The sequence below is a fragment of the Arthrobacter sp. SD1074B genome (genome assembly GCF_056780195.1).
Genome location: NZ_JBRAZT010000003.1, coordinates 1 through 55815, shown reverse-complemented (window position 1 = coordinate 55815; position 55815 = coordinate 1). Strand labels below are relative to the sequence as shown.

General features: G+C 63.4%; 55 protein-coding genes and 2 pseudogenes (1 of these 57 only partly in view). 23 read left to right on the top strand and 34 right to left on the bottom strand.

Annotation, left to right across the window (positions count from 1 at the left end; translation table 11 throughout):
- The 9 genes from ACUYM2_RS18645 to ACUYM2_RS18605 all read left to right on the top strand — a co-directional run.
- Positions 1-590 carry the 3' portion of a LysR substrate-binding domain-containing protein gene (locus ACUYM2_RS18645; RefSeq protein ID WP_275216456.1) on the top strand. The gene continues 322 nt to the left of window position 1, outside the view, so 590 of the gene's 912 nt are visible here — the last part of the coding sequence; its start codon lies beyond the left edge, outside the window; its stop codon occupies positions 588-590.
- Positions 587-1687 carry a mandelate racemase/muconate lactonizing enzyme family protein gene (locus tag ACUYM2_RS18640; RefSeq protein WP_275216458.1) on the top strand — a complete coding sequence of 367 codons (1101 nt, stop codon included), beginning with the start codon at positions 587-589 and terminating at the stop codon, positions 1685-1687. Before ACUYM2_RS18645 ends, ACUYM2_RS18640 begins: the two co-directional genes overlap by 4 nt.
- A 43-nt stretch (positions 1688-1730) precedes the next feature.
- Positions 1731-2009, top strand: a complete 279-nt coding sequence (gene catC, locus ACUYM2_RS18635) for a muconolactone Delta-isomerase (protein ID WP_275216460.1) — start codon at positions 1731-1733, stop codon at positions 2007-2009.
- 181 nt (positions 2010-2190) lie between these two features.
- On the top strand, positions 2191-3039 hold the full coding sequence (gene catA / locus ACUYM2_RS18630) for a catechol 1,2-dioxygenase (RefSeq protein ID WP_275216462.1): 849 nt from the start codon (positions 2191-2193) through the stop codon (positions 3037-3039).
- A 162-nt stretch (positions 3040-3201) separates the two neighbouring features.
- Positions 3202-3780, top strand: coding sequence for a flavin reductase family protein (locus ACUYM2_RS18625; protein ID WP_275216464.1), 579 nt, complete (start codon positions 3202-3204; stop codon positions 3778-3780).
- 50 nt (positions 3781-3830) lie between these two features.
- Positions 3831-5441 carry a 4-hydroxyphenylacetate 3-hydroxylase family protein gene (locus ACUYM2_RS18620; protein ID WP_481601556.1) on the top strand — a complete coding sequence of 537 codons (1611 nt, stop codon included), beginning with the start codon at positions 3831-3833 and terminating at the stop codon, positions 5439-5441.
- A 393-nt stretch (positions 5442-5834) separates the two neighbouring features.
- Positions 5835-5984 (top strand): hypothetical protein, encoded by a 150-nt coding sequence (locus ACUYM2_RS18615; protein WP_350005786.1) that lies wholly within the window; start codon positions 5835-5837, stop codon positions 5982-5984.
- 26 nt (positions 5985-6010) lie between these two features.
- Entirely contained in the window at positions 6011-6268 is a 258-nt protein-coding gene (locus tag ACUYM2_RS18610) for an aromatic-ring hydroxylase C-terminal domain-containing protein (RefSeq protein WP_476975998.1), read from the top strand.
- A 655-nt stretch (positions 6269-6923) separates the two neighbouring features.
- A complete protein-coding gene (locus tag ACUYM2_RS18605; RefSeq protein ID WP_481601555.1) occupies positions 6924-7328 on the top strand; it encodes a class I SAM-dependent methyltransferase in 405 nt (134 codons plus the stop codon).
- A gap of 354 nt (positions 7329-7682) precedes the next feature.
- Here ACUYM2_RS18605 and ACUYM2_RS18600 read toward each other — a convergent pair.
- A pseudogene (locus tag ACUYM2_RS18600) lies at positions 7683-7892 on the bottom strand (hypothetical protein); the annotation flags it as partial.
- Here ACUYM2_RS18600 and ACUYM2_RS18595 point away from each other — a divergent pair.
- Positions 7800-8345, top strand: coding sequence for a hypothetical protein (locus ACUYM2_RS18595; RefSeq protein WP_350005780.1), 546 nt, complete (start codon positions 7800-7802; stop codon positions 8343-8345). The pseudogene ACUYM2_RS18600 and the gene ACUYM2_RS18595 sit on opposite strands and share 93 nt — an antisense overlap.
- Entirely contained in the window at positions 8302-8415 is a 114-nt protein-coding gene (locus ACUYM2_RS18590) for a hypothetical protein (protein WP_350005778.1), read from the top strand. Before ACUYM2_RS18595 ends, ACUYM2_RS18590 begins: the two co-directional genes overlap by 44 nt.
- Before the next feature lie 6 nt (positions 8416-8421).
- Here ACUYM2_RS18590 and ACUYM2_RS18585 read toward each other — a convergent pair whose 3' ends face one another.
- A complete protein-coding gene (locus ACUYM2_RS18585) occupies positions 8422-8994 on the bottom strand; it encodes a TetR/AcrR family transcriptional regulator (RefSeq protein ID WP_350005776.1) in 573 nt (190 codons plus the stop codon).
- A 230-nt stretch (positions 8995-9224) separates the two neighbouring features.
- Between ACUYM2_RS18585 and ACUYM2_RS18580 the strand changes: the two genes are divergently transcribed.
- Positions 9225-11597, top strand: coding sequence for a transketolase-like TK C-terminal-containing protein (locus ACUYM2_RS18580; RefSeq protein ID WP_476975947.1), 2373 nt, complete (start codon positions 9225-9227; stop codon positions 11595-11597).
- A 47-nt stretch (positions 11598-11644) separates the two neighbouring features.
- Here ACUYM2_RS18580 and ACUYM2_RS18575 read toward each other — a convergent pair whose 3' ends face one another.
- The 3 genes and pseudogenes from ACUYM2_RS18575 to ACUYM2_RS18565 all read right to left on the bottom strand — a co-directional run bounded on the left by ACUYM2_RS18575 (position 11645) and on the right by ACUYM2_RS18565 (position 12550).
- Complete coding sequence (locus tag ACUYM2_RS18575; RefSeq protein ID WP_169998703.1) at positions 11645-11779, bottom strand: zinc-binding dehydrogenase; 135 nt, start codon at positions 11777-11779, stop codon at positions 11645-11647.
- Positions 11780-11792: 13 nt separating this feature from the next.
- Positions 11793-12050, bottom strand: a pseudogene (locus ACUYM2_RS18570) (zinc-binding dehydrogenase); the annotation flags it as partial.
- A 98-nt stretch (positions 12051-12148) separates the two neighbouring features.
- A complete protein-coding gene (locus tag ACUYM2_RS18565) occupies positions 12149-12550 on the bottom strand; it encodes a helix-turn-helix domain-containing protein (RefSeq protein WP_476975948.1) in 402 nt (133 codons plus the stop codon).
- Between the two features lie 122 nt (positions 12551-12672).
- Between ACUYM2_RS18565 and ACUYM2_RS18560 the strand changes: the two genes are divergently transcribed.
- A complete protein-coding gene (locus tag ACUYM2_RS18560) occupies positions 12673-13761 on the top strand; it encodes an Abi family protein (RefSeq protein ID WP_481601554.1) in 1089 nt (362 codons plus the stop codon).
- Between the two features lie 72 nt (positions 13762-13833).
- On the opposite strand, the gene istB is transcribed toward ACUYM2_RS18560, so the two are convergent.
- Entirely contained in the window at positions 13834-14613 is a 780-nt protein-coding gene (gene istB / locus ACUYM2_RS18555; protein ID WP_476975977.1) for an IS21-like element helper ATPase IstB, read from the bottom strand.
- The gene (gene istA, locus ACUYM2_RS18550; protein ID WP_476975978.1) at positions 14610-16151 is read right to left on the bottom strand and encodes an IS21 family transposase; all 1542 of its coding nucleotides are present in this window, start codon (positions 16149-16151) and stop codon (positions 14610-14612) included. Before istA ends, istB begins: the two co-directional genes overlap by 4 nt.
- A 1318-nt stretch (positions 16152-17469) precedes the next feature.
- Between istA and ACUYM2_RS18545 the strand changes: the two genes are divergently transcribed.
- Positions 17470-17730, top strand: coding sequence for a hypothetical protein (locus ACUYM2_RS18545; protein ID WP_476975950.1), 261 nt, complete (start codon positions 17470-17472; stop codon positions 17728-17730).
- Positions 17731-17966: 236 nt separating this feature from the next.
- Here ACUYM2_RS18545 and ACUYM2_RS18540 read toward each other — a convergent pair whose 3' ends face one another.
- The 7 genes from ACUYM2_RS18540 to ACUYM2_RS18510 form a co-directional block, all read right to left on the bottom strand.
- Positions 17967-18872: a hypothetical protein gene (locus ACUYM2_RS18540; RefSeq protein WP_481599823.1), complete on the bottom strand. Its 906-nt coding sequence runs from the start codon at positions 18870-18872 to the stop codon at positions 17967-17969.
- Entirely contained in the window at positions 18869-19897 is a 1029-nt protein-coding gene (locus ACUYM2_RS18535) for an AAA family ATPase (RefSeq protein WP_476975952.1), read from the bottom strand. The genes ACUYM2_RS18540 and ACUYM2_RS18535 overlap by 4 nt, the downstream gene beginning before the upstream one ends.
- A complete protein-coding gene (locus ACUYM2_RS18530; RefSeq protein WP_476975953.1) occupies positions 19888-21984 on the bottom strand; it encodes a transposase in 2097 nt (698 codons plus the stop codon). Before ACUYM2_RS18530 ends, ACUYM2_RS18535 begins: the two co-directional genes overlap by 10 nt.
- The gene (locus ACUYM2_RS18525) at positions 21981-22751 is read right to left on the bottom strand and encodes a TnsA-like heteromeric transposase endonuclease subunit (RefSeq protein ID WP_476975954.1); all 771 of its coding nucleotides are present in this window, start codon (positions 22749-22751) and stop codon (positions 21981-21983) included. Before ACUYM2_RS18525 ends, ACUYM2_RS18530 begins: the two co-directional genes overlap by 4 nt.
- A gap of 976 nt (positions 22752-23727) precedes the next feature.
- The gene (locus ACUYM2_RS18520) at positions 23728-24798 is read right to left on the bottom strand and encodes a tyrosine-type recombinase/integrase (RefSeq protein WP_476975973.1); all 1071 of its coding nucleotides are present in this window, start codon (positions 24796-24798) and stop codon (positions 23728-23730) included.
- A 379-nt stretch (positions 24799-25177) separates the two neighbouring features.
- Positions 25178-25531, bottom strand: coding sequence for a helix-turn-helix domain-containing protein (locus tag ACUYM2_RS18515; RefSeq protein WP_201433288.1), 354 nt, complete (start codon positions 25529-25531; stop codon positions 25178-25180).
- On the bottom strand, positions 25524-26654 hold the full coding sequence (locus ACUYM2_RS18510; RefSeq protein WP_476975974.1) for a tyrosine-type recombinase/integrase: 1131 nt from the start codon (positions 26652-26654) through the stop codon (positions 25524-25526). The genes ACUYM2_RS18515 and ACUYM2_RS18510 overlap by 8 nt, the downstream gene beginning before the upstream one ends.
- 476 nt (positions 26655-27130) lie before the next feature.
- Here ACUYM2_RS18510 and ACUYM2_RS18505 point away from each other — a divergent pair, with 476 nt between their 5' ends.
- The 3 genes from ACUYM2_RS18505 to ACUYM2_RS18495 all read left to right on the top strand — a co-directional run bounded on the left by ACUYM2_RS18505 (position 27131) and on the right by ACUYM2_RS18495 (position 30058).
- Positions 27131-28228: a tyrosine-type recombinase/integrase gene (locus ACUYM2_RS18505; protein ID WP_481599819.1), complete on the top strand. Its 1098-nt coding sequence runs from the start codon at positions 27131-27133 to the stop codon at positions 28226-28228.
- Between the two features lie 5 nt (positions 28229-28233).
- Positions 28234-28566, top strand: coding sequence for a helix-turn-helix domain-containing protein (locus ACUYM2_RS18500; RefSeq protein WP_481599820.1), 333 nt, complete (start codon positions 28234-28236; stop codon positions 28564-28566).
- 181 nt (positions 28567-28747) lie between these two features.
- The gene (locus ACUYM2_RS18495; RefSeq protein ID WP_481599821.1) at positions 28748-30058 is read left to right on the top strand and encodes a hypothetical protein; all 1311 of its coding nucleotides are present in this window, start codon (positions 28748-28750) and stop codon (positions 30056-30058) included.
- On the opposite strand, the gene ACUYM2_RS18490 is transcribed toward ACUYM2_RS18495, so the two are convergent.
- The 5 genes from ACUYM2_RS18490 to ACUYM2_RS18470 all read right to left on the bottom strand — a co-directional run bounded on the left by ACUYM2_RS18490 (position 30055) and on the right by ACUYM2_RS18470 (position 35044).
- The gene (locus ACUYM2_RS18490) at positions 30055-30549 is read right to left on the bottom strand and encodes a tetratricopeptide repeat protein (protein WP_481599822.1); all 495 of its coding nucleotides are present in this window, start codon (positions 30547-30549) and stop codon (positions 30055-30057) included. The genes ACUYM2_RS18495 and ACUYM2_RS18490 overlap by 4 nt on opposite strands.
- Positions 30550-30742: 193 nt before the next feature.
- The gene (locus ACUYM2_RS18485) at positions 30743-31567 is read right to left on the bottom strand and encodes a hypothetical protein (RefSeq protein WP_481601553.1); all 825 of its coding nucleotides are present in this window, start codon (positions 31565-31567) and stop codon (positions 30743-30745) included.
- A 163-nt stretch (positions 31568-31730) separates the two neighbouring features.
- The gene (locus tag ACUYM2_RS18480; RefSeq protein WP_481601552.1) at positions 31731-32780 is read right to left on the bottom strand and encodes a PDDEXK nuclease domain-containing protein; all 1050 of its coding nucleotides are present in this window, start codon (positions 32778-32780) and stop codon (positions 31731-31733) included.
- Between the two features lie 57 nt (positions 32781-32837).
- Positions 32838-33278 carry a DUF4913 domain-containing protein gene (locus ACUYM2_RS18475; protein WP_481601551.1) on the bottom strand — a complete coding sequence of 147 codons (441 nt, stop codon included), beginning with the start codon at positions 33276-33278 and terminating at the stop codon, positions 32838-32840.
- The gene (locus ACUYM2_RS18470; RefSeq protein ID WP_481601550.1) at positions 33275-35044 is read right to left on the bottom strand and encodes a type IV secretory system conjugative DNA transfer family protein; all 1770 of its coding nucleotides are present in this window, start codon (positions 35042-35044) and stop codon (positions 33275-33277) included. Before ACUYM2_RS18470 ends, ACUYM2_RS18475 begins: the two co-directional genes overlap by 4 nt.
- Positions 35045-35265: 221 nt before the next feature.
- Here ACUYM2_RS18470 and ACUYM2_RS18465 point away from each other — a divergent pair, with 221 nt between their 5' ends.
- From ACUYM2_RS18465 to ACUYM2_RS18455, 3 genes are all read left to right on the top strand, one after another.
- Positions 35266-36357 (top strand): tyrosine-type recombinase/integrase, encoded by a 1092-nt coding sequence (locus ACUYM2_RS18465; RefSeq protein WP_481601549.1) that lies wholly within the window; start codon positions 35266-35268, stop codon positions 36355-36357.
- Between the two features lie 4 nt (positions 36358-36361).
- Positions 36362-36712 (top strand): helix-turn-helix domain-containing protein, encoded by a 351-nt coding sequence (locus ACUYM2_RS18460; RefSeq protein ID WP_481601548.1) that lies wholly within the window; start codon positions 36362-36364, stop codon positions 36710-36712.
- Positions 36713-37119: 407 nt separating this feature from the next.
- Positions 37120-38490 carry a hypothetical protein gene (locus ACUYM2_RS18455; RefSeq protein WP_481601547.1) on the top strand — a complete coding sequence of 457 codons (1371 nt, stop codon included), beginning with the start codon at positions 37120-37122 and terminating at the stop codon, positions 38488-38490.
- A gap of 59 nt (positions 38491-38549) precedes the next feature.
- Here ACUYM2_RS18455 and ACUYM2_RS18450 read toward each other — a convergent pair whose 3' ends face one another.
- The 9 genes from ACUYM2_RS18450 to ACUYM2_RS18410 are packed head-to-tail and all read right to left on the bottom strand — an operon-like array spanning position 38550 to position 47607.
- The gene (locus tag ACUYM2_RS18450) at positions 38550-40103 is read right to left on the bottom strand and encodes a helicase HerA domain-containing protein (RefSeq protein WP_481601546.1); all 1554 of its coding nucleotides are present in this window, start codon (positions 40101-40103) and stop codon (positions 38550-38552) included.
- The gene (locus ACUYM2_RS18445; RefSeq protein WP_481601545.1) at positions 40103-41611 is read right to left on the bottom strand and encodes an SCO6880 family protein; all 1509 of its coding nucleotides are present in this window, start codon (positions 41609-41611) and stop codon (positions 40103-40105) included. The genes ACUYM2_RS18450 and ACUYM2_RS18445 overlap by 1 nt, the downstream gene beginning before the upstream one ends.
- Complete coding sequence (locus ACUYM2_RS18440) at positions 41598-42881, bottom strand: TrbL/VirB6 family protein (RefSeq protein ID WP_481601620.1); 1284 nt, start codon at positions 42879-42881, stop codon at positions 41598-41600. Before ACUYM2_RS18440 ends, ACUYM2_RS18445 begins: the two co-directional genes overlap by 14 nt.
- A gap of 1 nt (position 42882) precedes the next feature.
- Positions 42883-43638, bottom strand: coding sequence for a DUF8175 domain-containg protein (locus tag ACUYM2_RS18435; RefSeq protein ID WP_481601544.1), 756 nt, complete (start codon positions 43636-43638; stop codon positions 42883-42885).
- Positions 43639-43663: 25 nt separating this feature from the next.
- The gene (locus ACUYM2_RS18430; protein ID WP_481601543.1) at positions 43664-43933 is read right to left on the bottom strand and encodes a hypothetical protein; all 270 of its coding nucleotides are present in this window, start codon (positions 43931-43933) and stop codon (positions 43664-43666) included.
- Positions 43934-43944: 11 nt separating this feature from the next.
- Complete coding sequence (locus ACUYM2_RS18425) at positions 43945-44547, bottom strand: DUF6668 family protein (protein WP_481601542.1); 603 nt, start codon at positions 44545-44547, stop codon at positions 43945-43947.
- 34 nt (positions 44548-44581) lie between these two features.
- A complete protein-coding gene (locus ACUYM2_RS18420) occupies positions 44582-46045 on the bottom strand; it encodes a MinD/ParA family ATP-binding protein (protein ID WP_481601541.1) in 1464 nt (487 codons plus the stop codon).
- A 42-nt stretch (positions 46046-46087) separates the two neighbouring features.
- A complete protein-coding gene (locus ACUYM2_RS18415; RefSeq protein ID WP_481601540.1) occupies positions 46088-46606 on the bottom strand; it encodes a hypothetical protein in 519 nt (172 codons plus the stop codon).
- Positions 46603-47607, bottom strand: a complete 1005-nt coding sequence (locus tag ACUYM2_RS18410) for a CHAP domain-containing protein (RefSeq protein WP_481601619.1) — start codon at positions 47605-47607, stop codon at positions 46603-46605. Before ACUYM2_RS18410 ends, ACUYM2_RS18415 begins: the two co-directional genes overlap by 4 nt.
- 155 nt (positions 47608-47762) lie before the next feature.
- Between ACUYM2_RS18410 and ACUYM2_RS18405 the strand changes: the two genes are divergently transcribed.
- Complete coding sequence (locus ACUYM2_RS18405; protein WP_481601539.1) at positions 47763-48077, top strand: ArsR/SmtB family transcription factor; 315 nt, start codon at positions 47763-47765, stop codon at positions 48075-48077.
- Between the two features lie 121 nt (positions 48078-48198).
- Here ACUYM2_RS18405 and ACUYM2_RS18400 read toward each other — a convergent pair whose 3' ends face one another.
- From ACUYM2_RS18400 to ACUYM2_RS18385, 4 genes are all read right to left on the bottom strand, one after another.
- On the bottom strand, positions 48199-48660 hold the full coding sequence (locus ACUYM2_RS18400) for a hypothetical protein (protein WP_400160543.1): 462 nt from the start codon (positions 48658-48660) through the stop codon (positions 48199-48201).
- A 6-nt stretch (positions 48661-48666) separates the two neighbouring features.
- The gene (locus ACUYM2_RS18395) at positions 48667-49419 is read right to left on the bottom strand and encodes an alpha/beta hydrolase family protein (protein ID WP_481601538.1); all 753 of its coding nucleotides are present in this window, start codon (positions 49417-49419) and stop codon (positions 48667-48669) included.
- Between the two features lie 401 nt (positions 49420-49820).
- Positions 49821-50807 carry a hypothetical protein gene (locus tag ACUYM2_RS18390; protein WP_481601537.1) on the bottom strand — a complete coding sequence of 329 codons (987 nt, stop codon included), beginning with the start codon at positions 50805-50807 and terminating at the stop codon, positions 49821-49823.
- Positions 50807-51283, bottom strand: coding sequence for a hypothetical protein (locus tag ACUYM2_RS18385; protein WP_476982590.1), 477 nt, complete (start codon positions 51281-51283; stop codon positions 50807-50809). Before ACUYM2_RS18385 ends, ACUYM2_RS18390 begins: the two co-directional genes overlap by 1 nt.
- A gap of 449 nt (positions 51284-51732) precedes the next feature.
- Between ACUYM2_RS18385 and ACUYM2_RS18380 the strand changes: the two genes are divergently transcribed.
- Both ACUYM2_RS18380 and ACUYM2_RS18375 read left to right on the top strand, forming a co-directional pair.
- Complete coding sequence (locus tag ACUYM2_RS18380) at positions 51733-51966, top strand: hypothetical protein (RefSeq protein ID WP_011689691.1); 234 nt, start codon at positions 51733-51735, stop codon at positions 51964-51966.
- A 219-nt stretch (positions 51967-52185) separates the two neighbouring features.
- Positions 52186-54009: a MarR family transcriptional regulator gene (locus ACUYM2_RS18375; RefSeq protein ID WP_481601536.1), complete on the top strand. Its 1824-nt coding sequence runs from the start codon at positions 52186-52188 to the stop codon at positions 54007-54009.
- A 124-nt stretch (positions 54010-54133) separates the two neighbouring features.
- On the opposite strand, the gene ACUYM2_RS18370 is transcribed toward ACUYM2_RS18375, so the two are convergent.
- Positions 54134-54517, bottom strand: a complete 384-nt coding sequence (locus ACUYM2_RS18370; protein WP_481601535.1) for a hypothetical protein — start codon at positions 54515-54517, stop codon at positions 54134-54136.
- Between the two features lie 356 nt (positions 54518-54873).
- Positions 54874-55815 (bottom strand): ParA family protein, encoded by a 942-nt coding sequence (locus tag ACUYM2_RS18365; protein ID WP_400160549.1) that lies wholly within the window; start codon positions 55813-55815, stop codon positions 54874-54876.

The following is a 55815-nucleotide window of genomic DNA, read 5'->3' as shown; positions in this document are numbered from 1 at the left end:
TCATCGTCCAGGCCGCGCGACGCAGCATGCCCGGACTCCGCATTACGGTTCAGGGCGAGATGCTGACGCCGCAGATGGAAGCTGCGCTTGAGGAGGGCAGGCTCGATGCGGCCGTTCTCCGCCCGCCCGTCCACTCGGGAGGCCTCGCCCTGAAGCTTTTGGAGCAGGACCAGCTGGTTGCAGCATTGCCGGCGGACTCCCCGTTTGCCGAGAAGGGGACCCTGGAGTTGGCTGCACTCTCGGAGGAAGGCTTCATCAGTTATCCCGGTTATTCTGCGGTCAACAGCATCTTTGTTGACGCCTGTCGGGGTGCCGGATTCCAGCCCAAGCTGGTCCAGGAGGCCAAGGAGACTTCCACCCTGCTCTCCCTTGTTGCCGCAGGCATGGGGATCGCGCTGGTTCCCATGACGTCGCGGATGTTCTCCTTTCAAGGTGTCGTTTTCCGTCCGTTGCGTAATCCGCCGCCGGTGGACCTGGCCGTGGCCTGGAGCAGGGGCAGCGAGACTCCACTTCTGGAAAGTTTTCTGGCACTTTTTGATTCCCTCCCCGGTTCCCACACCGCTTCAGAAGCCCAAGGACTGACTCCATGAAAATCGAACTCATCGAAGCGATCCCGTATGCCATCCCGTATGCGCGGCCGCTGAAGTTCGCCAGCGGCGAGGTGACCACCGCCGATCACGTCCTGATCCGGATCCACACTGACAACGGCATCATGGGCGTCGCGGACACTCCTCCCAGGCCCTACACCTACGGCGAGACCCAGGACTCGATCGTCTCGGTAGTCACCAAGATCTTCGCGCCGCAGCTGATCGGCCTGGACCCCTTGGACAGGTCCAAGGTCCAGCAGATCCTGCGCCGGACGGTTCATAACCCCACGGCCAAAGGCGCCCTTGACATCGCGCTGTGGGACATCATCGGTATCTCGCTCGGCACGCCCGTACATAAGCTTTTGGGCGGCTTCACGGACCGTATGCGGGTCTGCCACATGCTGGGATTCAAGCCTGCTGCGGAACTTCTCGAAGAGGCACTGCGCTTCCGGGAGACCTATGGCATCAACACGTTCAAGCTGAAGACAGGGCGCCGGCCGCTTTCCCTCGACGTCGAAGCGAGCCAGGTCCTGCGGGACGGCTTGGGCGCGGACACGGAAATCTACCTTGACGCAAACCGTGGCTGGACAGCCAACGAAGCCATGGAGGTCCTGCGCCGCACGGAAGGCCTGGGTCTTTCCATGCTGGAGGAGCCATGCGATGCCGGCGAAGCCATGGGTCGGCGCCGCCTGGTCCAGCACTCCACCATCCCGATTGTCGGGGACGAAAGCGTGCCAACCCTCGGCGACGTATCCCGGGAGTTGTTATCCGGCGGGAGCAACGCCATCTGCATCAAAACTGCACGCAGTGGCTTTACCGAAGCCCAGCAGATCCTTGGCCTCTGCGAGGGGATGGGCGTGGACGTAACCATGGGCAATCAGATCGACACCCAGGTGGGCAGCCTCGCCACAGTGACATTCGGCGCGGCGTTCGAGGCCAGCTCACGACGGGCGGGGGAGCTCTCCAATTTCCTGGACATGACGGACGATCTCCTGGCCGAGCCTTTGGAGATCACCGGGGGCACCATCCGGGTCCGTGAGGTGCCCGGCGTCGGCGCTGTAGTCGATGCTGAAAAATTGACAAAGTACCGGCAGGACTGACCGGACACAACCGGCTTCCTGCCCTGACAGCTTGGAGAAACCGATGCTTTATCTGGTTCGAATGGACGTCAACCTTCCGTTGGACATGTCTCAGGAGAGGGCCGACGCCGTCAAGTCGCAGGAGCGGAAGTACTCCCAGCAGCTGCAGCGTGACGGCCGTTGGGTGCATCTGTGGCGTGTTGTGGGAGAGTACTCCAACTACTCGGTGTTTGACGTGTCGGATAACGACGAACTGCATGAACTGCTGTCCGGCCTCCCGCTTTTTCCATACATGGATATGAAGGTCACTCCGCTGGCCAAGCACCCCTCCGCCGTTGATTAACCCGGGCCTGGATCCGCCACATTCATATCCAGAAGCTTTCAATGAGCCCGAAATAAGTATTTCCTCTCACCCATTTACAGCCCTACGGTTAAACCATTACCCCATGTGACGCGGGACACCGCGACAGTACAGAGATACCAAGTCCGGAAACGCACACAGATGTATCGACAAAGGAGTCAGCATGACCACCGAAACAGAGGCCACCGCCGCCGCTTCAGGCGCAGGCGCAACCGCCCGCTTCCGCGAGAACAAGCAGTTCGCAGCTAACACCAGCCAGGAGCGAGTGAGCACTCTGGCCAACCGTGTGATCAAGGCGATCAACGACACCGTCTTGGACGAAAAGGTCACGTACGACGAGTACAATGCGTTCAAGGCGTGGCTCATCAGGGTCGGCGAGGACGGCGAATGGCCGCTGTTCCTGGACGTCTGGGTGGAGCACTCGATTGTAGAGGTTGCCGAGGCCAACCGGCATGGCTCCAAGGGAGCCATCGAGGGTCCCTACTACATTCCTAACGCCCCTGTCCTGAACAATCCGGCCACGCTGCCCATGCGCGAAGACGAGCCCGGTACTCCGCTGCTCTTCCAGGGCCAGGTGCGCAACGTCGCCGGCGAGCCTCTCGCTGGCGCACTGATCGAGCTGTGGCACGCTGATGACGCGGGCTTCTACTCCCAGTTCGCACCAGGGCTGCCGGAATGGAACCTCCGCGGCTCGATCATTGCCGATGAACAGGGTAACTTCCAGATCAACACCATGCAGCCGGCCCCGTATCAGATCCCCACTGACGGCGCTTGCGGCGCCCTCATCGCGGCAGCGGGATGGCATGCCTGGCGTCCGGCCCACCTGCACTTCAAGGTCTCCGCCGCGGAACACCAGCTGATCACCACCCAGCTGTACTTCGAGGGCGGCGAGCACGTTTCCGACGACATCGCCTCGGCCGTCAAGCCCGAACTCGTCCTCGCCCCCACGGAGCGTGCGGACAGACAGGGCCGCGAAGTCACGTACGATTTCATCCTTGACCCGCAGGACTAACCTCCAAAACTAATATAGGACTGACCACTAGAACAGTGTTCGGGCGCCCAGCAGCGGCGCACGCCAAGCCGGCCGGGGCGGAGTATCCGCCACCTGCCTTCCCCTTAACGGCCCGCCCTGATGCCGCATTGCCAAAATCAGTCCCGAACGAAGGAGGCGTCGATGACTCAGAAAACAGTCACGGCCCCGATCGACACCCGCGAACTCCGCCACGCATTCGGAACATTCGCCACCGGAGTCACCGTCGTAACCTGCCGATCCGAGGACGGCGTGCCGCACGGCGCTACGGTGAATGCCTTCACCGCGGTGTCTCTTGATCCGCCGCTCGCCCAGGTGACGCTGACCCGCACCTCGCGTGCCGCCCGGTACTTGGAGGGTGCACCGTTTGCCATCAACATCCTCTCCCTGGAGCAGATGGATGTGGCCCTGCATTTCGCAGGGAAAGTCATGGACGAGGAGCCGGAATGGACCCTGGACGGAGACGTTCCGGTGCTGACGAGGAACGCGGCCACGCTGGAATGCCGGCCGTGGAACATCTACGACGGCGGCGACCACATCATCGTGGTCGGAGAGGTTATCGCCATGGAAATTACGAAGCGCGACCCGCTGCTGTTCTTCGGTGGTAAGTTCCGCCACGTCGGATCGTTAGTTGAGGGTGCGCCGTGGGACCACTCCGGAGACGCTCCCGAGTCCGGCTGGTTCGCCGGCGCCAAATCCTTCAAACCCCTCAACGCTTTCTAAACGATCTTGAGGCCCATAGCTCGCACCTATTTTCCCTGAAAGGGACGATCATGACTGAAATTATTGACCAACCGGGCACCGGACCGTCGGATTCCCCGACGCCATCGATGGGTGAGCGGACTACGCCGGCGAACCCGAAGATGCCGATGACGGGGGACGAGTACATCAACTCGCTCAAAGACGACCGTGAGGTCTGGATCTACGGGGAACGGGTCAAGGACGTCACCACCCACCCCGCCTTTCGGAACTCGATCCGTATGGCGGCCCGGTTGTACGACGCGATGCACAAGCCCGAGCTGCAGGACAAGCTCATGGTCCCTACCGACACCGGGTCCGGCGGCAAGACCATGTCCTTCTTCCGCACACCGCACAGCGTCGAGGACCTTAAGAAGGACCGCGTCGCGATCGAGACCTGGGCGCGGATGAGCTACGGCTGGCTGGGCCGCTCGCCCGACTATAAGGCGGCGTTTCTGGGCACCCTCGGCGGCATGCCGGACTTCTACGAGCCCTTCCAGGAGAACGCCAAGCGCTGGTACAAGGAGTCACAGGAAAAGGTCCTGTACTGGAACCACGCGATCATCAACCCGCCGGTGGACCGCCACCTCCCGCCGGACCAGGTCGGCGATGTCTTCATGAAGGTCGAGAAAGAAACCGACTCAGGGCTGATCGTCTCCGGCGCCAAGGTCGTCGCGACCGGATCGGCGATCACCAATTACAACTTCATCGCCCACTACGGACTGCCGATCAAGCGCAAGGAATTCGCGCTGATCTGCACGGTCCCCATGGATGCCCCCGGCGTGAAGCTCATCAGCCGTGCCTCGTACAGCCACCAGGCTGCCGTGATGGGTACCCCGTTCGATTACCCGCTCTCGAGCCGGATGGACGAGAACGACTCCGTCTTTGTTTTCGACAAAGTCCTGATCCCGTGGGAGAACGTCTTCGCCTACGGCGACGTGGAGAAGATCAATAACTTCTTCCCGCAGACCGGCTTCATCAACCGTTTCACCTTCCAGGGCGTGATCCGCCTCGCCACCAAGCTGGACTTCATCGCCGGACTACTGATGAAGGCCCTGGAAGTCGCCGGCACGCAGGACTTCCGCGGCGTCCAGACACGCGTCGGCGAGGTGCTGGGCTGGCGCAACATGTTCTACGCCCTGATCGACGGCATGACACTGAACCCGGACCAGGGCCCGAACGGCACCGTGCTGCCCAAGCTGGACTACGGCCTGTCCTACCGGATGTTCATGTCCATCGGCTACCCGCGGATCAAGGAAATCATCGAACAGGACGTCGCGTCCGGCCTGATCTACCTGAACTCCTCCGCGCTGGACTTCAAAACCCCCGAGATCCGCCCGTACCTCGACAAGTACGTCCGCGGCTCCGACGGCGTCGAGGCCGTGGACCGGGTCAAGCTCATGAAACTCCTCTGGGACTCCATCGGCACCGAATTCGGCGGCCGCCACGAACTCTACGAACGGAACTACTCCGGCAACCACGAGAACGTGAAAGCCGAGATCCTCTTCGCAGCCCAGGCCCAGGGGACCACGGACTACATGAAGGGCTTCGCGGACCAGTGCCTGGCCGAGTACGACCTCGACGGCTGGACCGTGCCGGACCTCATCAGCAACGACGACGTCAGCCTGTTCTTGAAACGACACTAGCCGACGGGAAAAGGTTGCAGGTACGGCACGGCATTCCGTGCCGTACCTGCAACCGGCTCGTCAGTAGCGCGATCCGCCCACACCGACCTCCTGGTCGCTGTGGGCGGGGGTTCCGCCGTCGCCCTGGCAAAAAGCGATCGCCGGGACCACCGGACTTCCCATCGTCGCGGTACCCACCGGTTACGCCGGTTCAGAAACCACCAACGTCTGGGGAATCACGGAGGAGTCCTCGGGTAAGACGCAGAAAAACACCGGCCGGCCTCGGATTCCGCGAAGAGCAAATACCCGAAGCCGTGTATCTCATAACGCCCCACGTGCCGCCGTCGAATCCCGCAGCACCGTCGCTGCGGACCTGGAACCGCTGCTGAAATCCGCTTGGAAGGGAAAGACCCCATGATTTTTCTGGCGCATCACCTGGGACTGCTGTTCCACGTCACCCGCAGGCAGGACCTGGCACTGTGGGAGGCCGAGCTGGCGGCCCCCACCGTCACATTGACCTCGTCCGCCTGGGTGGGCTGGCACGAAGTGGACCCCGTGGACTGACCGGGCAGAATTCATCGGCGCAGCCCGTGGCTGATGGGTTTCCGGATTGGTCAGCCGCCGCGCAGAAAGTCAGCGACCGGCTCGGCGTCACCCTCGGCTCCGTCATCGGCCCGGGCCAGGACGTCACGGACCTATACTGCGACTGGGCGAAACTGCGCGGCGTGGCCGAAAACGGCCCCGTACTGGTCCGCCCTGACAAACACGTCGGCTGGCCCACGGACCGCTTGCCGGGTGATCCTGAAGGCGCCCTTTACAGGAGAATTGACCATGAACCTGTCTTTTGAGCCTTGGACGGCGTGCTGGAACAGGAATGCCAGGACAGTTGCTGGGAGCAGCAGCCATTTCCGGTTGGTTGTCGCTCCCAGTACCGTGCCGATGAAGGCCAGGGACGAGGCATTGAGTCGAGGAGCCGTTCGACGTCCCATTCGTGGTCGAGTTCCTCGATGCGTTTAGTGATGTCGGCTTTTGACCGGTCGGCGTAAGTGTCGATGTGGCGTTCGATTTCGCGGTCGAGTCCGGCCTGGACGTGCTAGGAGTGCTGGAACGCACGCGGTCCGGAATGTCCTGTTGGTGAAGGTTCTCGTTATCCATAACGTCCTCCGTGGGTTTGGGATGACCCTACGATACCTTTCCGGGCTGAGGCTGTCTGCGGTGCATGGCTAGTAGGGCCGGGCCGGTCTTGACGGCTGGTGCTGCCTTCGTCAGGGAGGGGAGTGTGGCCGGTGGTTGGTCCTGCAGCGGGGGGACTGGAGTCCAAGGGTGTGGCGATGGCAGGGCCGTCAGGATGCTTTTTCAGAAGGATGTCGGGCGGGGTTTCGCAGCCCTGGGCAGCTACCATGCGGGCGGTGCCCTCGACCACCCGGGCCCACCGGCTCCTGCTGGGCCGGCGGGCTGCAGCATCCCCGCTTTGCCCGCGCCTATGCCCGGGCGGTTGAAGGCATGAACCGAGGGGGCGTTACTGAGCACCGCCGGGATCTGCTGAGTAGTTTGTATGGCCGGGTCGTCGAGATAGGGGCCGGGGCCGGGTCCGCGTTCGCGCTTTACCCCGCCACGGTCACGGAGGTTCTGGCGGTGGAGCCTGATGATTACCTGCGCGCTTTGGCCGCAAACAGGGCAGTGTCTGCTCCGGTTCCGGTCATCGTCGTTGCCGGGGCCGCGGAGGCTGTCCCTGCTGCCGATGCCAGTGCTGACGCGGTGGTCACCAGTCTTGTTTTGTGCAGCGTCGTTGAGCAGTCCGCGGCCCTGGCTGAGGCGCGCAGGGTCCTGCGGCCGGGTGGGGTGCTGGCCTTCTATGAGCATGTCCGCTCCGACATGGGGTCTTTGCCGTGGCGGAGGACTTCCTGACCCCGTTCTGGAAGCAAGTATCCGGCGGCTGCCACCCGAACAGGGAAACGCTTAAGGCGATCACCGATGCAGGGTTTACGGTCAGCGACAACCGGAGATTCGGGTTTTCCGTCCATCCGCTCGCGCCGCCGGTCGCGCACATCCTTGGCCATGCCACAGCCTGGGCGAAGGTGGGCGTCCAAGCGGTGCACTCGGGTTGCTCCAGGCCGATGGACGGAGTGGTGATGGGCTGGTGCGCCCGGTGCAAGGGTGACTCCCGAAGGCGTTCCGATCAGGATCGACTGGCCACCGGAATACATGCCGAAGGACCACGGTTCGAGGGCGCGGGCCACGAACGGGTCGTAGATGGTGGCGATTGAGGGCGTGCAGAACGGGGGAAGCGTGCGGCTTGACGGACACACGGTCCGCCTCAGTCAGCTCGGAGAACCAGAGCGAGGTCATGATCTCCACCATGGAGGCGCTGGAGGCCTGGTGTCCGCCGACTTTGACTCCACTGGCGTTGGGGCGCCCCCGGTTGGCGGCATCCACGATGGCGACGGCCGTCCACCGGACCCGCCGGGCGATGTTCTCCAGAACGGCTGTCCGGGAATCTGCTTCCTCCGGGGCTGCGGCGCCCCAGGCGTTGCCGGAGCCCATCAGCTGCAAAGCAATGAAAAGAAGACCAGCCGCGCAGGACCCTTTGCGCCGAGTACGGCCCCAAGGTGCGGGCTCACCGGGCTGGTCACACTGGAGTCGGTCGCCACCGCTGCCCTCAAGCCGGGGCTGATGGGCTACGCACCCGTTCTTGCCCTGAAGAAACTGTTCGAACAGACCGGCACAACACCGGCGGGCATCGACACGATCGAACTCAACGAGGCCTTTGCCTCCCAGGCCGTTGCCGTCATCCGCGATGCCAAACTCGACCCAGAAAAGACAAAACCCCTACGGTGGAGCCATCGCACTTGGTCACCCCGTCGGCGCAACGGGCGCGATTTTGAGCCTGCGGGTCGCAAAAGATCTGGCCCGCCGGGACCTTGAGCTCGGCATCGTCACGATATGCATCGGTGGAGGCCAAGCTCTCGCAGCCCTGTTCCGTCGCGTCTCCTAACGGTGGCTAGGCAAGGTAATGGTCGCCCTGCTTCAGGACAGCCAACAGTGACGTGCCGAGGCGGTGGCTGATTTCGTAGGACTCCATCCCCTTGGCTGTATGCAGATCGACGAAGACCCGCTCATCGAAGATCGTCAGCCAGAGCAGGGCGGCGTAATCGGTGTCCTGCGCAGGGATCACGCCTGCCGCGATGAGCTGATCGAGCACTCCGGTTACCAGCCGGTGATACGAGGAGCTCAGGCGCTCACCGCGCTGGACCCGCTCCAGAATGCCTTCGGCACTGCGGATATACGTAGCCGCGCGGGACCAAGGAAGCTCCAGCTCCACCCAGGTCTGGCAGACCCGATGGAAGAGATCCAATCCGGTGTACCTCTCGGTCAGCTCCTCAATCGCCCTAATGACCCGATCGAATATTCGGTTGTAGAACTCCGCCCGCACTTCTTCGACGTCATCGAAATGCCGGTAAGCGGTAGCGCTTGAGACCCCGGCCTCCCGCGCCAGTTCCGGCAGCGTGACATCCAGGCCCTGGTGTTCGAGAAGACGCCCCAGAGCATCCAGGAGCTTCTGCCTGGAATTCACCGCATCGGCTCGAGGAGATCTAGCAGGCTTGTGCACGCCTCCAAGATACCCCAGAATCTACTGCGAAGCTCTTCTCAGTTCGATTGCCCTCGGCTAGCATTTGAGAAGTTATTCTTAGTTAATTCCGTGATGTAACTTCATCCGGGACATCCCGAGCAAGGGGCAATCGACCTTGTTCACCGCCGTGAGGAGCATTAAGCGCCGAACGCTTACTTGTACAGGAGACCGTCATGAAGGTGGAAGACGCTCAGGTGACATCCCGGCCCTGGGGCGCCGCAGCCCCGGAGGAAGCAGATTCCCGGACAGCCGTTCTGGAGAACATCGCCCGGCGGGTCCGGTGGACGGCCGTCGCCATCGTGGATGCCGCCAACCGGGGGCGCCCCAACGCCAGTGGAATCAAAGTCGGCGGACACCAGGCCTCCAGCGCCTCCATGGTGGAGATCATGACCTCGCTCTGGTTCTCCGAGCTGACTGAGGCGGACCGTGTGTCCGTCAAGCCGCACGCTTCCCCCGTTCTGCACGCCCTCAATTACCTTCTGGACGACCTGGACGAAGAGAAACTCGGAACGCTTCGGCAGAAGGGCGGCCTCCAGAGCTACCCCAGCCGGTCAAAGGACCCTGACACGGTGGATTTCTCCACCGGCAGCGTGGGCATCGGGGCAACGGCCACCATCTGGGCCGCCATGTCACACCGCTTCGTCCGCGACAGGTACGCCGATTCGCGGAAATCCGGCCGCTTTATCGGGCTCCTGGGCGACGCCGAACTGGACGAAGGCGCCATCTGGGAAGCCGTCGCCGACCCAACCGTGGTGAAACTCGGCGAACTGCTCTGGATCGTTGACCTGAACCGACAGTCCCTGGACCGGGTGGTCCCCGACTCCCAGATTCTGCGCCTGCAGGGCATGTTCGAAGCCGCCGGCTGGCAGGTCCTGACCCGCAAGTGGGGGACCCGCGTACAGGAACTCTTCACCCGTCCAGGCGGTGTGGATCTGCAGCGCCGCCTGGAGGCCATGCCGAACGGGGAATACCAGCGGATGCTCCGGTCCCCCCACTCGGAGATCTTCGACCGCCTCTGCGCCAGCGGCTGCACCCCGGCCATGGAAACCCTGCTGCGCTCACTCAACGCTGCGCAGCAGGCCGCGGCGGTCCGCGACCTCGGCGGACATGACATCGGACTGCTGCTGGACACCTACAAGCAGGTCGACCGCAGCAGGCCCTCCGTCATCTTCGCTTACACCATCAAGGGCCGCGGCCTTGCCACCGAAGGCCACCCGAACAACCACTCAGCACTCCTGACCAAGGATCAGATGGAAACCTTGGCGGAGACCTCCGGGATGGATCTATCGGACCCCTGGCGCAAGTTCCAGCCCGGCACCGTCGAGGACCGGGTATGCGCCGAGGCAGCCGGCCGGCTCAGTCGCCCGCAACTCGCCCCGGCCCCGTCAGTCCCGGTCCCGGTGTCCCTTCCATGGGGCTACGGCGACAAAATTTCCACCCAAGCCGCATTGGGACGGTTCCTCTCTGACCTGAAACGGGCCGCGCCGGAGGTGGCCCACCGTGTGGTCACCTGCAGCCCCGATGTTGCCTCCTCCACTAACCTCGGCGGCTGGATCAACAAGACCGGAGTGTGGTCCGTCGGTGAACGCCGGGACTGGTTCACCGACGACCCCGAACGAGTCCTCCGCTGGGTTGAAAACTCCCGCGGCCAGCACATCGAACTCGGCATCGCCGAAACCAATCTCGTGGGTCTGGCCTCAGAACTCGGAACGACCTGGAGCCGCTGGGGCCAGCCGCTCATCCCCATCGCCACCATCTACGACCCGTTCGTGGCCCGCGCCCTCGAACCGTGGTCCTTCGGCATGTATGCCGGTGGCCAGTCGATCCTGATCGGAACGCCTTCGGGAGTCACCCTTGCACCGGAGGGCGGGGCGCACCAGTCCATCACCACTCCGTCCATCGGCCTGGAGCAACCCGAGTGCACCGCTTGGGAGCCCGCCTTCGCCCAGGATCTCGAGTGGTGCATGCTCGAAGCCATGAGCCGGATCGGTGTTCCCGGCGGACGCTCGGCCTACTTCCGACTGACTACGCGTCCGCTGGACCAGTCCCTGTCTGCCATGCCGGCGGACGATGTGCTGCTCGAGCGGCGCCGTCGGCACGCAGTAGCCGGCGGATACCGGCTGACCGACCACAACCCGGCCGAGGACAGCGTCACGCTTGTCGGCGTCGGGGCAATGATGCCGGAAGTCATCGCCTCAGCCGAGCGGCTGAAGGTGCTCGGAATCACCGCCGGCGTCGTCTGCCTAACCAGCCCCGACCTGGTTTTCGAATCCCTCCAGCGCCGCAACTCACTCAACCAAGGAACCACCGGGAGCGGATTCGACATCATTGACGCCCTCTTTCCCCGGCACGCCCCCACGCCCCTCGTCACCGTCCAGGACGGACACCCCCACACCTTGTCCTTCCTGGCCGGAGCCCGCGGCGACCGAACCATCTCCCTGGGAGTGAAGGACTTCGGCCAGTCCTCTGATCTGCAGGACGCCTACCGGATCCACGGCATCGACGAAGAATCCATCGTCAATGTTGCACTAAACCTCGTCCGCTAAGGTTCTAGGAAAACGCCGGCCTCGCGGTCGTCACAGCGCGAACATCTTTAGCCAAGGCTTAGGACGAGCTTCCCAAGATGTTTTCTGGATTCGAGATGGTGGTGCGCCTCGGCGACCTCCGACAGCGGGTAGACGGAGTCGATAAGCGGGCGGATCTGGTGCTTGTCGACCAGATCGAGCATCTGCGCAAAATCATCAGGGCTTCCAAGGTTCGCCCGAGAATCGATATTGCCCGAAATAGAGGTCCGGGACTTCGGTCCTGACCGTGCTCCCGGCAGTTGAGCCCACTACGACGATCCAGCCTCCTGGTTTCAGACATCCCATGGCTTCCGCCAGGTTGGCACCGGCACCGTTGATGATGACGTCCACACCGCCTCCGGTAGCTTCGAGCACCTGCTGGACCCATTCAAGATCTGTGTAGAGAAATCCCTCGTCGACGCTGATGGCACGGGCGGCGGTGAGCTTTCAGCACTCGAAGACGTCGCCGCACACGGGCTCCTGCCGCGGCAGCGAACATAATGGCGAAAGTGGAGACCCCGGCTTTTCGGGGCCTAGGCATCCTCGTCCGGTGGCAGCACGCGGATCCGGCGGGCGCTCGGTGCGCCGGGTGCGATTCCCAGGTCTTCCGGCCTTTTTGGGGCATTGGCGGTCTTGGCGGCACGCATCTGCACGAAGGGTTCGAACAGGTCGTTGGGCGTGCATTCCAGGATGTCGCAGAGGGCCGCGAAAGTCTGGGCAGGGATGCGTTCGGGTGTTCCGGTGACGAGCCGGTGGACCTGGGCGTTGGAGAGGTTGATGCCCCGCGCTTTGAGGAGGGGGAGGAACTCGGTGGTTTTCCAGAGGTTACGTTGGGCCATCAGTTGCCGAAAGTTCCAGCGGTAACCGACGTTGCGACCGCTTGAAGCGTCACCCGACCGACCTCGCCCCGGACGCCCTTCACCTTGACGTGGCAACCCTAAACGAGGGCGTTTACCCGCTACCCGGGTAAATGTGTTACATTTTTGCCATCAGACATTGCCCCCCTCTGAGCTCCGGCTCAAGGGGGCAATTTTCATTAAGCGACATACGGTGATGCGTGGAGTATACGAAGGAATTTAAAGAGCGCGACGAGCTACTGGGACAACTCGAAGCCCGTGGCCTCGCCATTCCTGACCCCACCGCAGCGCTTAACTTCCTCACCCGTGTTGGTTACTTCCGCTCTGGCGCGTACCGGTACGTTTTCCGGCGGCTGCTTCCACCTGAAAAGATCGATGCGCGTCTGCACCAATACCGTTCCGATGACTACATAGCCGGGGCGAGCATTGAGCACGTCCTGAAGCTGGAAGCTTTCGACTTCAAGCTGGCCCGGGTCTGCCAGGAAGGCCTGCTGGACTTCGAAGTTCGCTTGAGGGCAGCCATGGCCCACACGCTCGCGGCGAAGAACGTTGCAGCCCACGCGGACAAGCAATTCCTCGAGGCGCGCAGTTGCGACCAGCTCAGCGGAGATCAATCCCTTGGCAAACGTACAAAGTTCGATGCGTGGACCACGACCTGGCGGGACGCGGTTAAGTCCGGCGCCGAAGACGAAGACTTCCTTAAGCACCACCTACTGAAGTATCCCCACCAGGACGTGCCTATCTGGGCCGTAACCGAGGTCCTCAGCTTCGGAAACCTGCCCTATCTCTTTGAGCTCATGCAGACCCCGGACGCCCGCGAGGTAGCGCGCATGTTCGGGTTCGCCCACCCCAGCCGGTTTGGGGCGATGCTGCGCATGATGGTCGACTTCCGCAATGCGTGCGCGCACGGGTCCCGCCTTTTCAACCGCGCCTTCAAACGACCGATCGCGTTCGGGCAACACGACACCCACGGCGACCTTCTGACTCACCTGGTCGGCTCCGACTTCACGAACACACCCAAACCACGACAAAGGCTCTACATCTACGCCGCCGTCCTGGCGTTCATGCTCAGGTCGCACAGCAGTGGCTCCAACTGGCATCTGACCTTCAAGACGCAGATCAAAAAGCTCGACATCGAACTTCCAGCCCCGGACGGGACCGAGCTCCTATCTCCCAACGTCAGCATGGGCTTCCCGGCTGACTGGTTGGACCTGGACTTGTGGAAGCTGTCAATGGCCAATAGTTTGTGCCCACGGGCGGCCAGCAAAAATGCCCGCTGGTGGCCATGAAAACTGCCCACTCATGGCCACGAGATCTGCCCACCGGGTGTTCGGTGGCGTTGGCCATGTTGGGGTGTGGGTTTAGTTCATTGGGGTGACTCCTTTTCCGGCCAGTGCCTGGCTGAGGCGGATCGATTCTCCTGAGGTCTGGCAGACATGCGCGTGGTGCAGCAGCCGGTCCACGGTGGCGGTGGCGAGGGTTTTGGGCATGAGCTCGTCAAAGCCGGCCGGATGCAGGTTTGAGGAAACCGCGATGGAGCGTTTCTCGTAGGCGGCGTCGACGAGGCGGTAGAGGCCCTCGGCCGCGTCCGTGCCCACCGGCAACAGGCCGATGTCATCGACCACCACCAAATCTGCGCGCAGGATCCGGGCGACGACTCTGGTGACGCTGTCATCGGAGCGGTGGGCGCGCATCAGAGCGCCGAGGTCCTCGAGCCGGAACCACGCGACCCGCAGGCCGGCCTCGACGGCTTGCTGGCCGAGGGCTTCAAGGAAGAACGTCTTGCCCGTGCCGGAGGGGCCGCAGATCACGACGTTTTCCTTCCGCCCGATCCATTCCAGCGTCCGCAGCGCCTGCTGCGTCGGTGCCGGGATCGAGGAGGCGTCAGGGTCCCAGGTGTCGAAAGTCTTCCCGGTCGGGAAGCCCGCGGCCTTGCGCCTGGTGGCGAGCATGGACCGGGACCGGCCGGCGACTTCCTCGACAAAGAGTGCCTTGATGACCTCGGCCGGTTCCCAGCGCTGGGCGCGGGCGGTCGCGATCAGTTCCGGCGCCAGCGCCCGCGCATGGGGCATCTTCAACTGCCGCATCAACGCCTCCAGCTCCGGCGCCAGTACGGGCGCGGTGACCGGGACCGGGCTCACGCGCTTTCCTCCAGGGCGCCGTCAACACGGGCGGCAACGGGTGGTCGGCCAATCGCCGCCCACCCGGCGGTGCCCTGGGTCAAGGACCGGGTCTCCCCGGCAGCATGGGTGGTCGTTCGCGTGCTCGCGGCGTTCAGGATCGAGGCCAGGTCCTTGTTCGCGAAGCGGCCATGGATGGCCGCAGTCCCGAGGGCCTGATCGACCTCGGACTGCCCGGCGATCTTCGCCAGGGCGACCGCTTCGGCCATCTTCACGTTCATCCGGGCCGTGCCCGCCGCTGCGGCCTCGAGCAGCCAGGTCCGGGCGCCGTCGCCGATGCTAAGGAACTCCGTCTCCGCGGCCGTCCTGGCTTTCACCGTGTACTCACCCGGGATTTTCGGCCGGTGGTCAGGGAAGTGGGCGTCGTTGATCGCCGGGCTGCCGGGCCGGGCGCGCCGGTGCCGGGCGACTTCCACCGGCCCCTGGCCGCCGAGGTGGACGATGATGACCTGCTCGTCGGCTCCGGCGCCGTGGGCGCGGACGAACACCCGCGCGCCGAGCAGATACGCCGGGACGGAGTACTGCCCGTTCTCGAAGGTGACCATCGGCGTGTTCTCCGGGACACTGCGGGAGAGCCCGAACGCGACGGTGTGCGCGGTGTCCGGGATCCGGTGCAACCGCGGCGCTTCCTCGGCCAGCATCGTCACGGGTTTGCGGCGGGTGGCCCGGTGCTCACGGTGGTTGACCTCGTCCATAAACGCCTGGCAGGCCGCCTCGATCTCGGCGAAGGAAGCGTAGTCGGCACGCAGGTTGGTGTCCTTGGGCACGATGTCGGCCTTGGCGACCTTCACCGAGGCCTCCACGCCGCCCTTGGACGCCGGGTCAGCCGGCTGGCAGGTCAACACCGTCACCCCGTAGTGGCGGGCGAACTCGACCGTCTGCTGGTTGCGCACCGGGACCCCGGCAACATGGGAAACCGTTACGGTCTTCTCGTTATCGGTCAGGACGTAGGTCGGGGCGCCGCCGATGACACGGAAGCTGCGGTCCAGCGCCGCGAACACGCTCGGCGCCGTCCGGTCCCGCAGCGCGATGACAATCCTGAAGCGGGACCATGCCAGCCAGGCCACGAACAAAACGGTCTTCTTCCCCTCGATCACGGGGCCGTCGCCGAAATCGTACTGAAGCCACATGCCCGGTTCCGTGATCCAGGGCCGGTGCACCCGGACATGGCCGAGCCGCCAGGCAGCGCGGACCTGGGCGACGGCCCGGCGGGTCGAGCGCTCCGAACCCTCGTAGCCGAGGTCTCGGAGTTTCGCGTGGGCTTTGTCGGCACGGATCTTGCCCTTGGACGCTTCTATCCATTCCTCGATCTTGGGCAGGTACGCATCGGTGACCCGGCCCCGGTAGACCGGTTCGGCGATCGGCTGGCCGGCGTCGCGGGCAGCGACGTGCCTGGCGACCGTGTGGTGCGAGCAGCCGGTGAGTTCCGCGGCGGCGCGCAACGATCCGGTCAGATCATACGCAGCGAGTATTTCCATGATTTCTCCGTCAAACTTCATTAGGGCCTCTTCCCGGGCGACTTTGGTGCGACTAGACACCGTCATCAAACCCCGGGGAGAGGCTCCCGCCGCTTAAGCGGCAGGGTTCAGTAAGGAAGTGGGCAGATCTCATGGCCACCAACGGGCAGTTTTCATGGCCGTCAGTGGGCAGTTCCGTGGCCGCCTACGGGCAGTTTTTCATGGCCGCTAACAGGAAGCCAAGCGCCTGTGTCCTGTCTCATCTAACTTGAACCATCAGGGCCTGAATTTAGGCGGTTGGGTCAACTGTAGTGAGACAAAATGAGTGCCCTTGTCTCACTACAGTTGACCCAAATCGCAGAAACCTGCGTTGGTTACGCTCCAAGCCTCAGCTGGCGACCTCAACATTGGGTGTGCCCGCGTGCCGGTCCCCGGATGATGTCCCGTAAGGGGAACCCTTTACGGGAGGATGGCGGGTCGATGCTTCAGCTAAAGGCCACCTGCACGGGCTTGAACCTGAAAGGCCCGCCGCATCCAGGTCCGAAGGGGTGCTCCCCGGTTGATTCCGTTTCTATGGGCAAATCAAGGGCTATGCGGCCACCAGAAGTGGCCACGGCTTCCACAAAAATCGAAGTGACACTAACAGGCGGATTCGGGTATGGCGGGGACTGCGGCACCAGCCATTTTCCCTCAGGGTTTCTCGCCACCGGCTCAGGAGTGCATACCTCCCCAAAACAAGCCGCTACTGACACCGGCGGGGTGGAAAAGGCCAGCTCCACATCACCCACGTAGGCGTAACCGACTGCTGGACATGCCCGGCTTACCCAGGGCAGGCGGCCGAGCAGGACAGCAAATGCCAACACGGTCACAACAACGCCTGCCCCAAGCAGAAGAACGCCCCGAAGCTTCATAGCGTGAGCCTAACCCGTCATCTATCGGGAGTCTCGCCATAAAGGACTCCTTACTCAGTGGTTCACCGACCCGTTACGGGGCGCTGCTGGTGCAGTGACTATTCCGTGGTTTAGAACAACGAGTTACATCAAGCGTCTGACCGTCCTCTTAGCGGAGTATGCAGTCACTTGACTAACGAACCGAGGTGGCGAGTATCCGGGGTCTACTTCCAGCCCTTCTTGTTTCGCTTGCGCTAACAACCCGTGATTCCCCTTACCGGCTGGGCGGCCACAAGTTGAGAGTAACACCGGGGTTCATGTGCCAGATCTAAGGCAGCACCGGGGCGAATGGGACCCCTCCGCGGCCACTTCCGAGTCTGTCTGGTAGCAGAATGGACCGGGCCGGCGGTCGATCCACGGGTTCTCCCATATCCTGTGCTTGTTCAGACCGACCAAAATTGGGGAAGACAGTGAACGCAGACTGGAGTTTCAACGTAGATGACGAGAATGTGCGCTTGAATTTGCCGCCCGTTGAAATGAGGCTTCCGGTGCAGGAAGCTGCGCACAGACTGCGCGAGGCAATGGACGCTTGCAGGCGAGCTGCACTCGATCTCGGTGTCGCCGTCCGCGCCTCAGGCGAAGCTGGCTATGGCACGAACTGGATTGTGGACGCGGCAGGTCTCAGCCGCGCAGATTTGGAAAGAGTCCTTCGCGGTGAAGGGCTCTTCTGACCGTTCACGAACATTGGCAAGGACGAGTAGGAAGCCCTGCTCTAGGCGGACGGTTCGGAAGATGCCGGACCCGCAGGTCGTCCCGTTAGCCGGTCGTTCAGCGGCGCAAGCGCCACCCAAAGTTTCCGGATCGCGGTCGCCGCGTTTCCGCGGCCTTCCGATTCCCGTAGGACCGGCCCGAGATAATGCCCGGTGAGCGGGCCTTATATGGGACAGAATTTGGGGCCGGTTCAGGCTCATTTCGTTATGGGCGTCAATCGTTGGGGTTTGGGCGGGAGAATCGTGTCGGATCCGCGGAATCCTGGGAGCCAGTCTTCGGTCATCCACTGGCGGAGCGGGTCGAAGGATCCCTTAGGGACCCAGCCTTCGGTGACTTCTTCGCTGACTCTGTCCAGGAAGGCGTCAGGCCTTCTTGAATGTGCGATCTGGGCCCAGTGGGGCGATCCCATGGCCGCGGTGAGGTTGACGATGGAGGGGTAGAGCGAGGCCGCCACGATGCCATGGCTGGTGGCTTGCGGTGGCTGGTCGGCTGCTAATTGGTCGTAGGTGTCCGTGGCGGCGGTGAAGTGTTGGAACTGGTCGTACCAGCGCCAGTTGATGATGCTGGCGATGTGGAAGGCCTTGCGCACGCCGGGGCGGCCGTGCCGGGTGATGAGGTTCCTGTGGTGGTGCCAGGCCGCGGTGATCTCAGGGCTGGCGTGGATGGAGAACTGGTCGGTGACGCCGGTGACACCGTCTCCAATCCAGAGGCCATGGTGCAAACAGATGGTCTTTTCGTGGGTGCTATAGATCTCCACGTATCGTCCTGCGTCGCGGGCGAGGGTGCAGCGGTGGCAGGCGATGGTGTGGGTTGTGCGGGTGGGGCGTCCGGCCAGCTTCCGCCGCAGGGTTGGATCCGGAACGTGTATGCCGAGTTGGGGCATGGCCAACACGATCACGGCCGGGTCGCAGCCCGTCCAAACCGCCAGGCTGTCGATCCATGGCCGGCGGCTGCGTTTCAGGAGCGTTCTGAGCTGGCCACGCCGAAGTTTGTTGGCGGTTTCGAGCCTCCGGATGAAGGAGGGAGTGGTCTCGTCCATGAACGGGCGGATAGGGCGGGGCAGCGGCCTGGCGGGGCTCTTGAAGGCAGTCGCGGTTGTCATCGTGGGGATGCGGTGGCGGCGGGTGGGCGTGGTGCGAGGGATTCCGCGGCGTGGTCGATGCTGGTCTCATTGAGCAGTTCGCGGTCGATTTTCTCGGTGCCGGTGAGGATTGCCATGATGGCGGCCTGGCGTATCAGGTGGGAGAGGCTGCTGATGCTACCGCCGGTGCGGTAGTGCAGATGCTGGGCCTGGTCCGTGAGGGTGCCGCGTTCGTGGTGGTGCAGGCGCAGGCCGTTTTCGAGGGTGGCCACGAGGGCGTCCCATTCCTCGGTGGGCGGGAACGGGCCGGTGGTTTTCAGTACGGAGCGGGCGGAGATCTGCCGGCCTCTGAGCCCGGTGAACAGGCCGGAGTTTTCGACGTTGATGCCGGCATAGACGAAGGTGGCGGGCATGTGTTCGGTGAAGTATTTGAGGTGGTCGGACATGTCTTCGCCGGCGCTGGTGGCCAGGTTGAGGTTGTGGATCTCGTCGACGATCACGAGGTCTGTTTTGGCGTTGCTGAGGACCTGGCATACGGCGTCGGCGATGTCGGTGACGTTCTGGCGCGGGCGTTGGGGAAGGCCGAGGAAGTTCGCGAATTCGCTGGCCAGTTTCCGGGGGGAGCCTTTCGGCGGGGTGGTGATGTAGACGACGGGAATACGGTCTTGGTTGGGGTACTTGCGCCGGATGAGGAGTTCGTGGGTTTTGCCGAGGAGTTTGATGGCGGTGGTTTTGCCGGAGGCCCAGGGGCCGGAGATTACGAGTCCGCGGCGGGCGCTGATTTCGCGTTGGTTGAGCATCATCAACAGCCGTCCCTGGTTGGTGATGGAACGGACGGTTGAGGTTTCGACGATCACGAGTTCGGAGTGGTAGCTGATGCGCTGCTCGTCGTAGCGTTCCCGCTCCGTGGCGTTCATCGACACCAACGCCACCGGATCGGGCAGGGCGATCGTTGGTGCGACGGAAGTGACAAAGCTCCGCCAACCCTGCAGGGTGGTGGTCGGCGCGCGGCTGGTGCTGGGGAGCTCTGCTGCTTCTACCACCATTCGTCGGCCTTCTTCTGTGGGTCATAGATCTTCAGCGGGATGATCTTCGCCAGCTTCGGGGCTTCAGCGACTTGTGCCGCCGATGATCCGGCAGCTGTTTCGGGCTGCGGGGCCGGTTTCAGTGGTGGTTGATCGGTGCGCGGGCGTTGGGCAGTCGCTGCGGCGGTGTTGCGGGCGGCTGCTCGTTGGTCCTTCCGTGTTCTCTTCCGTTGCGGCGCTGGCGGCGAGGCTTTGTCGAGCAGCTTGTCGACGGCGGCCTTGATGGTTTCCTCGGAGGGGCTGGTGATGCCGCGTTGGGCGACGATTTGGCGTCCGTAGTTCCAGATGTCGTCCCCGAAGGGTTGGGGAGAGGCGGAGAGTTGGCGCCAGTAGGCGGTGATCCATCCGCCGTCGTGGTGGTTGCGGATCCAGACGCAACCGGCATCGTAGGGGTCGTACCTGACCTCCCACAGGTCCTTGAGGGCTTTCATCCCGGATTTCTGTCCGCGGTAGGGGTTCAGCTCTTCGGTGTCGTAGACGCGGTGGCGGATTTTCACGCCGTAGCTGTTGATGACCCGGGTTTCAGCGGGCATCAGTTCGAGGTAGTCCTCTGCCCCGAGGGGGACCGGGACGTAGCCGCTGACGGCCAGCAGGGCCGCGTACTTTTCGTTAGGTGTCAGCACGCGGGAGGGGGTGAAGGGGTCCCGCAGTCCGTCGTGGGGGCGGTTTTGCCAGCCGGTCACGATCCACTCGTCGAGGAGGTCCTGGATTTCCAGCAGTGAGAAAACGGCCTGGTGTTCGGCGTTCTTGCCTCGACGTTCGACGGAGGAGCCGAGGTAGCCGGTGACGTACTGGGCGAAGAGTGTGCCGATGGACTGCAGGGTCCGCTCGATGACGGGCTTGTCGGTGGGAGTGTCGGGGTGGGCTGGTTGGAGGCTGATTCCCTGGCTGCGGCAGGCGCTTTTGAAGGTGTTGGAGAGGTAGGCCTTGCCGTGGTCGCAGACGATCGTTTCGGGCACGATGACCGGTTTCGCCGCGGCATTGTGGAGTCGTTCGTCGATGGATTTCATCGACCGGTAGGGCAGGGCGGAGGCGGCCATCGACGCTGCGGCCGCCCAGCCTGGGCGCATGAGTTCCGGGGTCAGGCAGCGGGCGAGCAGCAGGGCCGCGTCGACTGCCTTTGTCGTGGGACGGATCACGGCCGCGGGGATGCTTCGGGTGGCGATGTCGACCATCGCGGTCAGTTCGACCCGCCCGATGACGCCGTCGGCGAGTTCGACGGCGATGTCCAGGGGAGTGGAATCAATCTGCATGAGTTCCCCGGGCCTGACCGGATGGACGGCACCAAACGGCCCCTCCGGCTGCTGGGCAAGGGTCCGCCGGGTGCGGGCTGATCCGGTGGCGTGGCGCCCCTCGGCAAGCCTGCCGATGAGGCGGTGGAAGGTGGCCCTCGACGGCAACGGAACAACGTCCGGTCCGTGATCGGCTTCGAGTTGCTTGCGTACTTGGCGCACCAGGCGGTCTGCGGTTCCGGAGGACTGATGGGTGTTGGCTTCCAGCACTGAGAGAATGGCGTCGACCACCCGCTGGTCAGTCCGGCCTGCCAAGGGCGTTTGGCGGATGAGTCGCCGGTCGACCAGCCCCAGGATGCCCTTTTTCTCGTAGGCATGGCGCAGTCTCTGCAGCGAGCCGATGCTCATGGTTTCGCCCAGTTCGTGAAGTTCCGCCAATTTGGCCTGCTCACGTTGGCGCAAGGATGTGAGCTCGACGTCAAAGGTCCTCCTGGCGGTCTGACCCGGCTCGGCGTTGCAGGGGACGCCGTCCAGGACTTCGGTCATGTGGCTTTCCATCCACCGCGCTTTTTCCTGCACGTCGGCAGGCAGCGATTCGAAGAGTGGTGACGGGCCGGTGATCCGCCGCCGCGTTGGCCGAGTTCCCACGATCCTGAAGGTCTTATCGGCAAGGAGTGATCCGACTCTGATCGCGACAGGTGCCTCGCCGGCAACGGCAAGCATGGCGACATCGCCGTCAAGGGCGGTCAGCCGGTAGAAGACCCCTCGGAGCTCAACGTCATCACCGAGGGTCAATACGGCGTGCCCGCCCGTCACGGGGCTTGGCCATTCAGCCAGACCATCGTGTCCTGATGGAGGACCCGGCGTTTCAGGTCAGTGCCGATCCGGTGCGTCCAAAGTAGGTGGAACAGCGGTGCAAGGATCGTGACAGGGTCACCGGTTGCAGCAGTGAGGCTACGTATTGGCATCGGGCCATCGACGGCGAGTCTGTCCAGGAGTTTGACTGCTGTCGATGCCCGAAAACACCTCGGGTGCCGGTAGCCGGAGAGCCACCGCAGATTTGCCAGAAGAACAGCCGGCAACCCGCCGAGGCGCCTGTAGGCCCAGCCGACGGTCGCGCACAAGTCCTCCGTCGCCTGAAAAATGTCTTGATCCGCCGGAGTCACCCTGTTGTCGGGCCGGACATCGATCACGGCGGCCGAACCGTCCGCCAACCGGACGAAGTAGTCCGGTACGTGTGAAATCTGGGGGAGTGAGTCGGGCAAGACGATGCGGAAGGGTTGGGATGAGAACCCGACCACGTCGCGGTCGAAATCCAGACGCATCAGATTGTCGCGTTCGCACCAGGATTCAAAGCCGACGTGCCGATGGTTCGTGGCACACCACCAGAGACCGGCGAAATTGCGCTGTCCCTTGAATGCCGTAAGACGCCGAGTCGGCACTGAGTTCTCAAACGGGATCATCCAGCAATCGGCGAGATGGCCAGTCCTGGGTGCAGAGGAAAACTGCTCCCTGTAGGTCAGGGCGCCTGGAGCGATGTTGCGTCCGGCATAGGCCTCGGACGCCGCCGCAGCGAGTCCCATGCCTCAACTGTAATGAGACAAAAGCGGCCAATGCCTTAAGTGAAGTGAGACACGCCGCGCGAATGCCTTAACTACAATGAGACAAAAACAGGCAATGCCTCATCTGTAGTGAGATTGCCTCAACTTAGATGAGACAGGACAGCCTGACCTGTGGAGACGATTTAGTTATGGAATGGGAGTTTCTCACAGCTACTTCTACTCCCGTGACTTAACTGGCAGCGGGACGTGTTGATGTGGGACGAGTTGGCTTCCCGGAAGCCGTTCGTTGGGCGGACCCTATAGCGTGATGCTGTGACTGTTTTGCTTGGTGGGGAAGCCAACCCCATGGGATCCGTCGTGCATTTTCTTGAAGCTCCACTTTCCCGCGTCCTGAGTAGTCTTTCTGATGACTGGGAGTTGAGGGCAACCGGCATCGCTCTGACTGAGGCACTGCCACTGATGCTTCCCTTCGAGGCGCCGTGGACCCGCCTGCTGGCCGCCGAGTGCGGTGGTTGGACGGCTCTGATCAACAACTTCCTTCATGGTGGTGATTCGACCGCACCCTCTCCAGCTTTGTCGCGCCGGTTGGGAGTTCGTTGTGTCGTAGCAAGCTGCGTTCCGACATATGGACCTGGGCATAGTCAAACTCAGTTGGAACTTTTCGGTCCGACCGGTCAGCCACCACTTTTGTATGTCCGGTCAATTTCTGCCACTGCGACGGATGGCAGGTGGACATGGTTCTCGTCGGGCGATCCCCTTGAGTTCGAACAAGCGGATCGATACTCGGCTCGCCGAATTCGGGATCGATTCGATCGACCCCTACTTCTTGAGTACTTGACGGCCCTCGGTATTCCAGCTGACCGAGACGCGTCCTACGGGACCGCGACGCTCGCCCAACAACAAGTTGATTTCCGCAGGAGGGAGATGTCGCTTCGAGAGGCTCGGAGTGAGTTCTCCAAGCGCTGATGTAATCCAACGAACGCAGTAGCGGTGTGTCTCATACGGGGCGGCGCATGGCGATGTATTGGGCATAGTTGGCGGATGAGTCGATGGCGTGGCGATCGATTGTGCCCGGGGAGTAGCCGAGGGCTTCGGCGATGATGGCCACGGGGGCGAGTTTGGTGAGTTCGTGGAGGGTTCCGAGCCTGGCCGCGCGACTGCTGAAGGCCGTGCTCAGCCGTTGAGTGAGGGTTGAGGCCTGTAGGTGCTGGCCGGGTGAGCCGCCGCGGAATACCCAGTTGCTGTTGCGGTGCGCTGCTGTCTGGTGATGGGTTGGCTTGGCTGCGAGTTCGCGCCAGGGCTCATCGAGCGGTGACGCAAGTGCGATTTTGACGGTTCCGAGGGTGATGGTGACGAGTTCCTCTGTCACGGTGACGTTGTCCCAGGTCAGTTTGACGATGTCCGAGACTTGCTGGCCGAAGACCAGGATGAGAATGGCTGCTGCGCGGTCTCTCGGGTTCATGTCGGCCGTGCGGCTGAGATTGGTGACGAGTTCAGTCTGAGCGGCGGCGTCGAGCCGCGGGCTGGTGCCACGACGGTGGGGCTGCAGTTTCAGGGAGGGATCGATGAGGCTTGTCCTGATTGCCCAGTCGAGGAATCGTGACGCGATGCCTCGCGTCGTGGGGCCTTCTGCCTGCCATCGGTCCAGGTGTGCCTGGTTCACTTCGGCGAGTTCGATGCCTTGTTCGCTGAGCCAGTTCTGCAGGTCGATGGCGACGGTGACTGCTTGTTTGGCCCGCAGGAACGTTCCTCGGGTGACTTCGTCCATCTGATTCATGCGGCGCTGGTGGTGCCAGCGGATGTATCGGCGGGTGATGTCGCGGTGGCTTGGGCTGGTGATCCGGTCGAGGGCCTGCTCGGCCCAGTCGCTAAACCTTGCACTGAGTTCATCTCGTCGCGGCAGTGCGTTGTGTTCGACCATGAGTCCGCGGACGTATTCGCGGGTGCGTGATGCCGGGAGTTGGTCGAGGCGGGCGTGGGTAATCGCAGGCTCGGTGGCGAGTTGTTGGAGGAACTCGGTGACGTGTGGTTGCTGGATCCAGGTGAGTCCGCTGTTGGCGCGTTTCATGGACTTCAGAGCGGTTCCAACTGCCCGGAGTTCGGGGGAGGGCGGCCGGTTGTCCGGCGTGCTGAGGATCCGGTCAACGGTCAGGGCAAGGATGCATGACCAGCATCGGTTGCCTGAGTGTAGTTCGTCTTCTTTGCCGCATGAGATGCAGTCGACGTTGAGGTGGACGCCGGAGCATTTCCGGCAGGCCGGCAGGGTGTCGACGCGGCCGGGCAAGACTCCCTCGTGGCCGCAGGCGCAGCTGCCGCGAGTTCTTTTGGCCTGTTGGTAGCAGTAGCCGCAGATTCCGCCGTCGGGCCACCGAACTGCGATTTGATGGTGTTCGGCGCAGCGGGCGCAGGCTTCAGGCCATTTTGCGGGGTCGCCAGCTTTACGGGGCCTAGTCATCTTCGTCCGGTGGCAGAACCCGGATCCGGCGGGCAATTGGCGCACCGGGAGTGATGCCCAGGTCTTCTGGCCGCTTTGGGGCGTTCGCGGTCTTGGCAGCGCGCATCTGCACGAAGGGCTCGAACAGGTCGTTGGGCGTGCACTCGAGGATGTCGCAGAGGGCTGCGAAGGTCTGGGCGGGAATGCGCTCGGGTGTTCCAGTGACGAGCCGGTGGACCTGGGCGTTGGAGAGGTTGATGCCCCGGGCCTTGAGCAGGGGGAGCAGCTCGGTGGTTTTCCAGAGGTTTCGTTGGGCCATGAGCTGCCGGAGGTTCCAGCGGTAGCCGATCCGTCGCTGTTCAGCCATGGCTGTTCCCCTCGCCGTCGCCCTTGCGTAGCCGCTGGGCGATCATTTTTTGGATGGTCTTCTGTTTGAAGTCCGCCGACACGGAAGTATAGAGGGCCGTGGTGGAGGAGTAGCTGTGTCCGACCTGCTGCTGGATAAACAGCGGGTCGTAACCGGCTTCAATCAGGTGCGTCACGTAGGAGTGCCTCAGCGTGTGCAGGGTCAGTTCTTCCGGGAGCCCTGCGATTTTCCGCACCCGCTGGAACGAACGATCGAAGTTGCGGTAAACAGTTGAGCCTGAGCGCTCTGATGGCCAGAGGCTGGCTGACCGGTCAGCGGTGGGGAATCGTTTGCGGCCGTCAGGGGAGAGCCAGTACTCGAGGAGCCCCACCACCCAGTCGAATTCCGGGACGGTGAGCACGGTCCGGCGGCGGGGCCCTGAGCCCTTGGTTCCCTTGGCCCAGCGGACCTGGAGCGCCCCGAAGCGTCCGAACTGTTCAACGTGCGGGTTCGGGCCGAAATCGACGTACTCGAGCATCACCAGTTCACGCCGGCGCAGCCCGTAGGCGTAAGCGACCTTGAACGCCGTCGAGTCCCTCAGCGCCGGCAGCCAACGTTTTGAACCCTTGGCGAACTCGGCGTCGACCAGGTCGTCGGCGGCGTCGAAGAAGGTCTGCAGTTCGGTCCGAGTGAAGGCCCGACGCCGCGCCGGCACGGCATCATCGGTCGTATGCCGGGGCGAGTTCCACTCGAAGACCACCTGCACCGGAATGTCCGAAAAGACCCGTTCGCAGAACGACGCCCAGCCGTAACGCCCGTCCGTCAGGTAGGAGCAAAACGCCCTGATAGCCCCGGAATTAGCCCTCAACGTCGACAGCGCCAGACCCTTCTCTGAGCTGCGCCGGTCCGCCAGGAACTCGTCCACATGATGGGCCGTCCACGTCCACGGATACTCATTGGCGTGCTCCTGGAACCGCTGGACTGTCCCGCACGAGCTTTTGATGTACGACGTCGACAGGCCACGCGCCAGCATCTGCGCACGCCAACCAGCCAACATCGCCTCGAAAACACGATCCTCGGCACGCAGCAGCCCGACATTCACGTTGGTCAGAAAGGCCGGAATCCGCCCAGGTTCGATGCTCACTGATCAAACTGTACGCAAAAATCTCTCATTTAATGAGAGATTACGTTGTTGTGCCGCAGCAGCGCGCGGATCGACCCTTTCATGCCGATCGACGTCGAGGCATCGCCACATCAGCCTGACCTGCAAAAACGGCTAAAAGCACAGAGAGACCAGTTTTCTCATCTACTTCTACTGGTCCCACTTAAACGCCGATAATCGACGTTACGTCAACCTGAACCGTGATTATTGCATCTGATGCAATATCGTCGGCACCAGGCACTCTGCCGTCGCAACGGACCCTTCCGACAAGCAGCTCTTGGTCCTGACCTGCATCAATGCTCCGACGCTGGGTGGCACGAGGCATCCTGCGGGAGACATCCGGGCGGCCATCCGGGCACCTATTTCCGTCGAACATGAGCCTTTTACCCGCGGATTTGCAACGATCCTGCATTAATTGCATGATTCATGCATCCAATGCAATGTCAGGGAGGATTGTTGTGGCGGTTGATTCTGCCGGCCGGGTGCTGGAGTTCGGCGCTGTGCGGTTCCTGCATCCCGAGGATCAGGTGTTCGCCCAGATGCTCACCGGATGGCGGAACCAGCAGCTGAGCCGGAACCTCGCCCTGGGTACCATCGAGTCCCGGGAACGGCTGGTCATGCGGTTCCAGGAATCCACCAACGAATACCCCTGGCAGTGGACACCGGCCCACGTCGATGAGTTCTTCGGAGACCTGCGCAGCGAGAAGCACGCCGCCCAGTCCACGATCCGGTCCTATCAGGCAGCCCTGCGCGCTTTCTGCTCCTACGTGGCTTCCCCTGACTACGGCTGGGACAGGATCTGCGAACAGTATTTCGGGGCGCATCCCTCGCAGGTCTGCTTCGACTGGAACACCGCCGTCCACGCCCAGGCCACTGAATCGTCCCCGGGCCGGCGCCCGTTCACCCGCCGCGAGCTGCAGGCCTTCTTTGACCGCGCCGACGATGAAGTCGACCGGATCGCGTCGCTGGGACGCAAAGGCTGGTTGCCGGCCTATCGTGACGCGGTCCTTTTCAAGGTGGCCTATTGCTGGGGGCTGCGCCGCAACGAGGTCCGGCACCTGCAGACCGTCGATTTTTCTCGGAACCCGCACGCCCGGGAGTTCGGCAAGTACGGGGTCCTGCAGGTCCGGTACGGGAAGGCCATGAAGGGTTCTCCCCCGAAGCGCCGGAGTGTCCTGACGGTGTTTGACTGGTCGGGCGAAATCGTCGCCGACTGGCTGGAACGCGGCCACGGACACATGACGGACGGCCTGGATCTCTTTCCGTCCGAACGCGGCACGCTCGTGTCCGAAACTGCGTTGAACCGTCGGTTCAACCGCTACCGCGAGGATCTGGGCCTCTCCCCCGGCCTGGACATCCACTCGCTGCGCCGTTCCTACATCACGCATCTGATCGAGGCCGGCATGGATCCCCTGTTCGTCCAGCACCAGGCCGGCCACGAGCACGCCTCGACCACCGCCCTCTACACCTCGGTCTCCAGCGACTACAGGGTCAAAACGCTGCGCCGGGCCCTGGACTCCACCGTCCGGGACGCGCTGGCCGGAATGGGAGACTGAACCTCATGAAACGACAGATCGACTACCGCTGGCGGCTTCCGGAACTGATGGCGGCCCGGGGACTGCACAACAGCACCGACCTCAGCCCCCTCCTGAAGGAACGCGGGATCGAACTGTCGGCCTCACAGGTCTACCGCCTGGTCACCCAGCGCCCGGAACGCGTCTCGCTGATGATGGTCGCCGCCCTCTGCGACATCTTCGGCTGCGGACCCGAGGACCTGATCACCGTCACGGCCGCGGACGCGAAAGTCCGCAAGGCCGCCTCCGACGCGAACGTCGTGGAGCTGAACAAGACCATCCGTCCCAAACGCGCCCGCGTGATCCGCGATGACGGCTGAGATCACCCCGCGGCCCATCAGGCGGGGCCGGCCCCGCACGACAGGGAACTTCACCTGCGACAGATGCTCACGGACAGCCGGCAGGCACCGCGCCAGCTGGCCTGAAGGCAGGGTCTGCGGGACCTGCTTCACTGTCGCCATGCGTACGCACGGGCCCTGCCCCGGCTGCCGAACAGAGCGCATGCTTCCCGGGCGGTCTGCTGCCCACGGCGATCAACCGGTCTGTGTCGATTGCGCAGGTATCACCCAGGACTACCACTGCTCACGCTGCGGCACGGAAACCGAGCACTACCGCCAGAACACGTGCGCCCGCTGTTCACTTCGGGACGACCTCACCGTCCTGTTGCGCGTCGACGATGCCCGGGGATCGGAAGCGACGGCGACGATACTGCTTGGCGCGCTCTGCGGAGCCCAGCGCCCCGAAAGCATCCTCACGTGGCTCCGTAAAACCGGTGTCCACGACCTGCTCCAACGGCTTGCCACCGGCGAGATCCCGCTCAGCCACGAGGCACTGGATCAGGAGCCGAAAAGCCTGCGGGTGGAACACATGCGCAGCCTGCTCACCCACCACAAGCTACTCCCGGACCGGGACCACTACCTCGCTCTCTTTCAACGGTGGCTCTCCAGCAAGCTGGGGGACGTTGACGACGCCGACATCCGACGGCCCGTCGAGTCTTTCGCCCGGTGGCACCACCTGCGACGCATCAGGAGCCTGTCTACATACGGGAAACCCACCCGCGGCCCCGTCCACAGCGCGAAGCAGGAAATCACCGAAACCATCAAGTTCCTCACCTGGCTCAAACTCACCCACGGACGGACCGTCGACTCCTGCGTCCAGGCCGACGTCGACACCTGGCTGGCCGACGGCCCCACCACCAGACACGCCATCAGAACCTTCTTCGTCTGGGCGGTCAAGAACCGGACCTGCACCAACATCACCATCGGATTCCGGCAGGCCAAGACCGTGCCGGTATTGGGTCAGGACCGGCGGCTCGCCATGCTCAAAGCCTGCCTCACCGACGACGTCGACACTCTGCCCTACCGGGTCGCGGCAACGTTCCTCCTGCTCTACGCCCAGCCAGTGGTGAAGATCGCCGCGATGAGAAGCGACGACGTGATCCTCACGCCCGACGGCCTGCGCCTGTCCCTGGGCAAAGGCGACCCTGCACCAGTCCCGGAGCCCTTCGCATCGCTGCTCAATCAACACCTGGCCTCACGCCCGAACATGCGCACCGGCAGCAGTTCGGGCAGCGAATGGCTGTTCCCGGGCTACCGGCCAGGGCAACACATCCACCCCAACACCCTCATGGAGCGGCTCAGAGAGCTCGGCATCAACCTCCTCGGCGCACGCAACGCATCCCTCCGCGCGCTCGTCACCGAAGTTCCCGCCCCGCTCGTTGCCGAAATGCTCGGCTACAGCTATCAGGTCACCCAAAGGCATGCCGCAGCAGCCGCCGAACCATGGTCAAGGTATCCAGCGAAAGCCCATTAGCCGGCGGACTCATGGCCGGACGGGAGCTCACCGGCATAGTGTTTCACGGCTCCCTCATACACGGGAAGGGTCTTTGCGAGAGCGCTCAGAGCGACCCGGAGGGCGTCTCCCGGCCGGCCCGCATCAAACAGGGCAAGTGCCAGAAAGGCCTGGGGCGCGTCCCCCACGATGTCACTGGCACGCATCTGTTCCAGTATTCCAATCGCTTCGCCGGCCTCCCCGACGTTTCGAAGAGAGCTGGCCAGCTGGACGAGAGCCTGGGGTCGCCGGGGGTCGTCGAGCCCGAGGTCCAGTGCCCGTCGATACAGCGGGATGGCAGCCGACTCACGTCCAAGGTAATCCTGCACCGAAGCCCACTCATAGACCGCCGCAGCATCGTCGGCCGGCCGCTCACCGACCAGAGCCCCCATCGCCGTCAGCATCGCAGCATCGTCGGCGTCATCGGCATCGGCCCAAAAGCTCTTAACCCGCGCCTCCCAGTCATTAGCCATGCACCAAAGTCTGCCAGAGACCCGAAAAGCGTAGAAGCCGGCCGCGCTCCGGAAGCCACGTGCCTGTACTGACGCGTCCGCCTCTCTGCAGACTCCCGTTTGGAAGCCGCCGAATAGTTCCAGATCGAATACGGACGGTTACCAGTAAAAGAGGTTGATAACCCGGCAGGCCCCTCCCACCGGCGAAAGGTTGTTATTTCACCGCGGAGTTCACGAGGGCTTCGACGGTTTTCGTCGGCGGTGCGTAGCCGCCGGAGCGTTCCTGGAGGAAGTCACTGGCGGCAGCCCTTAGCTGGTACTGCTTGCGGGCAGCCTTCCATGCCGCGGTGTCTCGGAGTTCGGCGGTCAAAGCGTCCATGTCGCCCAGGAGCCGGCTGTACGTGGCCTGGGCGTTGGTTCGGACGAGCTTGCCGGCTGCATCCAAGGCCTGGTGGGAGGCCGTCTTCTCGCCCGGGGCCGATTGAAGGAGGGGTTCGAGGAACGCCTGCCCGATAGCCCGCCGTGTATGCGTGGTGCCGGCCCGGTAGTCGGGGTCTGCTTCCAGCTTTCCGGCCAGTTCGGCGACGCGCGCCCAATGGGCTCCGGTCGCGTCCGACTCCTCATCGTCGAGTTCCTCGAACCAAGCGGCCCGGGCTGATTCCAGCTCATCGGACCACTCCGAGGAGGCTGTGAAGATGTACCGGGTGCCGCCGGCGATCCATTCCAGGAAGATGCAGTCAATCTCCCCGGCCCGTTCCTGCCAGCGGCGGCGGAGATCCTCCGGCGGCGTCCCAGCGTGAGTGGTCTCCCCCAGGAAGCCGGGCCGCTCTGTGAGCCGGCGAGGGTCGAGGGTTGAGATGGTGAGAATCAGGAACGGCGCGGAGACGTGCACAGCAACGTCCAGGACGTCTTCCAGTCCCGTGTCGGGGTGGCTGAAGAACACGTCGGGATCCCCGGGGATCGCGGCCGCGAGGATCTTCAAGCCGCGCGCCGCGGCCCCGTCTTTGATGTCCTGGGCCAGCGCTTCCATTTTCTCCATGACCAGCACCCTACCGGGGGGCATGCGCGGCGGCTCTCCCCCGCTCCTCAGCTGGTCTCCACACGGTCCTCGGGCAGGCCAACGATTCTCACGCTCGAGAGCCTTGTCAGGGTGCTGTTTGGTCGCCTCAGGACAACCTGGAGTGAATCCGAACAGGCGCTCCTCAGGTGGTTGGGCTTTCGGTGTCGGGTTCCGCCCATTCCAGCGCTGCGACAAGGTGCCCTTCGTCCGGAAGTGCCTGCTGCTCCGCGGGCGGAAGCTTGTCATAGGTGTAGGCGGCGACGGCCATAGGCGAGGTGGAACGCCCCAGGCTGTACCGGACGCTGCGGTCATTTTTGCTGCCACAGATCAGGATCCCGATGGTCTCGTTGTGGTGATCCCGGCGGAGGACATCGTCGACGAGGGCGACGTAGAAGTTGAGTTTTCCGGCATATTCCGGCTGGAACTTGCCGGTCTTGAGCTCGATGACGACGTAGCGGGATTGTTCGATGTGGAAGAAGAGCAGGTCGACGTAGAAGTCGTCGCCGTCGACGTCGAAGTGGACTTGGCGGCCGACGAAGGCGAACCCGGGGCCGAGCTCGCGGAGGGTTTCGGTGATTCTGCTGGTCAGAGCGTTTTCGAGGTCCCGTTCGGCCACTTCACCGGACAAGCCGAGGAATTCGAAGTTGTAGGGGTCTTTAGCGACCTGCTGCGCCAACTCGGAATGTGGCGCAACAAGCTGTTGCGCAAAGTTCGATGGTGCGGCTCCGGTGCGTTCGAGGGTCTTGTTCATGATCATGTTCATGAGCACGTTCCGAGACCAGCCGTGCTCGACGGCAGTCGCGGCATACCAGAGGCGGTGGTCGTGGGTTTCCAGCTTGTCCAAGAGCACAGTTATGTGGCCCCACGGCAATTGTCCAACAGGCTGTTGGACAATTGGGTCGGTCCAGGCAGCGGCGAATCCGCGCATGTAAAACAGGTTGGACCGGGAGAGGCCTTTCATGTCCGGGAACTCAGACCGGAGGTCATCTGCCAGCCGGCCAATGACACCACTCCCCCAGCTCTCGGATTCCTGCCGCTCCAGGATGGTGCGGCCGATGGACCAGTACAGCTCGATCAGCTGGGTGTTGACGGTCCGAAGGGCTGTACTGCGAGCTGAACTGACCCGGGTCTTGAGATCACTGAGTAGATCGGTGTAACCGGTGGGAAGGACAAGATCGCGCGGCGGAGTCATGGGTTCCATCCTAAAGAGCTTCCTGGTCTGGTCTGCGTGGCGTGCCGCCGATGGTCACTAGCCGAAAATTCCAGCCTCGGGTTCGATGTGCGGGAGCGCTGCGAGCCCGGGGGTGCGTGGAGATTTGTGGCCGTCGTAGGCGCATTTTTTGAACGGGCCTTCTTTGTCCAAGAGGACGCGCATGTGGGGGTCTGCGTGGTTGAGCCACCAGGTACTGACCCCGAGCGCTGGTTCGAGGCGAAGGTGTTCCCATGCCCGCCACATCGCTTCCATCCTGATCAGGGCCTCGGGGTGTTTGTACCATTCGGGGCACCATGCGAATGCGGCGCCTTCGTTGACTTCCCGCACGTAGGACTGGGCCAGGAGGTCGGCGAAGAATTCGACAGCGTTGGAGTAAACCAGCTCCGGTTCGGGTTCCGTCTGCTCGTACCTGCCTCCGCCTCGTGCGGGCGGGGGTTTTTCTTCGTCGCCAAAGGCATCCCCGAACTCGCCACTCACGCGCGGTCACCGTCCGTCCAAGGATTGTGCGCGGCAACGGCCTCAGGGGCACGCTCAGTTGTTTCCTTGGCTGCGAGGGAGTCTTTGACCTTCTGAGCGTGGGGTCCGTTCATCCAGGGGATGGTTTCGATCATGGTCGCAGGCGCCCCGGAGGCGAGCAGGATGGCACGGAACCTCGGCAGCGCCGTCAGGTCCGCCACGGACAGAATCTCGTCCTTGTTTTCCTGCCGTGAGGACGATGAGCCGGCCCTGCTGTGGCTGCGGGAGACATTGATGTAGCTGTACTGGCCGATCAAGCGGGAGAGTTCATCGAGGTAGCCGACCTCGGAGACGCCGCCGCCGTAGATCTTCACGTTCGACGCGGACCAAAGCTTCCGCATCCCTTCCAAGGACCAGACCTCCACACCCTGGGACCAGGACTGCAGGATGGTCATCAGGATGATCCCGCGGGAGCCGTAGTGGCTGTACTGGTCCGGCAACGCCTTCCAGCGGCAGACGTTCGCAGCCTCATCGAGGATCCCCAGCAGCGGGGTGGCGAGCCGGCCGCCCGGCTGGGAGGTTGCGTACTTTTCGGCCGCTTCCACGACGGCGACGGTCAGCGCGGTCACGAGCGGGCCGGCGGTGCCGACGCCTTCACGGGAGAGGCTGTAGAGCGTGCCCTTGCCGCGCACGAAGTCTTCGGGGACGAACTGCGGCCGCGGGTCCGTGTCGACCGTTGTGTCCCGTGCCGGGGTGACCCATCGGCTGACCTCGCGGTCGGTCAGGCAGGAAACCATTTGCCGCGCAGTGCCGTAGACGCCGGCCCGCTGCTTTTCCGGTTCACGGATGTGGCCCGTCACCATGTCCGCGAGCAGGTCATAGCCGGCGGCCCGCAGCAGTTCTGCGGGCCTCTCGTCATGCGGGCGGGTCAGCCAGGTGTAAACCTGCGTGACCGGAGCTGAGGCCAGGGAGGCGGCGAGCAGGAAGGCCTTGAGGAGGTTCTGCCCTGCCGGGTCGAAGTAGGCATCCGGTTTGGTACCGGGTTCCCGGGAGCCGTTGGCGAAATGCTGTGCCATGTTCCCGGCGGTCGCCTCGTTCTTGACGTAGGAGAGCGGGTTCCACCACCAGGTCGGTTCCTCTTCCGCGACGGACTGCGGGTCAAAGACCCACACGGCGCCTGCCTCTGCCCGAACCGGGCGAGTTACGTCCACGATGTCGCGCTTGTTCGAGGTCGCGATCACGGCACCGGGCGCGTCGAGGATAGCCGGGACGGCGTAGGAGGTGGTCTTCATCGTGCGCGGGCCAGCGATGAGGATCAGCATGTCTTCCCAGGATGCCCACAGTGGGCGCTTTCCGGCGACACTGCGGCCAAGCCGCACCCCTGTGGAGTTCTCAACGCCGAGGCGCACAGCGGTGGCTGTGGCGCCCTTGGTGGTGAGGTGATCGAGGGCTTTGCCGCGGCCCATGTGGACGGCGGCCTTGTCCACGCGGGTTCGCTTGTGAGCTGTCCGGGAGCGGAACACCAGCACCGTGATTGCCAGGGCAACCAGTGTTCCCAGGAGCACGCACGCGACGATGGTGGACTGAACCGGCCAGGGCACCCGGCCTTTGACCAATCCGGCCACCAGATCAATCGGGTGGGCCGGAGGCGCGGCGAGGCCGGCCATCCAGGATCCGAGCTGAGCCGAGACCCAGGCCCCGCCCCCAAAGATGGCAGCTGCGCCGATGGCCAGCCAGATACCGAGGCCGTCGCCGATCCCGGTGCCTTTACGGTTCGGAGCGCTCATGCTGCACCTTCTTCCTGGACCGGAGCAGTGGCTTCCAGCAGCGATTCGGCCGGTATCTCTATTCGCTTAGGTTCCTTTGAGGGTTCTGCGGCGGTAATTGGCGTTTGAGCAGGTGACGTCGGCTCGGAGCCCCTGCGGGCCCGAACCGACGAACCATCGACGAGAGTGACGGATCGGGCGTAATGTCGACGCATGATCGCTCCTTCTGAAGTTGGTAGCTGATGGCACTGGTGGCGTTGCCCGGTGGTGGCGCCATGGATCCGGAGTTCTGGAGTGTGCAGGCGGCCGAGGACTTTGAGCAGGAGATCGTTGACCAATACGCGCTGGCAATGGCGGCGACTGGTCTGAGCGACTCGCATATCCGCAGCACCCGCGCCACGATCATCGAATTTGCCCGGTCGATTACCGGCCCCGTGTGGACGGCGACTTGCCAGGATGCCGACCGGTTTCTGGCCGAACAGAGGCGGCTGGGACGCAGCGTGAGCACCAGGGCCGGCAAGGCAGGGACGCTGGCGCTGTTTTATGGGTTCATGATCAGCCGTTACCAGGGCCGGATCCATCGGTTGGCCGGGGTGCTCGTCGAGCAGCCCATCGATGAGTTCAACCGCCAGTCCGGGGCATCGCTTGGCAAGGTCCGGGTGCCGCCGTCGGACGCGGAGATCGAGGCGTTCTTTACGTGTTGGCGCCACACCATTCCGCAGGCCCGCAAGTATCTGCCGGCAGCGCGCGACTACTTCGCTGCCTCGCTGTGGCGCCGACTGGGGCTGCGGATCAACGAGACGGTGATGCTCGACATCCGTGATTGGCGACCGGACCTGGGCGGGTTCGGCAAACTCCATGTCCGGTTCGGCAAGGGAGCACACGGCCGTGGCCCAAAGCCGCGTCTGGTGCCCGCGATCAACGGCGCGGCAGAGCTGATCGACTGGTGGCTGGGCGAGGTCCGACACCAGTACGGCGAGGACTGGGCTGACCCCGACGCGCCCCTGCTCCCCTCGGAGCGGTTCGACCGCGAGCTGGGACGATGCGGCCGGGTCGGTGGCAACGCGCTGCGGCGCAGCCTGGGATTGCAGGTCGATCATTTTCTGCCGGCATGGTCGGGCCGAATGACTCCCCACGTGCTGAGGCATTACTGCGCCTCCTCGCTTTATGGGGCCGGGATGGACATCAAGGCCCTTCAGGAGTTGCTGGGGCATCAGTGGCTCGCTACTACCTCGGGTTACATCCACGTCCGCAGCGAATACGTCGAGCAGGCATGGAAGAACGCCAATGAGCGGGTCGCGTCCCGCTTCGCAATCACACAAAAGGAAGGATGAGGCCGTGCAGTGGAACCTGCGGATCAGAGCCGCCGAACGCGGGATCTGGAAGTCAGCGCAAATGCGCCGGATGCTCGCCGATGCAGGGCTGGAGATCAGCGCAGGAAAGATGTCCTCGTGGTGGGCCGGAACACCAGCAACGATGAGACTCGAAGAACTCGACGTGCTCTGCTCAGTGTTGAAGTGCTCACCGACAGACCTGATGAGCCCAGAGCCGGACAAGGTCGCGGCGCGCCGCCCACGCGCGACCGAGACCGTCAACGGCGATAACCAAGGCCACGACGCCGGCAAAGGCGGGATATCGCCGATCGTAACGCCGAGATTCGGCAAGCCGCGATCCGAGCCGCCCCTATAGGCAAGGCTGCCGTGAGTCCGGCCCCGGGCCCGATGGCGCCGCTGCGGCCGCCATCGATGTGCCCCCACTGCCAAATCAACCGTGTCGCATGGGTCCACCCCCGGGTGGACTACTGCTATGACTGCCTTCCCGGCGGCCCGTTCATCCCACCACCATGCTCCAAATGCGGCACCAGAACGGGCTACTTCAGCCAAGGCATGTGCGCCAGCTGCCATCCCGGCAGCCCACAACACCCAGGCTCCTGCAAAGACTGCTTCGCCTGGGGTGTCTACCGCCGCTACAACTGGACCTGTTGGCAGTGTCGATGGTGGCGCTCCCACAACCCGGAAGGAATCTGCGACTATTGCGGGCGCTTCACCCGTATCGGAGAGCGGCGAACCTGCCGGCTGTGCCTGGAACAGGCCCGAATGCTCCAAGAACCAGGACGCGGCCTGGACCTCGTCAACGCGACGAAGGACGGTCACCAACTCTTCTTCGCCAACATGACGTTCGCACGTCGGGGAGCACCACCGCTGAGCCCGGACCAACGCGCCCCATGGAAGCGGCGGGACAAGAACAGCCTGCCCGGCAGCGGGGCCCCCGCCGCGCTGGGCGGGCAGATGGCCTTGTTCGATATTGCGTCCAAGCCGAAAGCCGTCAGAGCGCGTGCCCACCTCGAAGACAATGATCTGACCCGCTACTGCGCCGCCATCGTCCGTGAACACGCCCGGAGGGCCGGCTGGAGCAAGCGGCAACGCAACGACGTGACCCGGTCCCTGCGGTTGCTGCAGGGCTTGCGGCCCGACCCAACAGCGAAGATCCGCGCCACCGACGTCCTCCACCTGCGCCAATACTCGGGCAACGTCCTCTCCACAATCGACGTACTGGCCGCGGCCGGCCTGCTCATCGAGGACCGGCCGACCCAGATCGAACGCTACTTCGCTGCCAAGACCAACACCCTGCCGTCGGTCATGAAGGACCAGCTCGAGGTGTGGTTGCAAGTCCTCACCAACGGCTCCCGCCAGGCGCCACGGCAGATCCCGCGCGATCCTAAGACCATCAGGGTGCACATCCTGGGCATCGAACCCATGATCCACGCCTGGGCCGAGGCCGGCTTCCAGTCGTTCGCCGAGATCACCCGCGCCGACATCACAGCCGCGCTGGACGAAACCAGGACCCGCCGCCACATCGCCGGGAACGGACTCAAATCTCTCTTCACGACCCTCAAAGGCCGACGGCTCATCTTTGCCAATCCGACCCGCGGGATGAAGGCGTCCCCTAAGGGCAGCACCATCCCTCTTGCCCTCGACACCGCCGTGATCCGCGAGGAACTGAACTCCCCGAACCCAGCGGTTGCCCTCGCGGTCGCCTTGGTAGCGTTCCACGCCCTGACCGGGAAACAGATCAGCGAGCTGCGGCTCACCGACATCAGCGACGGACAACTGAGGCTCGGCGACCGCGAGATCCCGCTCGCCGCGCCCGTACGCACACGTCTGGCAGCCTGGCTCGACCACCGCAACCGAACGTGGCCAAACACCGCCAACACACACCTGCTCGTCAACCGGCGGACGGCGCCCAGGCTCCTCCCCACGAGCACGCAGTTCCCCTGGGCCGGTCTGACGCTGCGGCCCCAAGCGTTGCGGGAGGACCGCATCCTGCACGAGATCCATGCGACCGGCGGCGACATCCGCCGCATCTGCGACCTGTTCGGGCTCAGCGTCGAAGGCGCCACGCGCTACCTCAGCGCTGTCGAGCATCCCGACCTCACCCGTAAAGACGTACAGGTTCCCCCAACCTGAGCACCGATGCCCGGTGGAATCATCGGCCATACTCAAGTTCCCGCCAAAAGCGTCAAAATTCACTCGAACTTCTCAACTTTGGCATGCCAACGCTTGTTGGTGTCGTTCAGGGACGCCTCGATGGAGGTGAGGCCGATCTGGACGGGGATACCGGGGCGGCCGCCGACCTTGATCAGGAACTTTCCGCGGCCCGGGGGTTCGACGTCGCCGCCGCGCGAGTCCCAGGCGGGCGGGTCCTGCCAGGAGATGAGCTTCTGCTGTTCCTGCCGCGAGAGCGGAATTGCCGCAGTCAGGAGCGGCATTTCGGAGGCGGGGAGTCCACCGCAGATGACCATGCCGGAGCGTTCGACGAAGCCGCGGGCCTTCATCCGGTCTTCTTCTGCTGGCAGCGCGAGCAGGTCGGACATGGTGTGGGAGATCATGACCTGCCCGACGCCCACGGAGCGGTTGAGGCGGGTCAGGGCGTCCACCCGATCGACCATGCCTTTACCGGCGCGCAGCGCCCGCCACAGCTCGTCCAGGACGACAAAGTAGTTTCGCCGTGGCTCCAGCCCGGCGTCGGCCAGGGCGTTGGCGACGTTGACCGTGCCGAACCCGTAAGACCAGCAAGCCAGCAGCACAGCGGCTTGCAGGTCCGTTTCAGTCTCATCAATGCTGGAGACGTCGAAGACCACGGCCCGGTCACGGCTCATGGGGTTGGTGGTCTGGCGGGAGAAGATTTCTCCGAGCTTTCCGCCGCCGGTCAGCCCCAGCAGCGTTGCCTCCAGCGCCCGGGTTTCCTGCAGGTAGATCGTCATGTTTCCGCGGTCCAAGGCTACCTGGCGCAGTTCGTCCGGCGCAGCAGTGATGACGTCCAGCAGGTCCTTCAGGACCGGAACGCCGTCGAACCGGTCATCGAGGACGCGCAGGGCCCGGTCGAGGATGGTTTGTTCCTGATCCGTGGGCGGGTTGTTCCGGCTGATCGTGATCAGGGAGACGACCATGTTCAGGCGGCGGCCGTGGGCATCGGCACGCACACGGACGGCGGCTTCGTGGTGGCCACGCTCCTCGAGGAGCTGGGCGACCTCAATAGCCTGTCCCGGGTCGAGGATGTTCAGGTATCCCCGGCCGCGTCCGAGCTCGATGACTTGGCCCCCGATGGCCCGGACGGCGTCCACGTGCTCGCCCTTCAGATCTCCAAGCACCAGCGGGTGGACCCCCTGGCCGGAGAGCCCCAGCATCATGCGGCGTACGAGCGTGGACTTGCCCAGACCCGGTTTGCCGAGGATGAAGGCGGACGGGTTGGAAATCAGGTGGGCGCGCTGGAACCAGCTGATCGGGTCGCAACAGACTGTGGCTTGGGTTTCCTCGTGCCGGCCCAGCGGAACGCCAACCATGGGAGAGGACGTGCCTGAGGAAAACGGCCACAGGCCGCAGACCTGAACCGTGGTCCCGCGATACTCACGTACCGCCGGAACCAGGGCCGCAGATCCTCCTCCGCGCCCGGCCCATCCCCGGGAACCGGGGACGCGCACCCGGGCGGGCCGGCCCTTGGATGCGCGGCGGCTGAGGGCTTCGGATTCCACACCCTCAAGGAGCGGGTTCTTCCTCTTCCTGGGAAAGAGCTTCTGCATCACAGGGCCTCTCTGATCTCGGTGGGCAGCAGGATGTGCTTGGGGAGGACGAGCCCGAGCGGCAAAGACGCAGCAAACGCAGTGTCCTGGGAGCCGTAGGCGCGGCGTAGCAGCACCCGGGCGGTCCCGGAGGTCTGTTCCACAGCGGCCACCGCATCGGGGAGACGGGCAGGGTCGGTGACGGTGGCGGTGACAACCATGCCGAAGTTCACCAGGCCGGCACCTTGGGCTTCTTCCTGCGCGGTTTGCGCGGCTGAGCGGGCATCCACGAGGGCGCGAGCAGAAGGACGGTTCCCGGAGGTGATGCGGACGTTGGCGTTGTTCTGGTCCCGCTCGACCACGGCCGCAGCCCGGGCCGAATCCATAGGACGGTAGAGCAGGGACACGCGTTTGCGGTCAATGTCCCCGTGCGGTGCCAGCAATCGGGAGAGAACCGAGGAATTTACGGAACCACGAGGGGCACCCGTCATGGTCCAGGACGCAGAGAAAGCGCCGTCGTGCCGGTAATCATCCCAACTCGCCTGTGTGGCAGAGGGGCCGACTTCGCCCCAGGTGAGGGCAACCGGGGATCCGGCGGCATGGGCTTCGTCAATGATCAACGCCGCAGGAGGGTCATAGGCGATGCGGACGACCTCGCAAAGTTCCTGCGCGGACATGGGACGTGCGATGCCAGCCCCAGTGGACTGCAGCCGGGCACCGAGCCCGGGGATGCGGGATGCTAGATCCCGGGCGACGTCTTCGGGTTCGCGCTTCCTTGATCCGGACCGGAGCGCTGCGGTGAACGTTAGGGACACCCATGCCCGAACCGTGGCCGAACCTTCGGGGTAGGTGCGAACAACCTCGCGGAGGATTGCCTTCGCGGCCTCTGGGGCGTCGGGGTGGATGTTCATTTCAACTTCGTTGCGCAGTCGGTACCCGGAGTCCGGTGCGGTCTCAACGGTGACGGCCGCGGCCTCCAGCCCGGCTTCATCACCGAGTCCGGCGATCCAGCCGCCCCAGTTCGCGACCCATGCATCGACCTGTTCCGGATCCACCAGGGAAGCGCCGTCAGGTTCGGTGGAGAAGACCACGGTGAAGTGGCTCGTGGTGGGGACGTGAAGCATGGCGAACGGGCGGTTGTAGGAGTCGTTGAACTCGTACAGCCGGGACTTGGCAGCCAGTCCGGGGAGCTGGAATATGCCCCACTCGGTCACTCCGAGCGGGCCTGAACGGTAGAGGTTGGTCCCGCCGGAACGGGCTAGACGAAAATTCATCCGCGTAGCGAACCGGTCCACGATGGACTGTCCGTGTTTGTCTTTGACGGTCAGAAGCAGCACGAGCAGGCCGGCGACCGCAAGGACGCTCAGGCCCGGCAGCAGTCCCCAGATGGCGAAGGTGATGATGCCTGCCAGCAGGCCGATCATGACGATGCCGGTGCCGATCGCGCCCAGACTTCCCAGCCCTGCGGAGCGCGGCACCCGCCAGTTGCCGTAGGACGGTTCCTTGTATTCGGTATTAATTGCTGCCACTGGGGCCCTCCCCGGTTGAATCCTGCGCGGTTTGTTGTGCGGCCTGAGAGACCTTGGACGCTGCTTGTGCGCCTGCGGCGACGGCTATACCGGCCGGGCCGGCGGCTTTTGTCGCCCCGGATGCGACACCCCCTGCGCCGAGTCCTGCTGCTGAGGTGGGGGTGCCTGCCCCCGCAGTAGCTGTGCTTCCGGTGGTGCCCTTGCCGGGTGCTCCTCCGGGGCCGGTTGAGCCCGGGGTGGGTTTGCCGTTGCCGCCGTTACTGCCGCTGGTGCCCTTGCTGCCCGGTGCGCTGGCGCTCTGGCCACCCTGACTGGCCGGTGTGGGGGATGCGTTGCCGCGTCCGCTGCCGGAACGTCCCATCGAGACAGCGCCGGTGGCGATGGCCCCCACGGCTGCTCCGGCTGCCCCTCCGGAACCGGAAGCGACAGCTCCAACAATCGGGGTGACAAAGCGCATCAGTGCCGGCAGCGCCAGCAGGGCCACGATCATGAGGGCGAAGCCGGTAACGGACCCCAGTAGGGCGTTGCCCCCCGAGGACCCCATGAGTTTGAAGGCCACTGCGTAGACGATGGCCGCGGCGGGCTTGTAGAGAATGAAGGCGATGGTCCAGCCGATGGCTTTCTGGAACCACTGGCGGCCGATCTCTGTGTTGGTGAACGCCGCGGTAGTAGGAAGGATGCCGGCCAAGATGACGAGCATGCCGCCGCGGACGATCATGAGGACGATCTGGACCAGCGACGCAAGTAGACCCACCAGACCCAGAATGATCAGGATGAAGACCCCAACGCCGGTTTGGTTTGTCATGACCAGGATGGCCATCGCGTGGGCGAAGCCCTTGCCGTCCGTTGCCCGGTCAATGATCGAGGCCGAGAACGCATCGGCAGCAATCACCAGAATAGAAATGACCGCCAGCCCGAGCCCGGAGACCAGAGCCAGGGTCAGCAAGGACCGAAGCAGGTCCTTCAGCGGCGCCCCGCGCTGTTCCCAGATCATCCGGGTTCCCCCCAGGATTACCGACAGCACTGCCAAAGACAGCGTCCAGTAGCCCAGTTCAGAATTAACGAACCCCACCACAGGACTCGCGGTGAGCCCGTCCTGTGATGCGAGGTTGGCCGTCGGCATGCTCACCCAGAAAGTGGAGAGCGTCGTCACCATTTGACTCATGCCCTCCAAGATGGCTTTCGCCATGTTGGTCATGGCGTCGTTGAGCATCCCGGAAACCGCGTCGCCGCCCTTGCAGATGAGATCCAGCGGAGCGCAATCGGCCATGTCAGACACCGGCCCATGCAATAAAGCCGCTCATGTCGCTGAGCGGGGCAACATCATTGATGAGCTGTCCGGCATCGGAAACCTTGACTTTCCAGTCCCCATCAAGCCACTGGAGCGGAAGAACGGCGTGAAAGAGTTTCCCGCCGGAGGTTTGAAATGCCAGATCAACGTTGGCGTCAGCGGGCGAGTACGACTTCAGCATGAAGCCCCGCACCTGCACGGTGTCTGTTGAGCCGGAGGTGGGATCCAGCGTCGACGCTTGCTGTTTAGCTGCATCGCGCCCGACACCGGGGACGATGAGCTTGTCTGCCAGCTCAATATTCGTTTGCTGTGATTTAGACGAGCCAAGTGCGACAAGGTTGACGGCAGCATAGACGGCGCCGGTTGGTGAGTGAGCAAAGCAGGACCTGAAGCCGTTTTCGTCCGTGCGTCCTGGCCCGAATGTCTTGGGGTCAGTGGGTGCTGCCATCTTGCCGACTAGTTCCCATTTGGTTTTCGGCGCGGCGCCCAGAGCAGTGTCTGAGCTTGAGGGTAGCCCGCAAATGCTTCCCCCCGCCTCATCGGTTGCCGTGGACGGCCCCGAGGAGGTGTTGGGCGCCGATGAGGCCGGTCCGGGCTGGGCGGTGCTGTCTGTCTTGGGGAGGAAGAAGATCACGACGACAGCGGCGAGCATTGCAACGACCAGGGCGGCCGAGATGATGAATCCGGGCTTGGTGAACGGGCTGCGTTCGGTACTGCTGTGGGTGGATTCGCTCATGATGAACCTCTCCGGTAGGTGCGGGTTAGACGAAGGCGCGGACGATGCCGGAGGCGCCGGTGATGATGATGCAACCGGCCAGGACCCAGCCGAGCTTGCCTATGGATTCCCCGCCTTCGCCGCGGCGGAGCTGGATGACCATGCCGATGCCGACGATGATCACGCCGAGTACGCCGAGGACCAGGCCGATGCCGGAGGCCCAGTTCAGGACGGTCAGCAATCCCTTGGCTTGTTCGGGAACGGTGGGCGTCGGGTTCGGGATAACGCTTCCGTCGAATACGGCGTGGAAGTTCATGGTGAGACCTTTCATTTGGTGGAGCTGGTGTCAGCTACGAGTGCAGCTATGTCGGTGGTGAAGCGTTGGTATTCGCGGGCCGTGGGGACGCTGGGGGTGTCTTCGTGCCGCCAGGTCTCGACCCAGGGCAGGGTCCAGAGGCGGGGTGCCCCGCCGCCGACAATGGCGGTGAAGTCACGGAGGGCTTTGGGTGTCTTTCCGGGGGCGTCCGCGAGAATGGCAAGGCCGAGGAGTTCAACGGCAGGGGCTGCGCCTGCGGCCCACTGGGTGAGGGCGCTGCGGGCCGCGGTCAGTCCGCGGATATCGGCGCGGCAGACCAGCAGCAGCTTCGGGGCGCTTCCGTCCTGAGGGACGGGCCAGCTGTGCCCTGTGGCCCGTGCCCCGGCCAGGAGATCCGCAACGCGGCTTTCACCTGATCCGCCGTGGGCCCCGGTGACCCAGAGCGCAGCGGCGCCGGCGGCAGTTCGATGGCCCAGTCGGTCAGCGGCGTCGGGTTCGACCATGCCCCGCAACGGAGCGGTAATAGCCGCCGCCGGCGGGGTGTGTGCCTCCGGCTCCGCCGTTTCCGCCTCGACGGCGGGGCGGCTGATCCAGGGGTTCAGGGTCTGCTGCATGAGTCCTCCTTTCGAATGTCCGTTGGACGGGTGGTTAGAAGCCGGCGGCTACGGCAGCGGCCGCGGCGAGCCAGGCCCGCTGAGTGGCCGGCTGGAGGGCTTCGTACCGGATGGGTCCGTTGACCAGGGCCGGGTCGTATGGGATGCGGACGACGGCGCGGACGAAGGGTTCGAAGCCTTTGGCGATCCGTTCTGCCTCGTCCTTGGCCCGCTTCAGGGCATCTCCGCTCATGGACCGTTTCGCATCGGTGGATTCGGAGACGATCACGACCGCGTTGCGTGCCAGCTCGGCGTCGTGGCCGCCACGGGATTCGAGGGTCTGCAGCGTCAGCCGGGCGGCTTCGGCGCGGTCCTCGATAGCCGTGACGGGGACGACGAGCTGGTGGGTGTGGTCGATCATGCGCCGCCAGTTCGCAGCGCGGGCGGTGTTGCCTGAATCCATGATGACGAGCCGGTAGTACCGGGTCAGGACCTGATAGGCGATATCGACTTCCTCCGCGGTGACTTCGTGGTCGCCTTCTTCGTTCTCGTCCGAGCGGAGAACGTCGAACTTATCGGCCGTCTGGTGGTGGACGAATTTGGCGATTTCGGCGGCGTTCGTGGACGGGGATAGCAGTTCAGTTGAGGAATCGATCAGGTCGAGCACGCTGCGGTCGTGGGAGCCCTTTTCGGTCCGCCAGCCGAGAGTCCCTTGGGATTCGTTGTTATCCCACGCGACCGTGGCCGCGCCGCTGTAGCGGGCGAGGATAGCCGAGAGCATGACGACGGTGGGGGTCTTGTTGGCCCCGCCCTTGCGGTTGACCACGGCGATGGTGCGGGGGCCGGGCCAGTGCTGGCTGACTGTGCGGATGTCTTCGCGTTCGGAAAGCTCTTCCTCGGAGGGGTCCATCCGGATGCCCAGGCGTGTGAGTGCGCCGCGCCAGCCCTGGGTGGCCGGCTCGAGGACCGGGGCGCTGACCAGGAAGGAAGTGTCCTTCAAGCTGCGTCGCGTCGGAGCCTCTTCCGCAGCAACCGCCGGTTGTTCCGGGGCGGCCACTGCCGGCCCGCTCTGCTCTGCCGGTGCGGGCGGCCACGGCTGGTCGTCGGCCACGGCCGCAGGAGCCTGAGCGGGAACCGCAGGCTTCGCTGCGGGCGCCGGCTCTGCCACGGAGGCGGTGCTGATGACTGCCGGGGCGACGGTTTCCGGGGTGGTGGTCGGGGCTTCTGCGCGTCGGCGGGGTGTGCGGGGTTCGTAGGAGACGGATTCGATTTTGTTGTCTGGGTGGACGATCAGCTCACCGTGGCCTTCGGGATCCTCGATCTGGACCCGGACCGGGCGCTGGAGCGTTTGCGCTTCGCCAACGACGAGGGCCAGGGCGTTGTTGCGTAGGCCCTGCAGGGATTCCCCGGCAGGGACGATGCGGGAGTTGCCCGCGACGACGACCTCAGCGGTGCCGTTGTCGCGGACGATGGCCTTGATGCTGGGAAAGGCCAGAACTTGCGTTGGTGCAGTACCCATCGGCTTGTTCCTTAGGTGTGAGAAGGGAAAGGGGGTTGGCGTTTAGGATGCGGGCGGGGTGAGGCGGTTGACCTTCCACGGTGCATCCTTGTCCGTGCGGAGCAGTTGCAGCGTGTAGTTCCCCGCGTTAGTTGGGACGGCGGCGGTGACGCCGTATCCGTTGGCCTCATCGACGGACAAGGTGGCCGCTCCGGTGACGCGGGATGCCGGAATGTTGGAAGGGTCTACGGAGGAGTAATCCGCCGTAGCCTGAGGCGTGAGCCAGCGGGCGAGGTCATTGGCCCACTGCTTCTCATCCAGGCTCGGACGCGCGAAGTCGTTCATCGCGTTCTCAGCAACGTCCAGCGCATCGTCCTTGCTGGCTTGATCCCAGGTGATGCCAATGGTGGGCGGGACGGTGCCTCCGGGTGCCTGCGGGCCGCTGTTGGCGCTCGGAGATACCCGCGCTGAGGGTGTGGTGCTGGCACTGGAAGACGATGCCGGCGCGGCCCCGGTGGACGCGGCAGGCGCGCAGGCCGCGCACAGCAGCGCGACGGCGAGCAGGGTCAGGGGCTTCTTCACTTCTTCTCCTCTTGGACGGGCAGGTACAGGAAGGCCGAGGGAACTGTGCTGGCCACGGTCCGGGTGTAGTAGTTGTGGTCATCCGGGGCAGGGTTGCCGTTGTAGCCCTCTTCGACGTAAGTTCCGTTGTCTTTGACTTCCTTCACCACGCCAACGTGGCCGAAGTTGGGGTCCGCTCCCCCGGCTCCTGGCGCGTACCAGACCACTGCACCGACTTTCGGTGCGCGGCCGGTGGGCCAGCCCTTGGCGTCCCAGCCGGCCTTCCATGTCAGTGCCGAACCCAGGCCCTGACCGTCTGGACGGAAGGTGCCGTTGAGGAACTTGAACGGGACACTCGTGGATCCCATCTGCTGGTTCACGCGCCACAGGGCGAAGTCCACGCACTCCCGGTAGAACATGCCCAGCGGTGAGGTGCTGGAAGCGTTGGCCCCGGCATGCATCCAGGTCGGTGAGTTCTTCCACGGGTAGTCGTTCCCGGCGCCTGACTGTCCGGGGATCCCGCACTCACTTCCCTGCAGGGAGAACTTCGAGGTGGAGAGAGCCTGGACGATTTTCACGGCCTCGGGCCAGTACTTCTGGTAGTGGTACGGGTCGGCGTTGCGCTGGACCTTGTTGGCCGCGATCGTCGGCTCAAGCAACTCCCACCCCGGCACAGCCTGCAGCGCCTTGATGAAGTTCGTTGCGCTCTTGGCCGGGTTCATACGGTCTTCGTAAGAGCCCCATGCACCGTTGCCACGCTGCTGAAACAGACCGCGGGAGTCCGGGCCGGCGGTATCGCCGCTGTCGAGAACACGAAGGCCGGACTCCCCCAGGGCAACCATCACCGCGATCATCTGACCGTTCACGGACAGATTCAAAGACTTCCCTGCGCCCATGATCGACGCAGCATTCTTCAGCTGCTCCTGGGTGTAGCCGTCGACCTTGGTGTTGGCGTCCACAGACACGGAAATCGCTGGGCCGCAGGCGGCAGCAGGAGATGGCTCGGAAAGGAGCAGCACCATCGACAGGACCAGGCCAAGAAAGATCGAGAACAAGCCAACTGCGGCGCCTACTTGCAGCCGCGGCACCCTCAATTGCGCCACAATGATCGACCTACAATAACTCTATTATTTATTGATAGAGTGCGTCCTCGAAAAGGGTCAGGCAAGATTGAGGCATGCCGAATTTGCTTCGACCGAAGATGCCCGTCGATGTTGAGGCAGCAGTCAGCCTCATTGGCAATCGAGCCCGCGCTGACATCTTGCATAACCTCTCCAGGCTCGGCCCGTCCACGGTCGGGCGTCTGCACTCTGCTCTGGATATCAGCCGGCCGAGCCTGAACCGACACCTCGATGTCCTTTCCAAGGCGGGATTGGTCCAAACTGATCCACCTGCGGGTCTGCGGCATGGCAAGAATGTTGTATACGCGATCCACCGAGCTCGGGTTCGCGAACTGGTTCAGGCATACGCCGCCTTTATCGAAGGCGCCTGACTGAGATTGGTGCGGGGTTGGGTGGTGGCAAGCGACCGCGCAGGACCGGATCTTGGAAGATGTCGAAGTGCGCACGCATCTACGATATCAGGATTGAAACATGTTTCAACCATGGTTCAAACTAAGGCAAATTGACGCCCTCATCGCCATCAACATCATCCAGGAGCGCGTTAATTGCCTCGAGGGTCTTGATGTCTATGTCGCCGAGAGTCCGCGCGGCGATGTTCTTTAATCTGTTGCGACGCATCCTTTTCAAGAGCTGCAACTCGCGCTCAATCCGTTCCGGAAGCTCGCCGGTTTCATCGGTCAGGTATGCCGGATCTACCTCGAAGAATTTGGCCAGCGCAACCAGAGCTTCTCTTGGGACAGCGTCAGGTGACTCACCGGAACGAATACGCCACCAGCGCGTCCGAGAGAGTTCGTACCCATTTTCGCGCACGCCCGCTTGGATGTCGGAGAACTCATAGGGTTCCCCGCCTTCGGCCACGACGACATCCAGAAGGAGGTTCACCTTGCGAGCGAGTGTCTCCGCTCGCTCCAATCGAGTCTGGGGGCTGTCACCGCCAACCATAAATTCAACCATCTACTTTCATTCGCTGGCTGTCGCAGCTTGTTTTCCGGTCGGGCCAGAACGGAACCAATTCTCGTACCAGCGGCGGACGGCTAGGTTCCACCATACCGGGTCGGAATTCCATTCTTGAGTGTGCCCGGAACAGTCAAACTCAACTAGTTCGATCCAATCCTCGTGAGCCTGTGCGAAACGAGTCGAAATTTCAAAAGGGACAGACCAATCGTTCTTGCTATGGATGATCAGGACCGGAATGCCCAGATCGCCCGCAACCCTGGTCCTGTCAGCACCTCGTACATCGATCGGAGCCTCGAGGCCTACCAGTCTGCTGAATGAGCTGAGCGCTAGGAGACGGGCCATGAGCGAGCCCAACACCCGGGGCCACCCGTGATGGTGGGCGTTCGCACGCAGCACCTCCTCCCAAACCAATGCCGGCGAAACCATGACCAAGCCCTTAATCGTCCGAGCCAGCGGTGACCGCTGTACGGCATTTAGAGCCATAGTGGCCCCGAGTGACCAGCCAAACACTATGCACTCAGTTCCACCGCGCTCCGCAACAAATTGAAGAGCCGCTTCTATGTCGTGCCACTCTGATTCGCCCAGATGGCATCTCGCGTCCTTCGAGCTGGGACCCTCACCATCGTTGCGATATGAAATCACCAACGAGCTGAGTCCCAGCCCCGATGCGCTCTCAACCCCACGCAAAGTCTGAGCCTTCGAGCTTCCCTGCCCATGGACATGGATGGCCCAGCAGTTAGTTCCGCGGTCGATCACCCATGCAGGGGCTGAGCCGAGGGAAGTCTCTATAAAGGCCGCGGTCGCGTCAGGTGCAACGGACAAAGGGTTCACCGAGACGATGCCACTCCACCGCCCCCGGGAATAGATGGAAAGATCCGCGGGCCGAAAAAGAAGTTGGCGCAGGACTTTTCCCTTTTGGACAGATACGACCGGTCCGATTACGGCCGGCGGGCCGCCACTAGAAAGGTGAAACCCGAATTGGCCCGGCGCTAGGGTGCGTCGCGAGGCTCGAAACAGAATCTGGTCGTCGGAAATTTCTAAGGGGACGATGTCATAGGTGGGCTTGTAGGTCGGTGACGTTGCCTCTCGGGCCGCCCAAATCAGCGCGGCCCCACCTACTCCTGCAGCCCCGAAAAGGCCTGCTCGCAACACGGAGCTCAGCGAGGACGCCACGAGAGCCTCTCGAGGTGATCGGAGGCATTCGACAGCTTAGTGAGGCCTTTGGTCCCGATTTTGTCCCGTACGTCTGGATCCCGTGCAAGAGAATCCTGGATTTCTACAACCATGCGGTGCAGCTCCCTGCGCCGTCGATCTGGACGTTTCGGAACCACGCCAAGATCCAGTGTCAGCCCGGCATTCCCTGCTACTGCCTGCCCCCAGACTGGTTCCAAACCAGCAATCACAGAGCTGGTTCGCACTGTTTCGCGCATGGCCGCGACCTTGCGGCTGGCCGGAGGCAAGGCTAAGCCGGTGCAAAGCAAAAAGAATGTAACCGAGTTCAACCCCGCATACACTCCGGACAGCACCGAGAGAGGCGCGACGATGTCGAGAACATGGAGGGTGTCCAGTAATAGAACATCTAGGACTAACAGAACCGCGGATAGGCATCCAAAACCAACCAGCGCGAACGCGATGGTATAGAGCCTCGCGGTCCACGATTTTCGGAACCGCACGCACGTCCAACCTGCGGCTGCCATAACCGCGCCGATGTAGAGATACTGCACAGCGGAATATAGACCCGCCGCCCATGCTCCACCGAAGTCCCTCATAAAAGTTGTCGACGTTACAGGGGCGTCAACCAAAAGGAACAGGGCAGTGGCCGAGATGGTGGCACCTGCAAGCCCCATCTTGGCCCACCTGTCATACGAAGATTCGTTGCCATAAGACGCCGGCCCCGCAGCGCGGTGGATGGCTCGGGCAAGAAAATAGATCCCTGTGAGCAGAAATAGATTTGATCCCAGGTCCGCGAAGTTCTTCCCCCCGACCCAGCCGTCTGCAAGCACGTATAAAGCGTCCACATTGAGAAGCATTGCCACTGAGATCAGCATCGAGGCGAACAGAATGCTGGTGTCCTTACCCTGGCCACGCGACGCGATAACAACAAGAGCCAGGGCCACCATGAGCCCCGCGGCGATGATCTCCATTAGCCGAACACATCCTCAAAGGCACCCGGTTCGCGGGGCCCCTTCCTCAAGGCCTCCGCCAAGAGATCGGCAAGATACTCGGCCGTCGCCTCTTCGAGGGTCCGATATTCGGTCCGCATAAGCGCCCTGCGCACGATTTCGGGAGAAAGACCGCGAAAGCCGCTTTTCAGAACGGTCCCTGCGCCCGGTGTTGTGTCATGGCCAAGAACCATGTGGGCAAGCTCGTGAAGGATGAATTGTTGACGCTGTAGCTCCCAGGGCGTTGGAGGATGAAAGACCCACTCGACCTTCGTTCCAGGAAGCCAGAGACCACAGATGGAAGTCCCGACGAGTTTTTCAGTGGCACGTATCCGGATTTGCTTGCCACGGATCCCGGCAACGACGCTGACGAGGCGGTCTAGAGTCAGGGCGCTTGGAAGTTCCAAGGATGAGAATGCGGACGATGCATCGCGGAAAGCCCGCTGAGAGGTGGTCACAGGCAGGGATCGCAAGGGTTGCGTCACGACTACTGGCCCTTCGGTATCTTCAACGGAACATGGCTTGAAACATGTTTCGAACATGGTTTAGGCTGTTTCAGGCATCCCGGATGGAACGGGGACAACCATATCAAGCGGCTTGGGGACGCCGCCCTCACTCCACGAAAAGGGGACGAGCATGCGCGATCAACGGTCCTGCGCTGAGGCGCCCCGGGCCCACCCGGCAGTCGTGAACGTCAATTCGCTGATTTCGCTGGGCATTCGGGGCCGGAGCGACGCGACACGCGGGTTTGTTTTCTGTAAACAAATCCCCGGATGCCTTCGAAAGCAGTGCTAGTTTCGACTCAGTCGATAGCTGTAAACAGAAACCTGATAGTGATCGACCGCAAGTAGCACCAGCGATGAAGCAGCCGCAACCGCAGGTTGTGCGAGATTCAAAGGACATGACCATGAGCGCAGTAATCAATCGTGGAGGCGGACGGCCCAGCAAGGGACTCCGCAAATACATTGGCTTCCGCACGCAGGCTAAGACCGCGGAGGACGTTCAGATGATCGCTGCCGCCAAGGGCATGACTGTCACAGACTACGTTTCATCCGCCGTAGACCGTTCCCTGCGCGAAGATCTGGCTCTGCTGGATCACTTCGCACACCAGGAGGAACTGCCGATACGCATAGCCTCATAACAGAAGAAGGCCCGCACTAGGCGGGCCTTCGAAGCTGAAGATCCACGATCCGGGAAGCTTGCCGGCGAACAGATCGTAGATCGGATAGAAGACCTTCACAGGGCTTCATTTGTGTTGCAAACCGATCTTGCAGGATCGGTCCTTAACCATTCCCTCGACAGGAACATCATCATCGTACAACAGCACGGTCGCGTGCTGCCAGCCCAATACGGGGATGGCGTGTCGCGCGAGCCATCCTCTGCTCACACCCCCGCTCAGGCCTGGGCTGCCCTGGCACCTATCCTTGCTGGCCAGCCCCGTGTTCGACTCTCCCGGGACGCCGGCAAGACCTACCCGCAGAAGCACGAACGCGCCCTCTGCGAGACGCTACCCACACTTCCCGCCGCGGTGCGTATTTTCGGTAAAGACGGCACATGCGCTGCGATCTTCCTCGACTTCGACTCCTCGGTAGCCGGTGTCGACTGGGTTTTGGCGGACGTCCGCGCCGTCCAGGCCTGGCTCCACTCGTTCGGGGCGCGGTGGATCGAGGACTACTCGCCAAACGGCGGCCGCCACATCTACATCCCGCTTGCTCAAAGGGTCACCTTCTCTGAAGCGCGCGATCTTGTAGAGGCCCTGGGCACCCGGTACCGGACACTGGACAAGACCCCGCACCAGAACCTTCTCCACGGCTGCATGCGGACCCCGGGTTCCCCGCACAAACGCGGCGGCCACCAAGAGCTAGCCATGTCGTTATCCATGGCCTACGACGTCGCCCGCCGGCCAAACCCGACCGACATCTGGGCAGCCATGACTGCTGACCTGGCGGGCGAAATCAACGCTGCGCGGGCGCTCCGGCTTGAGGAACCCTTCGCTCCGGCAGCCGATGCGGCACCCGCGGTCAAGCACCCGGCCGGCCGAATGTCACGGGTTATGCAACTCATGGCGCAGACCGGACTCTACGACACCACCCGGTACGCCACCGACTCAGACGCCCGTCAGGCGATCCTCACCGGAGCAGCCGCCGCTGGCCTCCAGCTCGTCGACGTGGAACGCCGCATGAAGCAAGGGACCTGGCCCGGGCTGGCCTCCTTCTACGCCCGGTACGCCTCCCGCCACCGGATTCCGGCTCTGCGCCGGGACTGGATCAACGCCGTCGCCTATCTCAAAAAGAGTGCAACCGCGGACGGGAATGACAATGTCCGCAGATCCCCCACAAGCCAGCCAAATACACAGCGCCCTGTACTAAAGGGTTCGAATCCAACTTCGCTGAATCCTGGTGCTGAGCACCAGTTCATTAGGACATGGAGGAACGCGCTTCGGATCAGTGAGGTGCACTACCAGGAATCCAGAACAGGAATGGCACGAAGAATGGTGCTGAGATCTCTCGGTGAGGCAGCCCACATGACCGGGTCCCGGTTTATTGAATTCGGGGTGAGGTCAATGGCTGTGGCCACGGGTCTGGATCACACCACCGTGGCACTCCACTTGAAGGCGCTTCGGATAGAGAAGGACCCGCTCGTTACCCTGGTGGAAGAAGCTCGCGGGACTAAGGGCGATCTGTACATGCTGACCGTCCCCGAAGAACTGAAGACGGCCGCCGAGGGTGCAGAATGGCAGAAAGGAAAGATCCACGCAGTACGCCCCGTCTTCCGGGAACTGGGCCTGCCGGCGGCGTTCGTCTACGAAGCACTCGAGAACTCCCCCGCCATGCCGATCGCCGAAATCGTGCGCGTTACCCGGCTCTCGAGGTCAGCGGTAAACGAAGCACTGGAAATCCTGGCGGCCTGGAACTTGGTGGCGCGGAATGCCGGGAAGTCCTGGGCCGTGGTGTCATCGACGTCGTTGAGACAACTCGCTGAACAACTCGGCGTCCTGGAGGCGGTCGCTGCGCAGCTGCAGCGCTACAAGCAGGACCGGATAATCTGGCGCGAATGGCTGGCCAAACACGTCAACACCGTCGCCGAGCTCCTCTCCCCCAGCGAAGACTACCCGTGGGAGACATTTGAAGGGCCGCCCGATGAATGGACCCTCGCGGACGTCGCATTCAGTAGAGCCGGCTAGGGTCAACGCCGAAGTTCTGTGTGTTCAGCATTCCTCCGCCGAGGGCCAGCCCACTAACTTCGTGCCATAACCTAAGCCATAAGAACTATAGGAGGCATGGCCGCATCCCATAGCGATGAGTCCCTCACTCCTTCGCGGTTAGGCGTGCGGGGACGTGAAGCTTGAAGACTGCGGAGACAAGGGCGCTGCGTGACGGAGCGCCGAACTCCACGACTTTCTCATCCAGCCAGGCGACCTGCAGACCGTCGAGACGCAGCTGAATTTGGATGCCGGCCTCTCCCCTTTTTCGAGGTGCGCGCCGCGGCATGCCCGATCTCGTCAACATCGTCTCCACCGTGAACTCCTCCGATATCTGCTCTTCATCCAGAGCCTCAAAGGCATCGATGAGCAGATCCGCGTACGTCGTTCGGGCGTGGTACACAGCATCCTTGACGTCGGCGAGCAGGGCCGGCGGCAGGTAGACCCCGACGTTGCGCAGCCCCCCAGGCACCGTCTCGGAGGCCTTCACTGCAGATGCGGCGCCCCGCTTAGCCGCCGGTTGCTGCCGCGGAGCTGGTTTCTGAGTCTGAGTGGTCGCAGAAACCAGCTCGGGCTCAACAGTGCTGCGCTCCCGCTCTTTCGTCGATGTCTGCTCGACGGTAGGACCCTGTTCGATATTGGACTCGAGTTCAGACGTGGGCGGAACTTGGACGGTCTTCTGCGCCAGCGCTTCCGCTGATCTCTCAGGCGACTCGGGTTCCTTGGCCGGGGCGGGCGCTTGGGCAGCGCTCCCCCGCCGCTTCGGTGCGAGTAGGCCCTGCAACGCTGCCCCGCGCGCGGGAGCTACGGATGGCGCGAAAGCACCAGAAAGGTTAGGCCGGCCGCTCATGCCTGGTTCCCGCTTTCGATCTCGTTAAGGCGGGCCAGTATCTCGCCGGTCAACTGCTCGTATTCTTCAGCCAGTCCCCCGGCGTTGCGTGAGAAGAACCCTTCTGCGGGCTTCTCCCCTGCCCGGAGGGCCTTTAGGCGTTTCTTCTGGGCGTCGGTGACTGCACCCTCCAACTCGTGGAACAGCAGGCCCTTGCGGCGTGCGTCCGCGCTGGCGCTCTCCAGGTTCCGGATCCGGGTTTCGAAGACGGGGGCGACGGTGCCGAGCATCTCTTCCAGCGTGTCTCGTACGCTGCGTTCCAGGCGCAACGAGCGGGGTCCGACGCCGAACAGGACGATGCCGGCCAGTTGCAAGTTCGGATTCCGGTCCCGGACGGCCATAAAGCGCCGGGCGATGCGTTCCACGCCGTCGATGCTCGCGTCATCGGAGCGTGTAGGAATCACGACGGCGCTGGAGATAGCGAAAGCGCCCTCAACGAGAATCCGTTCTCCCGGAGGGGTGTCTATCAGGATGAGGTCATAGTCGTCCGCCAGAGGCGCGAGGACGGTGTAAAGCATGTCGCCGAAGTCGCCGGCGTCCGAGCGGCTGGAACGCGAGAGCATGATTCCTTGGATATCTTCGAGGTCTTGACCGCCGGGGATGACATCTAGATTCTCACGGACGTTGCGGAGGATCATCGGCGCTGTCCCGGCGATGAGTGCTTGGAACAGCTCCCGACCGCTTTGACGTTCATAACCGAGATCCCGAGCCAGGTCGCCCTGGGGGTCGAGGTCGACCATTAGAACCCGCGAACCGGCTAAGGCGACGTATCCGCCAACGTTTGCCGCGGTCGTGGTTTTACCCACTCCCCCTTTGCCGTTAGCCAGGGATATGACCCGGTCAATTGCCCGTGTTTCGCGGGATTTCGGGGGTACTGAGGCTTGCAGTGATCGTGCCAT

Excerpts from the sequence above, each read along its gene's own strand:
- ACUYM2_RS18615 (WP_350005786.1), top strand. The coding sequence starts at position 5,835 with ATGATTTTTCTGGCGCATCACCTGGGACTGCTGTTCCACGTCACCCGC.
- ACUYM2_RS18430 (WP_481601543.1), bottom strand. The coding sequence starts at position 43,933 with ATGAACTTCCACGCCGTATTCGACGGAAGCGTTATCCCGAACCCGACG.
- ACUYM2_RS18500 (WP_481599820.1), top strand. The coding sequence starts at position 28,234 with ATGAAACGACAGATCGACTACCGCTGGCGGCTTCCGGAACTGATGGCG.
- ACUYM2_RS18575 (WP_169998703.1), bottom strand. The coding sequence starts at position 11,779 with ATGCTCGATCTGGTCGACAAGCACCAGATCCGCCCGCTTATCGACTCC.
- ACUYM2_RS18365 (WP_400160549.1), bottom strand. The coding sequence starts at position 55,815 with ATGGCACGATCACTGCAAGCCTCAGTACCCCCGAAATCCCGCGAAACA.
- ACUYM2_RS18625 (WP_275216464.1), top strand. The coding sequence starts at position 3,202 with ATGACTCAGAAAACAGTCACGGCCCCGATCGACACCCGCGAACTCCGC.
- ACUYM2_RS18480 (WP_481601552.1), bottom strand. The coding sequence starts at position 32,780 with ATGACTCCGCCGCGCGATCTTGTCCTTCCCACCGGTTACACCGATCTA.
- catC (WP_275216460.1), top strand. The coding sequence starts at position 1,731 with ATGCTTTATCTGGTTCGAATGGACGTCAACCTTCCGTTGGACATGTCT.
- ACUYM2_RS18580 (WP_476975947.1), top strand. The coding sequence starts at position 9,225 with ATGAAGGTGGAAGACGCTCAGGTGACATCCCGGCCCTGGGGCGCCGCA.
- ACUYM2_RS18490 (WP_481599822.1), bottom strand. The coding sequence starts at position 30,549 with ATGGCTAATGACTGGGAGGCGCGGGTTAAGAGCTTTTGGGCCGATGCC.
- ACUYM2_RS18390 (WP_481601537.1), bottom strand. The coding sequence starts at position 50,807 with ATGGAGATCATCGCCGCGGGGCTCATGGTGGCCCTGGCTCTTGTTGTT.
- ACUYM2_RS18520 (WP_476975973.1), bottom strand. The coding sequence starts at position 24,798 with ATGAAACGCGCCAACAGCGGACTCACCTGGATCCAGCAACCACACGTC.
- ACUYM2_RS18420 (WP_481601541.1), bottom strand. The coding sequence starts at position 46,045 with ATGGGTACTGCACCAACGCAAGTTCTGGCCTTTCCCAGCATCAAGGCC.
- ACUYM2_RS18450 (WP_481601546.1), bottom strand. The coding sequence starts at position 40,103 with ATGCAGAAGCTCTTTCCCAGGAAGAGGAAGAACCCGCTCCTTGAGGGT.
- ACUYM2_RS18535 (WP_476975952.1), bottom strand. The coding sequence starts at position 19,897 with ATGGTGGTAGAAGCAGCAGAGCTCCCCAGCACCAGCCGCGCGCCGACC.
- ACUYM2_RS18455 (WP_481601547.1), top strand. The coding sequence starts at position 37,120 with ATGCTCCAAGAACCAGGACGCGGCCTGGACCTCGTCAACGCGACGAAG.
- ACUYM2_RS18470 (WP_481601550.1), bottom strand. The coding sequence starts at position 35,044 with ATGAGCGCTCCGAACCGTAAAGGCACCGGGATCGGCGACGGCCTCGGT.
- ACUYM2_RS18400 (WP_400160543.1), bottom strand. The coding sequence starts at position 48,660 with ATGGTTGAATTTATGGTTGGCGGTGACAGCCCCCAGACTCGATTGGAG.
- ACUYM2_RS18515 (WP_201433288.1), bottom strand. The coding sequence starts at position 25,531 with ATGGCTGAACAGCGACGGATCGGCTACCGCTGGAACCTCCGGCAGCTC.
- ACUYM2_RS18540 (WP_481599823.1), bottom strand. The coding sequence starts at position 18,872 with ATGACAACCGCGACTGCCTTCAAGAGCCCCGCCAGGCCGCTGCCCCGC.
- ACUYM2_RS18605 (WP_481601555.1), top strand. The coding sequence starts at position 6,924 with ATGAACCGAGGGGGCGTTACTGAGCACCGCCGGGATCTGCTGAGTAGT.
- ACUYM2_RS18495 (WP_481599821.1), top strand. The coding sequence starts at position 28,748 with ATGCTTCCCGGGCGGTCTGCTGCCCACGGCGATCAACCGGTCTGTGTC.
- ACUYM2_RS18440 (WP_481601620.1), bottom strand. The coding sequence starts at position 42,881 with ATGGCCGATTGCGCTCCGCTGGATCTCATCTGCAAGGGCGGCGACGCG.
- ACUYM2_RS18425 (WP_481601542.1), bottom strand. The coding sequence starts at position 44,547 with ATGCAGCAGACCCTGAACCCCTGGATCAGCCGCCCCGCCGTCGAGGCG.
- ACUYM2_RS18525 (WP_476975954.1), bottom strand. The coding sequence starts at position 22,751 with ATGGGACTCGCTGCGGCGGCGTCCGAGGCCTATGCCGGACGCAACATC.
- ACUYM2_RS18405 (WP_481601539.1), top strand. The coding sequence starts at position 47,763 with ATGCCGAATTTGCTTCGACCGAAGATGCCCGTCGATGTTGAGGCAGCA.
- catA (WP_275216462.1), top strand. The coding sequence starts at position 2,191 with ATGACCACCGAAACAGAGGCCACCGCCGCCGCTTCAGGCGCAGGCGCA.
- ACUYM2_RS18410 (WP_481601619.1), bottom strand. The coding sequence starts at position 47,607 with ATGGTGCTGCTCCTTTCCGAGCCATCTCCTGCTGCCGCCTGCGGCCCA.
- ACUYM2_RS18465 (WP_481601549.1), top strand. The coding sequence starts at position 35,266 with ATGGCACTGGTGGCGTTGCCCGGTGGTGGCGCCATGGATCCGGAGTTC.
- ACUYM2_RS18380 (WP_011689691.1), top strand. The coding sequence starts at position 51,733 with ATGAGCGCAGTAATCAATCGTGGAGGCGGACGGCCCAGCAAGGGACTC.
- ACUYM2_RS18640 (WP_275216458.1), top strand. The coding sequence starts at position 587 with ATGAAAATCGAACTCATCGAAGCGATCCCGTATGCCATCCCGTATGCG.
- ACUYM2_RS18485 (WP_481601553.1), bottom strand. The coding sequence starts at position 31,567 with ATGGAGAAAATGGAAGCGCTGGCCCAGGACATCAAAGACGGGGCCGCG.
- ACUYM2_RS18620 (WP_481601556.1), top strand. The coding sequence starts at position 3,831 with ATGACTGAAATTATTGACCAACCGGGCACCGGACCGTCGGATTCCCCG.
- istA (WP_476975978.1), bottom strand. The coding sequence starts at position 16,151 with ATGAAGTTTGACGGAGAAATCATGGAAATACTCGCTGCGTATGATCTG.
- ACUYM2_RS18435 (WP_481601544.1), bottom strand. The coding sequence starts at position 43,638 with ATGAGCGAATCCACCCACAGCAGTACCGAACGCAGCCCGTTCACCAAG.